The 40,589-nt window shown below is 68.3% G+C and carries 37 protein-coding genes and 10 pseudogenes; 18 read left to right on the top strand and 29 right to left on the bottom strand.

Going from position 1 to position 40,589, the window contains the following annotated elements:
- Positions 1 to 614 precede the first annotated feature (614 nt).
- A pseudogene (locus ACIBK0_RS47615) lies at positions 615 to 740 on the top strand (IS481 family transposase); the annotation flags it as partial.
- A 208-nt stretch (positions 741 to 948) separates the two neighbouring features.
- Here ACIBK0_RS47615 and ACIBK0_RS47610 read toward each other — a convergent pair.
- From ACIBK0_RS47610 to ACIBK0_RS47590, 5 genes are all read right to left on the bottom strand, one after another.
- Complete coding sequence (locus ACIBK0_RS47610) at positions 949 to 1,914, bottom strand: alpha/beta fold hydrolase (RefSeq protein ID WP_399095387.1); 966 nt, start codon at positions 1,912 to 1,914, stop codon at positions 949 to 951.
- A gap of 2 nt (positions 1,915 to 1,916) precedes the next feature.
- Entirely contained in the window at positions 1,917 to 2,864 is a 948-nt protein-coding gene (locus ACIBK0_RS47605) for a zinc-binding alcohol dehydrogenase family protein (protein WP_399095383.1), read from the bottom strand.
- A gap of 102 nt (positions 2,865 to 2,966) precedes the next feature.
- Entirely contained in the window at positions 2,967 to 4,355 is a 1,389-nt protein-coding gene (locus ACIBK0_RS47600; protein WP_399095379.1) for a Dyp-type peroxidase, read from the bottom strand.
- A gap of 81 nt (positions 4,356 to 4,436) precedes the next feature.
- Entirely contained in the window at positions 4,437 to 5,564 is a 1,128-nt protein-coding gene (locus ACIBK0_RS47595; RefSeq protein ID WP_399095376.1) for a catalase family protein, read from the bottom strand.
- A gap of 170 nt (positions 5,565 to 5,734) precedes the next feature.
- Complete coding sequence (locus ACIBK0_RS47590; RefSeq protein ID WP_399095373.1) at positions 5,735 to 6,238, bottom strand: hypothetical protein; 504 nt, start codon at positions 6,236 to 6,238, stop codon at positions 5,735 to 5,737.
- A 495-nt stretch (positions 6,239 to 6,733) separates the two neighbouring features.
- Here ACIBK0_RS47590 and ACIBK0_RS47585 point away from each other — a divergent pair, with 495 nt between their 5' ends.
- The 4 genes from ACIBK0_RS47585 to ACIBK0_RS47570 all read left to right on the top strand — a co-directional run bounded on the left by ACIBK0_RS47585 (position 6,734) and on the right by ACIBK0_RS47570 (position 9,486).
- On the top strand, positions 6,734 to 6,907 hold the full coding sequence (locus ACIBK0_RS47585) for a hypothetical protein (RefSeq protein WP_399095399.1): 174 nt from the start codon (positions 6,734 to 6,736) through the stop codon (positions 6,905 to 6,907).
- A gap of 61 nt (positions 6,908 to 6,968) precedes the next feature.
- Entirely contained in the window at positions 6,969 to 7,814 is an 846-nt protein-coding gene (locus tag ACIBK0_RS47580; protein WP_399095370.1) for an IS5 family transposase, read from the top strand.
- Between the two features lie 167 nt (positions 7,815 to 7,981).
- Positions 7,982 to 8,899, top strand: coding sequence for an amino acid permease (locus ACIBK0_RS47575; protein WP_399095396.1), 918 nt, complete (start codon positions 7,982 to 7,984; stop codon positions 8,897 to 8,899).
- Entirely contained in the window at positions 8,896 to 9,486 is a 591-nt protein-coding gene (locus ACIBK0_RS47570; protein WP_399095367.1) for a hypothetical protein, read from the top strand. The genes ACIBK0_RS47575 and ACIBK0_RS47570 overlap by 4 nt, the downstream gene beginning before the upstream one ends.
- A gap of 22 nt (positions 9,487 to 9,508) precedes the next feature.
- Here the strand turns inward: ACIBK0_RS47570 and ACIBK0_RS47565 are convergent.
- Positions 9,509 to 9,927, bottom strand: a pseudogene (locus tag ACIBK0_RS47565) (cytochrome P450); the annotation flags it as partial.
- A 306-nt stretch (positions 9,928 to 10,233) separates the two neighbouring features.
- Here ACIBK0_RS47565 and ACIBK0_RS47560 point away from each other — a divergent pair.
- The gene (locus tag ACIBK0_RS47560; RefSeq protein WP_399095393.1) at positions 10,234 to 11,475 is read left to right on the top strand and encodes a PP2C family protein-serine/threonine phosphatase; all 1,242 of its coding nucleotides are present in this window, start codon (positions 10,234 to 10,236) and stop codon (positions 11,473 to 11,475) included.
- A gap of 60 nt (positions 11,476 to 11,535) precedes the next feature.
- Here ACIBK0_RS47560 and ACIBK0_RS47555 read toward each other — a convergent pair whose 3' ends face one another.
- Positions 11,536 to 12,261: a PAS domain-containing protein gene (locus ACIBK0_RS47555; protein ID WP_399095364.1), complete on the bottom strand. Its 726-nt coding sequence runs from the start codon at positions 12,259 to 12,261 to the stop codon at positions 11,536 to 11,538.
- A 182-nt stretch (positions 12,262 to 12,443) separates the two neighbouring features.
- On the opposite strand from ACIBK0_RS47555, the pseudogene ACIBK0_RS47550 reads away from it, so the two are divergent.
- Positions 12,444 to 12,857: pseudogene (locus ACIBK0_RS47550) on the top strand (cytochrome P450); the annotation flags it as partial.
- Here the strand turns inward: ACIBK0_RS47550 and ACIBK0_RS47545 are convergent.
- A pseudogene (locus ACIBK0_RS47545) lies at positions 12,826 to 13,266 on the bottom strand (transposase); the annotation flags it as partial. The pseudogenes ACIBK0_RS47550 and ACIBK0_RS47545 overlap by 32 nt on opposite strands.
- Before the next feature lie 224 nt (positions 13,267 to 13,490).
- Here ACIBK0_RS47545 and ACIBK0_RS47540 point away from each other — a divergent pair.
- Entirely contained in the window at positions 13,491 to 14,720 is a 1,230-nt protein-coding gene (locus ACIBK0_RS47540) for an IS701 family transposase (protein WP_373558883.1), read from the top strand.
- A gap of 331 nt (positions 14,721 to 15,051) precedes the next feature.
- A pseudogene (locus ACIBK0_RS47535) lies at positions 15,052 to 16,291 on the top strand (IS701 family transposase).
- A gap of 173 nt (positions 16,292 to 16,464) precedes the next feature.
- Here ACIBK0_RS47535 and ACIBK0_RS47530 read toward each other — a convergent pair.
- The 6 genes from ACIBK0_RS47530 to ACIBK0_RS47505 form a co-directional block, all read right to left on the bottom strand.
- Positions 16,465 to 17,358 (bottom strand): alpha/beta hydrolase, encoded by an 894-nt coding sequence (locus ACIBK0_RS47530; protein ID WP_095849761.1) that lies wholly within the window; start codon positions 17,356 to 17,358, stop codon positions 16,465 to 16,467.
- Positions 17,359 to 17,387: 29 nt separating this feature from the next.
- Entirely contained in the window at positions 17,388 to 18,596 is a 1,209-nt protein-coding gene (locus ACIBK0_RS47525; protein ID WP_399095359.1) for an alpha/beta fold hydrolase, read from the bottom strand.
- Positions 18,597 to 18,764: 168 nt separating this feature from the next.
- The gene (locus ACIBK0_RS47520) at positions 18,765 to 19,964 is read right to left on the bottom strand and encodes an NADP-dependent malic enzyme (RefSeq protein WP_257016047.1); all 1,200 of its coding nucleotides are present in this window, start codon (positions 19,962 to 19,964) and stop codon (positions 18,765 to 18,767) included.
- A 204-nt stretch (positions 19,965 to 20,168) separates the two neighbouring features.
- The gene (locus ACIBK0_RS47515; RefSeq protein WP_399095356.1) at positions 20,169 to 20,570 is read right to left on the bottom strand and encodes a tautomerase family protein; all 402 of its coding nucleotides are present in this window, start codon (positions 20,568 to 20,570) and stop codon (positions 20,169 to 20,171) included.
- A gap of 145 nt (positions 20,571 to 20,715) precedes the next feature.
- Positions 20,716 to 21,426, bottom strand: a complete 711-nt coding sequence (locus tag ACIBK0_RS47510) for a flavin reductase family protein (RefSeq protein WP_095857377.1) — start codon at positions 21,424 to 21,426, stop codon at positions 20,716 to 20,718.
- A 249-nt stretch (positions 21,427 to 21,675) separates the two neighbouring features.
- Complete coding sequence (locus ACIBK0_RS47505; RefSeq protein ID WP_095849764.1) at positions 21,676 to 22,101, bottom strand: nuclear transport factor 2 family protein; 426 nt, start codon at positions 22,099 to 22,101, stop codon at positions 21,676 to 21,678.
- A gap of 295 nt (positions 22,102 to 22,396) precedes the next feature.
- Between ACIBK0_RS47505 and ACIBK0_RS47500 the strand changes: the two genes are divergently transcribed.
- From ACIBK0_RS47500 to ACIBK0_RS47490, 3 genes and pseudogenes are all read left to right on the top strand, one after another.
- Positions 22,397 to 22,864: a helix-turn-helix domain-containing protein gene (locus ACIBK0_RS47500; protein ID WP_095849765.1), complete on the top strand. Its 468-nt coding sequence runs from the start codon at positions 22,397 to 22,399 to the stop codon at positions 22,862 to 22,864.
- Between the two features lie 449 nt (positions 22,865 to 23,313).
- A complete protein-coding gene (locus tag ACIBK0_RS47495; RefSeq protein ID WP_399095350.1) occupies positions 23,314 to 24,171 on the top strand; it encodes an MBL fold metallo-hydrolase in 858 nt (285 codons plus the stop codon).
- A 158-nt stretch (positions 24,172 to 24,329) separates the two neighbouring features.
- A pseudogene (locus ACIBK0_RS47490) lies at positions 24,330 to 25,486 on the top strand (IS701 family transposase).
- Between the two features lie 297 nt (positions 25,487 to 25,783).
- On the opposite strand, the gene ACIBK0_RS47485 reads toward ACIBK0_RS47490, so the two are convergent.
- The 5 genes from ACIBK0_RS47485 to ACIBK0_RS47465 all read right to left on the bottom strand — a co-directional run bounded on the left by ACIBK0_RS47485 (position 25,784) and on the right by ACIBK0_RS47465 (position 30,609).
- Positions 25,784 to 26,452 carry an NADPH-dependent F420 reductase gene (locus tag ACIBK0_RS47485; protein WP_399095347.1) on the bottom strand — a complete coding sequence of 223 codons (669 nt, stop codon included), beginning with the start codon at positions 26,450 to 26,452 and terminating at the stop codon, positions 25,784 to 25,786.
- 172 nt (positions 26,453 to 26,624) lie between these two features.
- A complete protein-coding gene (locus ACIBK0_RS47480; RefSeq protein WP_399095344.1) occupies positions 26,625 to 27,242 on the bottom strand; it encodes an NADPH-dependent F420 reductase in 618 nt (205 codons plus the stop codon).
- Between the two features lie 99 nt (positions 27,243 to 27,341).
- Positions 27,342 to 28,196, bottom strand: a complete 855-nt coding sequence (locus ACIBK0_RS47475) for an LLM class flavin-dependent oxidoreductase (RefSeq protein WP_399095341.1) — start codon at positions 28,194 to 28,196, stop codon at positions 27,342 to 27,344.
- A gap of 29 nt (positions 28,197 to 28,225) precedes the next feature.
- Complete coding sequence (locus ACIBK0_RS47470; RefSeq protein WP_399095338.1) at positions 28,226 to 29,806, bottom strand: MFS transporter; 1,581 nt, start codon at positions 29,804 to 29,806, stop codon at positions 28,226 to 28,228.
- Between the two features lie 68 nt (positions 29,807 to 29,874).
- Positions 29,875 to 30,609: an SDR family NAD(P)-dependent oxidoreductase gene (locus ACIBK0_RS47465; RefSeq protein ID WP_399095335.1), complete on the bottom strand. Its 735-nt coding sequence runs from the start codon at positions 30,607 to 30,609 to the stop codon at positions 29,875 to 29,877.
- 204 nt (positions 30,610 to 30,813) lie between these two features.
- Between ACIBK0_RS47465 and ACIBK0_RS47460 the strand changes: the two genes are divergently transcribed.
- Complete coding sequence (locus ACIBK0_RS47460) at positions 30,814 to 31,281, top strand: MarR family winged helix-turn-helix transcriptional regulator (RefSeq protein WP_256258230.1); 468 nt, start codon at positions 30,814 to 30,816, stop codon at positions 31,279 to 31,281.
- Between the two features lie 105 nt (positions 31,282 to 31,386).
- On the opposite strand, the pseudogene ACIBK0_RS47455 reads toward ACIBK0_RS47460, so the two are convergent.
- Positions 31,387 to 31,587, bottom strand: a pseudogene (locus tag ACIBK0_RS47455) (ISL3 family transposase); the annotation flags it as partial.
- Between the two features lie 29 nt (positions 31,588 to 31,616).
- Between ACIBK0_RS47455 and ACIBK0_RS47450 the strand changes: the two are divergent.
- Positions 31,617 to 32,213, top strand: coding sequence for a TIGR03943 family putative permease subunit (locus ACIBK0_RS47450; protein ID WP_399095331.1), 597 nt, complete (start codon positions 31,617 to 31,619; stop codon positions 32,211 to 32,213).
- A gap of 75 nt (positions 32,214 to 32,288) precedes the next feature.
- Here ACIBK0_RS47450 and rpsR read toward each other — a convergent pair whose 3' ends face one another.
- The 4 genes from rpsR to rpmG all read right to left on the bottom strand — a co-directional run bounded on the left by rpsR (position 32,289) and on the right by rpmG (position 34,253).
- Entirely contained in the window at positions 32,289 to 32,531 is a 243-nt protein-coding gene (rpsR, locus tag ACIBK0_RS47445; protein ID WP_399095328.1) for a 30S ribosomal protein S18, read from the bottom strand.
- A 122-nt stretch (positions 32,532 to 32,653) separates the two neighbouring features.
- Complete coding sequence (locus ACIBK0_RS47440) at positions 32,654 to 33,829, bottom strand: CobW family GTP-binding protein (RefSeq protein ID WP_399095324.1); 1,176 nt, start codon at positions 33,827 to 33,829, stop codon at positions 32,654 to 32,656.
- Positions 33,826 to 34,083, bottom strand: a complete 258-nt coding sequence (locus ACIBK0_RS47435) for a type B 50S ribosomal protein L31 (protein ID WP_399095321.1) — start codon at positions 34,081 to 34,083, stop codon at positions 33,826 to 33,828. The genes ACIBK0_RS47440 and ACIBK0_RS47435 overlap by 4 nt, the downstream gene beginning before the upstream one ends.
- 5 nt (positions 34,084 to 34,088) lie before the next feature.
- Positions 34,089 to 34,253, bottom strand: coding sequence for a 50S ribosomal protein L33 (gene rpmG / locus ACIBK0_RS47430; protein WP_016645560.1), 165 nt, complete (start codon positions 34,251 to 34,253; stop codon positions 34,089 to 34,091).
- 75 nt (positions 34,254 to 34,328) lie between these two features.
- Between rpmG and rpmB the strand changes: the two genes are divergently transcribed.
- The 3 genes and pseudogenes from rpmB to ACIBK0_RS47415 form a co-directional block, all read left to right on the top strand.
- Positions 34,329 to 34,565, top strand: coding sequence for a 50S ribosomal protein L28 (gene rpmB, locus ACIBK0_RS47425; RefSeq protein WP_399095316.1), 237 nt, complete (start codon positions 34,329 to 34,331; stop codon positions 34,563 to 34,565).
- Entirely contained in the window at positions 34,565 to 34,870 is a 306-nt protein-coding gene (gene rpsN, locus ACIBK0_RS47420; RefSeq protein ID WP_399095313.1) for a 30S ribosomal protein S14, read from the top strand. Before rpmB ends, rpsN begins: the two co-directional genes overlap by 1 nt.
- 521 nt (positions 34,871 to 35,391) lie before the next feature.
- Positions 35,392 to 35,892 (top strand): annotated as a pseudogene (locus ACIBK0_RS47415) (YibE/F family protein); the annotation flags it as partial.
- 232 nt (positions 35,893 to 36,124) lie between these two features.
- Here the strand turns inward: ACIBK0_RS47415 and ACIBK0_RS47410 are convergent.
- Complete coding sequence (locus ACIBK0_RS47410; protein ID WP_399095310.1) at positions 36,125 to 36,427, bottom strand: hypothetical protein; 303 nt, start codon at positions 36,425 to 36,427, stop codon at positions 36,125 to 36,127.
- 220 nt (positions 36,428 to 36,647) lie between these two features.
- Between ACIBK0_RS47410 and ACIBK0_RS47405 the strand changes: the two genes are divergently transcribed.
- Positions 36,648 to 37,868 (top strand): peptidase S8, encoded by a 1,221-nt coding sequence (locus ACIBK0_RS47405; protein WP_399095307.1) that lies wholly within the window; start codon positions 36,648 to 36,650, stop codon positions 37,866 to 37,868.
- 6 nt (positions 37,869 to 37,874) lie between these two features.
- Here the strand turns inward: ACIBK0_RS47405 and ACIBK0_RS47400 are convergent.
- From ACIBK0_RS47400 to ACIBK0_RS47385, 4 genes and pseudogenes are all read right to left on the bottom strand, one after another.
- Positions 37,875 to 38,177: pseudogene (locus ACIBK0_RS47400) on the bottom strand (chorismate-binding protein); the annotation flags it as partial.
- A gap of 43 nt (positions 38,178 to 38,220) precedes the next feature.
- Positions 38,221 to 38,709, bottom strand: coding sequence for a GNAT family N-acetyltransferase (locus ACIBK0_RS47395; protein ID WP_399095390.1), 489 nt, complete (start codon positions 38,707 to 38,709; stop codon positions 38,221 to 38,223).
- Between the two features lie 464 nt (positions 38,710 to 39,173).
- Positions 39,174 to 39,272 (bottom strand): annotated as a pseudogene (locus tag ACIBK0_RS47390) (3-oxoadipate enol-lactone hydrolase); the annotation flags it as partial.
- A 32-nt stretch (positions 39,273 to 39,304) separates the two neighbouring features.
- Entirely contained in the window at positions 39,305 to 40,402 is a 1,098-nt protein-coding gene (locus ACIBK0_RS47385; protein ID WP_399095304.1) for a transposase, read from the bottom strand.
- Positions 40,403 to 40,589: the final 187 nt, after the last annotated feature.

Genomic DNA, 40,589 nt, shown 5'->3' with positions numbered 1-40,589 from the left:
CCTCAAACGCCGCCTGTCCAACGTGGTCTACCGGATCATGAAACGCGACCAACGAGACCTGCTCGCTCAGGCCGCTTGACACACAGAGGCGCTATGGGGACACGCCCTGTGGCTCGGTGACAGCAGGCACCACCCGCAACGGCAGTCGACACGCCCGTGACAAGACACTTTGGTCAAAGATGTCATGAGTCAGACCCCGCCCCGAACGGCGCTACGCAATCGTCCCACTGCCCCCGGCACAACCCCATGACCCGACCGCTCCCGGGAGACTTCGTCCGAACCGGCACTGAACCTGCTCTGGACGGGATAACGATGAGTTGACTCCGCGTCCACCCGTGACCGGCATTGACGGACAGCCGAGCGGCCCGGCGCACAGGCTGCTCTTCCTCGACCACCACACTGACGGCCTCGAACCCTCATCTTGGTAAACGGCCGACTCCAAGTCCTATAACTGCTGGGCGAGGTCCTCGCCGGCTTCCCCCAGCTCCTCCACGAGGTGGGTGCTCTACGCGGTCCTGGCCGCTGACGTGCGAGCACCGGCGGTTCGCCCCTACTCGATGTGCGGCGGGATCGCGCCGAGGGATCCTGCCCCCCAGCGGCTGCGGCCCTAAACCAGCAACGCCGAACGCACCGCCGCCCTGGCAGACTTCCTCCACACCTACAACCACCATCGCTGCCACACCGCACTCGGCGGCCACCCACCCATCAGCCGCGTGAACAACGCTGCGGGTCAATACACCGCTTACGTCTTGAACCACCCGGCGATCGGCCACGCGTACGCCGCCGATTCTTCGCGTCACAGCGACGTCGAGAATCCACAGAGTGGAGGTGGCATCGCACGTACCTCGAAACTCAGGGACCGTAGATGTCGGTGACGGCGCCCGCACCACTGTGGGCGCCCGCCGCTGCCGAAAAGACGTGCCGACTTCGACCGCAGCCGACTGATCGTCACCTGTGCAGGGTGCCGAGGAATTCCAGGAGCGCCGCATTCACCTCGTCGGGTCGCTCCTCAGCGATCCAGTGGCCGCAGCCGGGCAGGATGTGCGCCGGTCCGATGGTCGGGTGGAGTGTGGGTAGGGCGGGGATGAGTTGGTCCATCCCCGGGAACCCGTAGACCAGGTCTCGATCGCCGGTGAGGTAGCAGCCGGGCACGCGGTACTGTGCGCCGTCCCATGGGGCAGTCAGCTGCCAGTTCCGGTCGAAATTGCGGTACCAGTTGAGAGCGCTGGTGAACCCGGCTTCGGCGAACTCCGTCGCGAGTGTGTCGATATCGACTTCGGTGAGCCAGGCGGGCAGTTCCTCAGGGTCTTCGAAGAGGTCCAGGAATCCCCGTCCCGGTGGGACAAGCGGCTCGACCGGCGGGTCGCTGTGCGGGGTGTCGCCGGAGAGCCCGTACATCACGCGGCGGAAGGTGGTGCGCGGGTCCTTCGCGAGTTCGGCGTCCGCGACGCCGGGGGCCTGGAAGTAGTTCCAGTAGAACCGGCCTTCGAAGCGCTCGCGCATCGCTTGCAGCGGAGGGACAGGACCGCGTCGCGGCGGCGGGACACTGAGGCCGACGACCCCCCGGGCCACGTCAGGCCGCATCAGCGCGGTGGACCAGGCCACCCGGCTGCCCAGGTCGTGGCCGATGACCACGGCCTGCTGTACTCCGAGTGCGTGGATCAGGCCGATGATGTCGCCGACGAGGTGCAGGATGGTGTATTCCTCAACCGCGGGAGGCCGGTCGCTGCGACCGTAACCGCGCTGGTCAGGTGCAACAACATGGTATCCGGCCTCGGCCAGGGGCGTGAACTGGTGGCGCCAGTTGTACCAGCATTCGGGAAAGCCGTGGAGCAGGAGGACCAGAGGCCCTTCGCCCTCCTCCGCGATGTGCAGCCGAACTTCTCCGACGGTGACGCTGCGGTGCTCGACCATGGTCACCCCTCCCGCAGGTCGAGGGCGATCTTGCCGCGAACGGCGCGTTCCGCGATCAACTCGAGCGCTTTGTTGACGGCGCTCAGCGGCAGCGTCCGGCCGACGACCACGCTGAGACGATGCTCCGCAAGCGCCCGCAACGCCTCCAGCAGCCCGGCACGGTGCACGTTGTCCGGATCCCTGAGGCCCCCGTAGCCCAGGATCCGCAACGCGGAGCGGTAGATGGTCTGGAGGGGCACCGTGCCCGTTGGACCGGCTGAGGTCCCGAAGATCACCAGGCGGCCACGCGGGGCCAGCGCCTCGATCGCAGCACCGGTGAAGCCGCCACCGAGTGGGTCGAACACCACGCTCGGCTGCAATTCGTTCACCCGCTCGACAAGATCGTGGACATCACCCACCACTACCCGGTCCGCACCCTGGGCTCGGAGCCATTCGACGTTGCCGGGGTCACCGCTCTGACCCCAGACCGTTGCTCCGAGCCGGTGGACCAGCGAAACGATGGTCGAGCCCACGCCACCGCTCGCACCGAGGACGAGGACCCGGTCGTCGGGCGTCACTCGGCCCAGCTCGGTTACCGTCCGCCAGGCGGTCACCCCCGCGACGCCCATGACGGCAGCGTGCCGCAGCTCGACGCCGTCGGGCACCTCGATCAGCGCGGAACGTGGGACCACGGCGCGGGTCGCCCAGATACCGTCCCGTGTGGCTCCCACCCCGTGGCCGAAGACCACGAAGGGTTTGCCATCCACCAATCCCGCGCCCTCGGCTCCGAGAGTGCGCGGAACCGGTGATCCGGCGTCCACCTTGCCCAGGGCCCGGTAACGGTCGACCGGGTTCACCCCGCCGTACGCCATCTCCATCTCGACCTCGTCGGCGCTCGGCGCGGGCAGGTCGACCTCCGTGACCTCGAGGGGGCGGCCGTGCTCCACCAGTCGCGCTGCCGTTGTTTTCATTCGCCACTCCCTAGTCGAGTCCCGGCAGGCGCTTGACGGCCTCGCGCTTTCTGACCGCGCTGCCGTTTTCCGGCGTACGCGGTGACTACCGCCCCCTGACGCTCAGGAACCGGACTCGGCGAGCCAGTTCAGGGCCCGGATGCCAGGCACGAACAAGTACTCTCCGCCCGTGGTGACCACGAAGCGGGGCAGCTGCTGCAGCCGTCGGCGGATGGGGCGCTTGGGGATGGTGAACACCCCGGTGCCGTCGTTGGCTCCCACCAGCGGGTCCTTTTCGTCGTCGAGTCCGGTGAAGTTGCCGTCGTTGATCCACTGGGACTTGATGAACTCGAACTGCCGTGCGAGGTCGGTGCCCATGAAGATGAACACGATGCCGCGGTCTTCGCCGTCGTCCTCCAACTGTCCTTCGGGGAGTGGGGGGCCGTAGGTGGCGGCTCGGCGCAGGGCGCGGTGGATGGTCGGGTCGACGAGCCCTTCCACCAGGGAGTCGCGCGGGTAGGCGCGCCGGATGTGAGAGCCGAGGGGGCAGCGCAGGCCGCGCGGGTCCTCCTCGTGGTAGGAGAAGTCGTTGACGCGCTGCGGGTCGGAGGCGAGGGCGGGGTCGTCGTGCTCGGGGGCGAGCATGAGGGGCGCCCCGCTGCGCCAGCGGCCGACCATCTTCGCCGCGAGCAGCTCTTCCTCTTCGGGTGAGTCGGCGTTGGCGTTCAGGTACTGGCGGAAGGCCGAGACCCGGGTGTGCAGTTTACGGAAGGCCAGGTAGGTGCCGTTGCAGCCCAGGACCTCCGGCTGCGGCATGGGTGCGGGCTCGCCCAGCTGATTGACGTAACCCATCAGGAACTCGCCGGCCTTGATGGCGTCGCCGAAGCCGGGCAGGTAGCCGTAGTGGTCGGGGCTCGTCTGGAAGATGTCGGCTACGCCGCTGCCCTCGATGTCGGGTTCGCCGATACCGTCGACGAACCCAAGATGAGTACGCCCGGTGGGCAGTTGCGGCGTGTCGATCCGGTAGATCACCGAAACGCCCGGCAGATCGTGGTGAGCCTGGTGGGCGATGTCCAGCACGGACTGCAGCGTGGCGTCATCCGGGGCGAACAGGGCCAGCGCCACGTGCACGTCCGTGCTGCCCAGAGGAGGATCCCAGTGCTCGGGGCTGCTCTCACCGACATCACCGAGGGTCTCGGCACGGGCGGCCATCCCCTCGCGGAACTCCGCCGGAAAGCTGTCCAATGACTCCTGGGGGACGCCCAGGACACGCAGTCCGGAATAGCTCAGAGCCACGTTCAGCCAGGCCCGCTCCGGCGGATTCCACCAGTCGACCGCCGTGGCCACATCGGGTGCCAGACGCCGCAGCATCCGGCGGCCGTCCGCGGGATCGTCGACGCGGAGCAGGAAGTAGGCGCCGGTGTAGGGCGAGGGCCGTTGCCGCAGCACCGTGCCCTGGATGTCCGCCAGCTCGAGTACCTGTTCCTGGTGCGTCGTCCCCGTCGTTGCCACGTCGCTCCTTCTCGCTCTTGCCGTGCCGCGTCGGCCCACTGCGGAAACAGGGGCGCCGTTCACGTCCTGGCAGTCAGGTCCCTACTGCAACGGAAGCACGTCGTCGGCGCTGCGGGGTTCTTTGCGCTCCTGGTCGTTCAGCTTGTGTCGAAGGATGGAGGAATTCCGGTACACCTCTTTGCGGACCCGCATGATGTTGCCGAGGGGCCGGTGTTCCGCCGTCACCCGCCACGGATTCAAGGACAGAGCGTCCAGTTTCCTGAGGTTGTCCTCGCCGGAGATGTCCTGCTGCGGAATCCGGAGCTTTGCCACCGTGACGGACGGGGACAGTTCCTCGGACCATTCGACGGTGACGTCTTCCACCGGCATCTGCTCCAGGTCGGCACAGAGCTGGACCTGGATATCGAACTCGTAGGGACGCTCACGCAGTTCTGCCACCAGAGCCGGCCGGAAGACCTCCGGTGCCGATGCCGGATCGACACTTCGCTGCACCACCTTGTCGGCGAAGCCGCCAGCGGGCGCCATGCGTACCTTGGCGATGTAGTCGCCATGCCGGACCGAGCCCATCGTCCAGTAGGTCGACAGCAGCAGGTTCACCAGCGGCCGCTGCGAGACGGAAAGGAACGCCCGGAGCTCCTCCCAGGCCCACTCCTCCGGAGGCAGGGATCCCTTCCCCGTGACGAAGTCGTGGAGAAACAGGTGGAAGCCGGGCTTGCCCTTGGCCAGATAGGTCGGCGCGTCAGCGACCAGCTCCTGGATGAACGCGTAGTGCTCCGCGGTGTTACAGAAGAAGATCGGCGCGTTGATGTTGGCGTAGTCGAAGGTGCGCGTGTCGGGCTCGTCCTCCAGCAGGGTCGGACCGTCGATGTCGAAGAGCTTCAGCGCCAGTCCGGCCACGCCGCCGAGCCGTGCATCGGTCCCGAGATGGCCGGAGCCGTTGGAGAAGCGGATGAGTGCGTCGTGGCGTCCCGGCGTGGCATAGATGCCCTGCGCGTACTCGGCCGGGAGCTCCTCGAGGATCTCCACCTCAGCCCTGACCAGGGCGTAGCCCTTGGCATGCGCGGAGCGGACAGCCTGCCCGGTACCTTCGGCTGTCACCGAGTCGGCGACGAACCGCCCCGAATCCCGCATCGCGATCTGCAGATTCTTGTCGAACTGCGGGTCATCGGCTTCGACGTCCGGTGTGTACTTCACGAATTCTGTGGCCATGACTCGACCGATCCTTGGTCGCTCGGCGCATCCCCGGGCAGATGCCGTGGTGTCGGACCATCTCTCGAACGGGCTCACTCCCGGCGGGTTCGCCCGCAGACTGTCCCAGTGCCCAGGGCCTCAGGCGTCACGACGAACAGAGCCAGGTGGATGCCGGGGGCGGTGGCCTTTCAGCCCTGGGCCGCGTCGAGAAGCTTGTCGAAGGCTTTGGTGATCCGCTGACCGCGGCGCACGTCCTTCACGGTGGCGTCCGGATTGGCGCAGTACCAGCCGTCGGCCGTCACCTGGTGCTCGGCGATGAAATCTGCTGTTCGCTTCGGGTTGTCGCGAAGGCCCGGCCACCCCTCGACTTCCTCGAAGACAAAGTCCAGCATCTCGGGAACCAACGTGGCGAAGTCATTGATGTAGGGGTCCCAGTCACCGTCGTAGGCAGTGCAGAACAGCAGCTTGGTGTCGTCGTCGAAGATCACGTAGCGCATGTCGTGCACGGTGCCGACGCGCTCCGCGGCTCCGTAGGCCCGCGGGTCGGCGAGCTTGGCGCGCAGTCGATCTGCGCCGCCCGGCTTGAGCGGCAAGATGGTGGTCAGCTCACTGACCTTGCCTTGGCGCCTGCCCACACGACCCGCGCTCTCCACGGGGGGAAGGTCGGTAGCGGGCATTTGGGTGTCAGACATGATGGCCGTACCCCTTCACTCGTCCGAGGAATGGTCGCGGACCAATTCCTCTTACCCCTACCGACGCTACGCCCCTGCGTAGACGCCATGCCACCGCACAACACACCAGGAACAAGGACCCATCTGCCTGAATGGTTAACCACCTGGCGTTTACTCAGTCAGGTCGGTTCAACGACTGCCCGGACGGGATATTTTCCTTTAGTTGCCCAAAGGGACGACGCCAATACCTACCGGGCAGTGACAGACGGCTGTGTGGCACCCGTCCAGCGCGGTGAGCGTGCAGGTCCCCGCAGGCTCTCCGAAGCTGGAATGCAGTGGTCACCTCTCGACCGAAGCGGAGACGTCATGAGCGTTGCCGTTCCTCCCGACCGGCGCCGGGAAGCGCAGTGTGCCTGCCTCGCCCGATCCGTCCGCCACGCACGGTGATGCGGCGCTGATGAACGGCCCGCAGCCCGGTGCCGGCGATACACCCGCCGAAGGATCGGTGAGCTTGCCATGACACTGGGGCCGGCACCCAGGAAACCGCACCCCAAGGTCCCACGGCGGCACGGTGAAGGCGGAAAGTCCCACCTGACAGTGGTCCAAGGGCTGGCCGCACTGTCGCTGGACGCCCTCAGCTCGGTCGCGTACGGCCCGGAAGCCATCGTTGTCGTACTAGAGGGTGTCTGAAAAGCTGGTCAGCGGGCATGTGTGCTGGTAGCGGGGCGGTGGCGCACTCTCGGGGGCTGGGGTGGGCGGGCTGCGTACCCGTTACGCGACGGATCTGTCCGATCCGGAGTGGGAGATCCTTCGTCCGTTGGTGCCGGCGGTCAAGCCGGGCGGACGTCCTGCGAAGCACACACGGCGCGAAATCGTCGACGCGCTGGCGTACTGGCTGCGGGCCGGCTGCGCCTGGAGACTGCTGCCACACGACCTGCCGCCCTGGCAGACGGTCTATCACTACTGGCGACGGTGGCGGCAAGAGGGCGTGTGGGAGCGGATGTTGGCCGCGCTGCGCGAACGCGACCGGGTGCGGCTGGGTCGTGATCCCACGCCCAGCGCAGGCATCGTGGACAGCCAGAGTGTGCGGGCCAGTGAGCGCGGCGGCCTGCACGGCTACGACGGCGCCAAGAAAGTCAGCGGGATCAAGCGTCACCTGCTGGTCGACACCCTGGGCACCGTCCTTCTCGCCTGCGTCAGCCCAGCCAATGTCGGCGACCGGGACGGCGCCGTCGTCCTGTTCGCCCGGGCCGCCGACGCCTTCCCGCGTCTTTGCCATGTGTGGGCGGACCAGGGCTACCGCGGCGCCGACTTCCAGGCCTGGGCACGGGAGGCCACCGGCATCACCGTGGAGGTCGTGCAGCGCCGCGACGGCGGCTTCCGCTCCACCTGGGCTCGGACGGGAGCGCCATCTCGCGAGGTGCCCAACTTCGCCGTTGCCCCGCGCCGTTGGGTGGTAGAGCGGTCGTTTGCCTGGCTGGGGCGCTGCCGCCGTCTGTCGAAGGACTACGAGTACCTGCGCGTCAACTCGGAGAACGCCATCTACCTCACCATGGCCCTGATCCTCCTACGCCGCCTCGCAAGACCAGCCCGCTGACCAGCTTTTCAGACACCCTCTAGTGGCCGCCGGATCGGGCGCGCTCACGGCGATGCTGCCGATCACGCTGGTCATCGCCGGACTGCTGGCCGTCCTGGTCGTCTCCTACCGCCAGGTGATCGCCGTACACCCGGACGGCGGCGGATCCTACGCGGTGGCGAAGAAGTCTGGGCAGACCGGTCAGCCTGCTGGCAGCGGCCAGCCTCATCGTCGACTACGTCCTCACCGTCGCCGTCAGCCTCGCCGCCGGCGCCGCGAGCCTCGCATCGGCGTTCCCCGTCCTTTCCGACCACCTTCTGGCCGTGTGCCTGATTGCACTTGCCGTCATCACCGCCGTCAACCTGCGCGGCATCGCCGACAGCGCACGGGTGCTGCTGCTGCCCATGGCCCTGTTCGTCATCAGCGTGATCAGTGTCATCGTCGTGGGGCTGTTCCGGTCACAGCCTTCGGCAACAGTGGGAACACACGAGTCGTTCCCCGCTGTCGAGGCGCTGGGCGTCCTCCTGGTGCTCAAGGCGTTCTCCGCGGGATGTTCGGCGCTGACCGGAGTGGAGGCCATCGCCAACTCCGTTCCGATGTTCCGCCGGCCTCGCGTCAGACGGGCGCAACACACCGAGCTGTTGCTGGGGTTGCTGCTGGGCGCCATGCTCATCGGGCTGTCCTTGGCGATCCGCCGTCATCACGTCGTGCCGCGCGGTGGTGTGACGCTGCTGGCCCAGCTGACCGCCGGTGCCTTCGGGACGGGATGGGTCTACTACGCCATCACCCTCGTGATCACCCTTGTGCTGGGCATCGCCGCGAACACCAGCTTCGGCGGTCTACCCGTCCTGATGAGTCTCCTTGCCAAGGACGACCGTCTCCCGCATATGTTCGCCCTGCGCTCGGAGCGGCCCGTCCACCGCTGGGGCGTCGCCGCTCTGGCGGTGCTGGCCGCTGTGTTGCTGATCATCGTCAGCGCCGACACCCAGCGGCTGATCCCGCTGTACGCCATCGGTGTCTTCGTCGGCTTCACCATCAGCCAGACCGGTCTCGTCCGGCACTGGATCTCGCAGCGCCCCGGCGTGTGGTGCCCCGGACACTGGTGAACGGCATCGGGGCCGTGCTGACCGCCGTCGCCGGTATCGTCCTGCTCACCACCAAGTTCCTGGCCGGCGCCTGGATCGTGGTCATCCTCGTGCCGCTGCTGATGCTGCTGTTCTCCCGGATCGAGCGCTACTACACGCTCGTCGGGGAAAAGCTCAGCTTGGACGGCACCCCACCGCAGCCCACACGAACCCGCAGTCTGGTCGTCGTTCCCCTGGGCGGGGTCGACGCGGTCGCCGTCTCCGCCGTCAACGCCGCGTACACGCTGGGCGACGAGGTCGTTGTGGTCGCCGTCTTCGACGACCAGGCGAAGGCGGACGCCATGCGCGCCGGCTGGGCCCAGTGGAACCCTGGTGCGCGGCTGGACATCATCGACAGCCCGGAGCACTCCCTGGTGCGTCCCGTCGTCCACTACGTCGAGCGGATCTCCCGCGACGACCGGCAGGTCACCGTCCTCATCCCGCAGCTGGAACCCATGCACGACCGCTACCGGATCCTCCACAACCAGCGCGGCCTTCTCATGGCCGGCCTGCTGAGTTCCCGCACCGACGTGATCGTCTGCCTGCTCAAACTCCGACTGGACCTTTGACCCGGCCCTCACGTGAGGGCACTCATCCGGTGAGGCCCCCGATGGCCACGGGGAGGTGGCGGGGGCCGCGCAGCACCGCGTTGGCGCGGTACGGCGGAGGGTCCTGCCGCAGTTGGAGGTCCTCGACCCGCGGAACAGCTCGGGAAGGGCGAGCTGCGCCTCCATCCGGGCGAGCGGGGCGCCGAAGCAGTAGTGGATGCCGGTGTAGAAGCCGAGGTGCTCGTTGTCCGTGCGGTCGGGATCGAACCGGTCGGGGTTCTCGAAGCGCTTGGGATCGCGGTTGGCCGCGGCCGGCATGAGCCAGACCGGCGCGCCCTTGGGGATGGTGGTGCCGGCGATGTCGATGTCGTCCAGGGCCGTCGTCCACGGGATGAACCGGACCGGGGGCTCGTACCGCAGCACTTCCTCGATGAGGGGGACGGTCAGGTTCGGTTGGCGCCGGTTGAGATCGACGACAAGCCTCATCTCACGATTGGATCGGCATGCCTCTCCCCCAGAATCACCCCTGCCGAAGCCGCTCGCAAAGCGGGAGCGGACCGCGGAGCCGCGCACTCGGCGCCGCCGCCATGGCGGGCGGTCGAGCGGTCGCGGCCGGTGGGTTAGGGCAGGACAGGAGGACAGCCGTGCCGGGCCCGCCCTGGCCAGGGACCTGGCCTGGTTTGCACCGACGACGGATGTTGTGCCCGGTGAGCGAGACCCGTACGGCCCTCATACAGTGAAGAGGTGGGCAGTTCGGCGGCTGGAACAGTGCGAGCGGCCACAGCGGAGGTCGACTACGCTGCGCTTTTCGCTGCCACCCCCAGCCCGTGCCTGGTGCTCCTTCCGAATTTGATGATCACCGCCGTGAACAGGGCGTACTGCCAGGTAACGGGGCGCGCCTGCGAGGATCTGATCGGGAAGCCCTTCTTCGACGCCCTCTTGGTGAACCCCGCGGACCCCGATGCGGATCACGTGCGCGCCCTGGTGGCGGCCTCGCTGGAGCGGGCGCTCTCCACCCGGGAGCCGGACACGACGGCGCTGCTGAGGTACGACATCCCTGTCGCGAGCCGACCTGGCGAGTTCGAGGAGCGATGGTGGTCCCTGATCAACACGCCGGTATTGGGACCAGAGGGGCAGGTGAGCTGGATTCTCCTCCATGTGGAAGACGTAACCGCCTTCGCCCGCGAAGGGCGCCTCCCCGACAAGCCCGGGGCCAGGCAGCGGACGGAGGCCGAACTGTACGAGCGCGCCCGGAAAGTGCAGCGTCTCAACGAAGATCTGCGCCGGGCCAACACCCGCGAGCGGCGGGTCGCCATCACCTTGCAGGAGGCGATGCTCCAGTCGCCCGACCTGGCCCGGCACCAGGATGTCGCGGTGCGATACCTGCCCGCGGTCGGCTCTTTGAATGTGTGCGGCGACTGGTACGACGCTGTCGATCTGCCGGACGGCCGGTTCTGGGTGGCCGTCGGGGACGTGGTAGGTCATGGGCTGGAGGCCGCGACCGTCATGGGCAGGCTGCGCAGCGCACTGTCCGCCGCCAGCCGGGCCGCGGCCGGGCCCGCCCAGGCTCTGGAGCTCCTGGGCGTGTATGCGCGCTCGATCGAAGGGGCCATGGCAACCACGGTCGTCACCGCGCTGATCGACCCGCGCTCCCGACTGGTCATGTACAGCAGCGCCGGCCATCCCCCTCCGGTCCTACTGCACCCTGACGGGCGCTGCACACTGCTGGACCGGGCCACAGACCCACCGCTGGGAGCCCGCCCGGAGCATGTCCCCCGCCCTCAGATCGGTATCGAGTACGGCCGCGGCTCGACCCTTGTGCTCTACACCGACGGCCTGATCGAGCGCCGTGACGAGGACATCGACACCGGCATTCACCGACTGACCGACGCCCTCGTGGAAAGGTGTGTCGGGCTCGCACCGGAGGACATCGCCGACACTCTCCTGACCCACCTCGGCGTCAGCAAGGGAGCCAGTGACGACATTGCCCTGGTCGTCGTCCGTCTCTGAGAAGCGAGTCCGAACATCACTTCGCTGCTCGTAACCCGTCGGCCCTCATCGGCGAACGGGTCACCGTGGCGGTTCCTCCCGTTCCCGGGCGGGTTCGACTTCGGCGGGCGCGGGTGGCCAGGCATGCGGTGAGAGCACCCCGTTCACGTAGGCGCGTGCCACCAGAGCCGTTCTGTTCATGACTCCCCAACGCCGGGACAGGCGCGCCAGGTGATAGTTGACACCGTCTGCGGTCAGGCCGACCTCGGTGGCGATGCGGGTGCTCGTGAAGCCGCTGGCCGCCAGGGCGAGGATGCGTGCTTCGATGTCACTGGCCTGTCCGGATGCCTTCGTCTGCGAGACCGGCAGGTCGGCCGGTTCCTCGGAGACGCGCAGGACGAGAAGCAGGTTGAGCGGACCGTCGGGCGCGGTGCCGATCACGTCGATGGTCAGCTCGCCGCGTCGTTCCGCGCCGACCGCCGGGCACCAGGTCACCTCGACCGGATACCGCGCCCTGCGGCGCAGCCGTAGCGCTTCCGAGAGGGGATCGAGCCGGCGCTGCGCCGTGGGGTGGAAGAGGTCCAGGGCGCGGCGTCCGACGAGGCGGCCGGCGAGCGTGCCCCACTCCGAGGCCATGGCGTGGTTGGCCGAGATGACGGTGCCCTCCGCGTCGCAGAAGGCGACGGGGAGCGGAATTCGGTCGAACAACGCGATGGCCTGGTTGCGCCAGTAGACCGCCTGGTCGCTGTCCCGCTGCGGCGCGCGCGGGCTCGACTCGCCGCCCGCCCGATGCTCTGGAGTGTCCATTCGCTGCTCCCGCCGGACGTACATGTGGTGTGGAGGGATGGCAATCCCACGCGCACCGATACCTCTACAAGAATTAGTAGCAGTGGCGCGATCCAGGGCATTCCGGCGGAGTGACGGTGGAGGAGTGCCGCCCACCTAGGGCGACAGTCCCTGAACGATCCACCGCAGAGGGGTGCATCTCCATGACCGACACCCAGTCCTTGCCACAGGCGGCGAGCGAAGACGTTCCGGACGGCGTTCCCGTGATCGACATCTCCGCCACCGGGCCCGGCGAGACGCCTGTCCTCCAGCTGATGGAGCTGGCCCGGGGGCACGGCCCGGTCTTCGTCCAGCGCCTGCACGGCCACGACACGCTCTTCGTCAGTGGACTGGACCTGGTCACGGAGCTCGCTGACGAACAGCGCTTCTCCAAGGCCCTGAGCCAGGGGCTCGTGAACGTGAGGGAGTTCGCCGGCGACGGCCTGTTCACCGCCTTCAACGACGAGCCGAACTGGGCCAAGGCGCACGACATCCTCATGCCCGCCTTCGCCCTGGGGTCGATACGCGCCTACCACCCGGTGATAGGTCGATCAAGGCGCGACCCTTGGCCGAGGAGTAGGCCAAAAACGTCCCGATCTGGGCAGTTCTCGGTTCTGCCCGCGGTGCCGCTGTACTGGCGCTGGACGCCGGCGGACTTGGTGCCCTTCTTCAGGAAGCCGGTGTCGTCGCCGATCAGCACCCCGTCTTTCGTGCCGATCGTCTCCACCACGCGTAGGCGCGCACGTCGTCGCGAACCGCGTCTTCATCCCACTCGGAGTGGTTCAGCGGACGCTGCACCGAGTCCGGCCGCAACTGTCCGACCTGCTCGGACAGCGTCCACCCGTTCTTCTTCTCCAGCGGCGCGATCAAACCGCCGAGGTAGTCCAGCGCCCGCTCGCGAGGCTCCGACCTGCCGAAACGATGGACAAACCGTGCATGGAGACCGGCTATCCCCTCAGACCACGACTCAACCTGCTCAACCGTCAGCTCTTCAGCACACAGTCATACCAACGCACCACGAACATGATCGTCACGCAGATGCGGTTGCAGTACTAGTACTCCAGCCGCACTTCTGTATTTCTCCTGGTCAACGGCCTGGCGGTGGGGAGTGTAGCGAGGGTTTGGCATGGGTGGGACGGTCTTGGGCCGACCGTCCCACCAACGAGTGCCCGGGCCGCATGTAATGACAGTGCGACGAGCAGTCCGTTGTCGTGATCCACGATGTACCGACGAACACCTGGGACCTGGAACTCGAAGAACTCTTCCTGCAGACCGGAGCCCGCTTTTGCCGTGTAGAAGCCCGGCGGCGGATGCGGGACTACGTCCGCGGACTGCTCGGCCCGGTAGGCCGAAAGAACAGCTGGCAGCTCGCCGAATACGCCGGCCACACCACCCCGCACGGCCTGCAGCACCTGCTCTCCCACAGCCGCTGGGACGCCGACGGCCTGCGCGACGACCTGCAGGCCTACGTGGCCGAACAACTCGGCTGTGCAGACGGCGTGTTGATCCTCGACGACACCGGCTTCGTGAAGAAGGGCACCACCTCCGCAGGGGTGCAACGCCAATACTCCGGCACGGCCGGGCGGACAGAAAATTGCCAGATCGGTGTCTTCGCCGCCTACGCCACCACCCGCGGCCATGCCCTGATCGATCGCGAGCTCTACCTGCCCAAGTCCTGGACAGGCGACCGGGAACGCTGCCGAGCGGCCCGCATCCCCGACGAGCGCACCTTCGCCACCAAGGGCGAGCTGGCCCGCGACATGATCTTGCGCGCCCTGGCCTCCCCGCTCCCCGTCGCCTGGGTCACTGCGGATTCCGCCTACGGACAGGACTCGTGCTTCCGGCGCTTCCTGGAAGACACCAAGCTCTCCTACGTCGTTGCCGTCCCCAAGTCGCAGCAGGTGAACGGCCCGCGCATCGACCATCTCATCACCCAGGCCCCGCCCGAGGCATGGCAGCGTCTGTCGGCGGGGCCAGGAGCCAAGGGCGAACGGTTCTACGACTGGGCCGCCGCCCGTCTGCCCGCCGTGGCCGAGTCCGACGGCGGCGAGCCGACCCGGCAGCGGTGGATACTGGCCCGCCGCAGCATCAGCAAGCCCGACGAGATCGCCTACTACCTCGCCTGCGCTCCACTGGACGCCACCGTCGCCGACCTGGCCCGAGTCGCAGGATGCCGATGGAAGATCGAGGAGTGCTTCCAGAGCGCGAAGAATGAGTGCGGCCTGGACCAGTACGAGGTCCGCCGCTACGTGGGCTGGTACCGGCACATCACGCTTGCCATGCTCGCCCACGCGTTCCTCGCGGTGATGGCCGTGCAGGAGCGCGAAAAAGGGGTGTCGAGGCCGACACACCCGACCTCGTGGACCTCACACCAGCCGAAATCCGTCGTCTGCTGGCAGCTCAACCCGGCCGCCATCCTGCACGCCGCGACCACGCGGTGAACTGGTCCCGATGGCGGCGTCGCCACCAGGCACGTGCCCGACGCTGTCATTACATGCGGCGCGGGCACTCGTTGGTGGGACGGTCGGCCCAAGACCGTCCCACCCATGCCAAACCCTCGCTACACTCCCCACCGCCAGGCCGTTGACCAGGAGAAATACAGAAGTGCGGCTGGAGTACTAGTACTCCAGCAGCGTTTCGCTATCTGGCCTGGTCAGAGGCGTCGTCCGGAGTGTAGTTGGCTGATGATGCGTCAGGGGCGGTCTTGCCGGACCGCCCCTCCAACGAGTGGATCGAGCACTGGCCGGGCTGCGTTCCGGGCAGCCTCCCAGCGTGATCGACGACCTTGCGGACGTGACCTGGGACCGTGAACTCGACGACCTCTTCCTCCGCATCGGCCACCACTTCGGCCGCGCCGACCTGCGACGCCGGATGCGGGACTACATCCGCGCCCTGCTCGGCCCGGTCGGCCGCAAGAACGGCTGGCAGCTGGCCGAATACGCCGGGCATCGCACCCCCGACGGCCTCCAGCGACTGCTGAACGGGGCAACTTGGAACGCCGACGACATCCGCGACGACCTGCAGACATACGTCGCAGAGAAACTCGGCGAGGACGGCGGGGTGCTCATCCTCGACGACACCGGCTTCGTCAAGAAGGGCACCACCTCCGCGGGCGTCCAGCGCCAGTACTCCGGCACCGCCGGCCGCACCGAAAACTGTCAGATCGGCGTCTTCGCCGCCTACTCCACCACCCACGGCCGGGCCCTGGTGGACCGCGAGCTGTATCTGCCCAAGTCCTGGACGGACGACCAACAGCGTTGCCACGCCGCGAAGATCCCCGATGAGCGGACCTTCGCCACCAAAGGGGAACTGGCCACGGTGATGGTGCTGCGCGCACTCGCCTCGCCGCTGCCCATCGCCTGGGTGACAGCCGATTCCGCCTACGGCCAGGAATCACGCTTCCGCCGCCTGCTCGAAGAGACCGCCATCGGCTACGTCCTGGCCGTCCCGAAGTCCCAGCAAGTTGCCGCGCTTCGGCCGCATCGACCACCTGTTCACTCAGGCACCGGACGAGGCATGGGAGAAACGCTCGTGCGGCGACGGCGCCAAGGGCCCGCGCGTCTATCACTGGGCGGCCGTCCAGATCCCCGCGATCGAGGTCCCCGACGGCGGCAGACCAACACATCAACGCTGGGCGCTGGCCCGCCGCAGCATTAGCAGACCCGACGAGATCGCCTACTACCTCGCCTACGCGCCGCAGGGCACCGGCGTCGACCAGCTGGTGCGGGTCGCCGGGCAGCGGTGGGCGATCGAGGAATGTTTCCAGGCCGCGAAGAACGAATGCGGCTTGGACCAGTACGAAGTCCGCCGCTACGTCGGGTGGATGCGGCATGTCACCCTGGCGATGCTCGCCCATGCCTTTCTCGCGGCCACGGCGGCCCAGGCAGCCGCAAAGGGGGATGCAGAAACGGTTTTGGCACCCTGGTTCCGCTCACCGTGGCAGAAGTCCGCCGGCTCTTGGCAACTTGCCCCGCACCCCGGCCCCGCCGGCCGCTTCGCATCCACGCGGTGAGCTGGTCGCAGTGGCGGCGCAGGCGCCAAGCCGTCGCCCGCCACTGCCACTACCGGCGACGAGTCCACTCGTTGGAGGGGCGGTCCGGCAAGACCGCCCCTGACGCATCATCAGCCAACTACACTCCGGACGACGCCTCTGACCAGGCCAGATAGCGAAACGCTGCTGGAGTACTAGGCGAGGTGCTCCCGGAACCATTCGACGGCGGCGCCGCTCGCCTTGTCGAACTGCGTGGTGTACGGGTCGAAGTGGCCGCCGGGGATGGTCCGCAGCCGCTTCGGCTCCAGCGCGCGCTCGTAGGCCGCGAGAGCGAGGTCGGTCACGGTGACGGTGTCGTTGAGCGCGACCACCATGAGCAGCGGTGTGGGCGAGACCCTGGTGACCCAGACTCCGGGCTCGTACATGCGCGCGGCACGGGTGGAACGGACGGTGACCTCGTTGTCCCACACACCGTCGGGCTTGGGCTGGAGGTAGAAGTCGATGGCCTCCTGGGTCCGGTAGGACGCGGGCACCGCCGGGTCGCTGCCGACGATGGCCTGGCTGCGGGGGGCCTCGCCGCGCAGCTGGGCGCGCTCGTCCTCGTCGAAGGCCGCCTCCAGACCGGCGACCGCCTCCGGTGCGATGCGGCGCAGGCCCTGCTCGAAGCCGCTGATGGTCGGCACCTGGGCGACCACGGCCCGCAGGCGGCGGTCGGTGGCACCGAGGACGATCGCGTGACCGCCGGCGTAGCTGGTGCCCCACAGGCCGATCCGGTCGGGGTCGACCTCGGGCCGGCTCTCCAGGTAGGAGATGGCGCGCCGCCAGTCGGCGATCTGCCGCCAGGGGTCGACGTCCTGGCGGGGAAGGCCGTCACTGGCCCCGAAGCCGCGGTGGTCGTGCAGCAGGACGGCGAAGCCGTTGTCCGCGAAGGTCTGTGCGAACGGCTCCAGGCCGTGTTCCTTCACCCCGGCGTAGCCGTGGGCCATGGTGACCGCCGGGTGCGGGCCTGGGCCGTCCGGCAGGAAGAGCCAACCGCGCAGGCGTATCCCGCCGTCGGCCTCGAACTCGACATCCTCGCGCTGGAACATGGAACAACCTCTCTGTGTGGGTGGGGACTTCAGCCCTGGTGGAAGTGGTCGGAGTCGATCTCGCCGGCCAGCCGGTCTCGCAGTTCGGCGGAGAAGCGCAGTGCGGCGCCGAGCGGACGGTGGTGGATGGCGGCCCGGAGGATCTGGTCGTCCGCATTCCTGGTCAGGAGGGTGACGCCCTCGATCGGCAGGCCGCCGAACGCGGTGGCCTCCCACTCCAGGTAGCTGCGCGGACCGTCGACGGCCTCGCGGGTGAAGCGGAGCGACTCGTAGATCGCGCTCGCCGCGCCCATCACCTTCTTCACCTGGTCGCGGCCTTCCACGGGGCGGAGCAGGACGCTCGCCTCCAGAACCACGTCCTCGGTGAACGCCTCGCCGAACGCCGTGGCGGACTTCTGCGCGAAGGCGTTCGTCCAGCCCCGCGGAGCCGTCGTGTCGGCGACGGGAGCGGCTTCGGAGCCGAGGACCCCGGCGAGGAGACGGTCGAGGTGGCCCGCGACCTCGGCCGCCTGCTCGATGTGGGCCCAGTGACCGGCCTCGGCCACCGACACCGCCGTCACGTCGGTGAAGCGGGGTGCGATCGCGTCGTGGACCATGCTCTCGGTGACGAACCCGTCGCCCTCGCCGCGGACGATGAGCACCGGGCCGGAGCAAGCGCTCGGATCCTCGCCCTGAGGGTGTCCGGTGTTCCAGCACTCGGCGAGGGCTCGGAGGACCTCCGGCCGCAGCCGCGTCCCGGTGGCGACCAGCCGGTCCAGTTCCGCCGGCGGGAACGCGGCGGACAGGTTCTCGCGAACGCCTCGCTGGCCGGGTTCGTTGCCGCCCAGCGAACGGAACTGCTCGATCATCTCGTCGGGCAGATGCACGCCCGCGAGCGGGACCGGGGTCACCAGCACGAGTCCGCGGGCGCGGTCGGGCCGCTGGACCGCGACCAGTTCGGCCACGGCGGCGCCCATGCTGTGGCCGACGATCACGAACGGCTTGCCGAGGGCGTCGACCGCCGCGCCCGCCTCGGCGGCGAACCGGTCGTAGTCGTAGGGCCCGTCCGCCGCGGCGCGGTCACCGCAGCCGGCCAGGTCGAGCGTGATGCACTCGATGCCGGGTGTGGCGAGCTGGGGGATCAGGCGGTCCCAGACGTACTGATCGTCGAGGAAACCGTGGACGAACACCACGGCCAGGTCCCCGTCGCCAGTGCGGCGGTAGCGTACGTCGGTGTCGGCGACGCGTTCCGTTTTCATGTGTGTGTTCTCACTGTCCCGCTGTGGACGTCGGCCCGGAAGGGGACCGGTCCTGGCTTTCGGTGGGCATGTCGGTGGGATGTGCGTCCGGGCGCGCATCCGGTCGAAGGCGAAGTCTCTGATGCGTGCGGTGCCTTCGGCGGCTTCGGTGTCTGCGTGCCCGGCCGTCTAGAGACGGGACACTCCGTCGCGCCGGGCGGCCTCGGCGACCGCTTCGGCGACCGCGGGGGCGACCCGCGGGTCGAAGGGGGACGGGATGATGTGGTCGGGGCGCAACTCGTCGGCGATCAGGCCGGCCAGGGCGTCCGCGGCGGCGATCTTCATGCCTGGCGTGATGCGCGAGGCGCGAACGCGGAGGGCTCCGGAGAAGATGCCGGGGAAGGCGAGGACGTTGTTGATCTGGTTCGGGTAGTCGCTGCGGCCGGTCGCCACGACGGACGCGTACTTGTGGGCGACTTCGGGGTGGATCTCGGGGGTGGGGTTGGCCATGGCGAACACGAAGGCGCCTTCGGCCATGGTGGCGACCGCGGTCTCGGGGACCGCGCCTCCGGAGACGCCGATGAAGACGTCGGCGCCTGCGAGGGCTTCCTCCAGCGTGCCAGTGTGTCCGGCCCGGTTGGTGTACGCGGCGATGTCCCGTTTGACGTCGGTCAGGTCGGTGCGGCCGAGGTGCAGTACGCCGGTCCGGTCGGTGACCACGACGTCGCCGATGCCGGCCTCCACCAGGATCTTGGCGATCGCGACGCCCGCCGCTCCCGCGCCCGAGATGACCGCGCGCAGCCCGTCGAGGGTCCGCCCGGTGAGGCGGGCGGCGTTGCGCAGGGCCGCCAGGGTGACCACAGCCGTGCCGTGCTGGTCGTCGTGGAAGACCGGGATGTCGAGTCGGTCCTGGAGCCTGCGCTCGATCTCGAAGCACCGGGGTGCGGAGATGTCCTCGAGGTTGATGCCGCCGAAGGACGGCGCGAGTCGGGCGACGGTGTCGACGATCTCGTCCACGTCCTTGGTGGCGAGCGCGATGGGCACCGCATCCACGTCACCGAACTGCTTGAACAGGACCGCCTTGCCCTCCATGACCGGCAGCGACGCCTGCGGTCCGATGTCGCCCAGGCCGAGCACCGCGGTGCCGTCCGTCACCACGGCGACGGTGTGCGAGACCCAGGTGTAGTCGTGGACGAGACCGGGCTGTTCGGCGATGGCGGTGCACACCTCGGCGACGCCCGGCGTGTAGGCGAGTGAGAGGTCCTCGCGGTCGCGCAGCGGCACCGTCGGGGTGATCGCCATCTTTCCCCCGTGGTGGAGCGCGAAGACCGGCTCCTCGGCTCGGCCGGGCGCGGGGGTCCGCGTCGACGCGGCGGTTTCTGTTTCCACGACTGATTCCTTTGCTGATTCGTTCTGCTGGTCCCGTCGCCGATCCCTTGTTCGGCTTGCCGTACCCGTTCGCCCGGCGGGATGCTCAGGCACTCCGGTGTGGCCGTGTGCCCCGATGCCGTGCCCGGCGGGTGCCGCTGGGCCTCGGCCCGCCCCGGTACGCGGGCAGGCTCCGGGCCTGGTCGGCGGGCGGGAACGCGGGGTTCACCAGCGAGGAGCCCCTTCGGCCAGCTGCAGTTCACCCCTTCCGAACGAGAAGCTCTCGTTCGGGACCGGGATCAGGGCGATGAATATGTCGTCGGGAGAGACATCGAGCGCCTCGACGACCAGCCTGTTGATGGCGGCGGACGCCGCCCGCTTGTCCTCCAGGGGCCGGTGGGCGCCGAAGAGAACCGTGATGATCATGGCGTCGGCGCTGCGGTGCATGCCCATGAAGGTCGGGTCGAGGAAGAGTTCGTCCTCGCCGTGCTCGCTGATCATGATGAAGCGGTCGCCCTCGGGGATGCCGAGGCCCTGCACCAGCGACTGGTTGAGGGCGTCGGCGAGGGCGCGCTTCTGCTGCGAGGTGAAGCGGTTGGCGGGGATGTGGGCGTTGAAGACCGGCATGGGGGGCTCCTTCGGGGAGTGCGGTGTCGGGTGTCGGACCGTTCGGGGGGCCTGATCAGGGCCCGGTGTACGACGCGGCCGCTCCGGACGTCCATACCGCGCGGGAGTGCGCGGCTGGTATGCGGCCGGCCCGGCGGCGACGCCGTCATGCCTTCGTGGCTCCGGAGGCGGACCAGTCGGCGCTGTCCACCTGCGACCATCCGTCCGGGCGTCCGTCGAGACGGTGGCTGCGCCGGCCCAGTCGCGCGCTCAGTACGTCGTCCGGCAGGGGCGGGACGAACGCGTTGTCGGCGAGGGTGTACTCGGCGGCGAGGCGGCCGACCGCGGGAATCGCGCCGGTGTCGATGCGTCCGTTCCGGACGTAGACGTCGTCCCGGACGTGGAAGCGCACGACCTTGCCCCAGACGACGTGGTCGTTGATGTCGCCGACCTGGATGATCCGGTCGACGACGCATTCCATCGCGATCGGTGAGTCCTTCACCCGCGGCACCTTGACGACCTCGCAGTCCGCCTTCTCGAGGCCGACCTCGTCGAACTCGTCCTGGGAGCTGTCGAATTCGATGGCGCTGCGGTGCATCTCGTGGGCCAGCGGAAGCGTGACCAGGTTGGTGACGAACTCGCCTCTGTCCCGGATGTTGATGAACGTGTCCTTCAGGGTCCCGTCCGACCGCGGCTGAAGGGTCAGGGACACGATCGGGGGCACCCGGCTCACTACGGTGAAGAACGAGATCGGCGCCAGGTTGGCGACGCCGGATTCCGACTGGGTGCTCACCCAGCCGATCGCCCGTGGCGTGACCGCCCCGATGAGCAGTTTGTACGCGGAGGTCGCGTCCAGTTCGTCGCTGTTGATGATCACGTTCATGTCCTCTCTGACATGCACGGCGGCATACCGCCGGTGAAGGTGTGGCCGGGGCGGGCTGGGGGCGGGTCATCGGGGCCGCTGCCGGCCCCGGCGCGCGGCACCGGTGCACCGGTGGAGCGAGGTGGGACGACCGTGTCCTCGGGGCCCGGCCGGTACGTCGTCGTTCTGGCTCCGGGTCGGGTCCGGGGCCGGGCCGCGAACGGGCCGGCGCTCCATGCCGGTTCCCGGTTCCGGTCGGACGGATCAGCCGGCCGCGGAGGGGAAGAACTCAAGGCCCTCGATCACGTCACGGCCCTTGGCGGTGTCGGCGTACAGCCGCGCCTCGGTGATCAGTCCGTCGGTGACGGCGAACAGGAGGAGGTGCTCGTTCTCCATGGTGCGGCCGTTCTTCGCCTTCGCCCGGGCCCGGACGGGGACCACCACGTGCGACCCGGCGTCGAGCACGGTGTGCAGGTCGTAGTTGAAGTACTCGTAGTAGTGGTCGAAGAGGTCCTTGTAGAAGGCCGCAAAGCCGTCCCGGCCGTGGAACGTCCCGCCGTAGGGCAGCGAGGTGGGGAAGTGGAAGACCACGTCCGGCGACATCAGGGCCACCAGGTCGGATGAGTCGTTCTTCTCGAACCCGGTGTATGCGCGGTGGCAGGCGTCGACGATCGCCTGGTTGCTCGACATGCTTCCTCCATGCTCATGGCTGGGTGCGGTGCTGGGGTGAACGCTTGCCCACTCGCCCCGGCTGTCCGTCCAGTGGTGCGCGCAGGGACCGGGGATCAAGGGGACAGGCCGATCGGCTCGTGAGGCGTGCGGCGTCCGGGAGCCTGACCGTGCTCGGGCGGTCATCGGTCGGGCTTCGCGGGCCCGGGGGCGCGGCGGTGTCTCTCGGCGGCCCCGTTGCAGCTAAGTTTCCATCTGGAACCCAGGAAGTCAAGGGCTGGGTTCCAAATGGCAACCCTGGAGCTATCCTGGCCGTATGGAATGGCGTGAACTCGATCTGGGCAACTGCAGCGTCGCCGCGACCCTGGGGCTGATCGGCGAGCGGTGGACCCTTCTCATCCTGCGTGAGGTCTTCGCCGGACTGCATCGCTTCGACGAGATCGCGGAGCACCTCGGGGTCTCCCGCCGCGTCCTGGCCGAACGCCTCGGCCAGCTCGTCGCGGCGGGGCTACTGGAGCGCCGCAGCTACCAGGAGGCCGGACGGCGCGCGCGCCAGGAGTACCACCTGACGCCGTCCGCGCACGACATCCACTGGGTTCTGGCCGCTCTCCTGCAGTACGGAGACACGCATCTCGGCGGCCCCGAGGGCCCGCCGGCCCTGCTGAACCACGCCGGCTGCGGCGGCCGGGTGCACCTCGAACTGCACTGCTCCTGCGGGCACGAGGTCACCACCTCTGAGGTGGAGCCCATCACCGGCCCCGGCGCCCACAGCACATCCGTCTGACGGCGGCCCGCCCTCCCCGGCACCCCTTCCCCGCCCAGACCGGACGGCTGGCGGCCTCGGCGCCCCCGCCCCCATCCAGACCCGGTCGCCCGCAGCGGGGGCGCACGGCGACCACGACCGGAGCGCCGCCGGGCAATGCGCTCGCCGGAGGCGGCGAGGACGGTTCGGCATCCGTAGCCGAAATAGGCGAACGTGCTACGGTTACTTCTCAAGGGTCATCCGAAGACGGCCTGCCGCCCACCGCTCGGGCGAGCACGACCGGGATCGACGGGACTGCCTTCGACGGGCCCGCAACGCCGCTCCCCACCGTGCCTGGACCACGGCACCCACCGGAGCGGATCCTCACAGCTGCCCGCCCTGACATGTGCCCGGCTCGCCGCCGTCCGGCCACGAGCAGACGGCTGCGCGAGCCAAGTTCCGCCGATTCGCCCTCTGAAGGAGGCACCATCATGACCGCATCCGCACCCACTCCCCTGGCCTACGAAGTTCTCGTCCAGGAGGGCACTCCCCGAGCCGGTGGCGAGCGGCTGCCCAATGGTGAAGGGCTCGTCTCCTCGCCCCTGACGTCGACGCTGATCTTCGGCGAGGAGGACGCCGTGCTGGTCGACCCGCCTCTCACCATCGAGCAGACCCAGCGGGTGGGCGACTGGATCGAGCGCTCCGGCAAGCGCCTGGCCTACATCTACGCCACCCACGGGCACGGCGACCACTGGTTCGGCACCGCCGACCTCGTGAAGCGGTTCCCCGGCGTCACCGTCTACGCGACCCCCGGCACCATCGAGGTCATGCACAAGCAGGCCACCGAGGGCCGCGAGGAACTGTGGGACAAACGCTTCCCCGGCCTGATCCCCGACACCCCGGTCCTGGCCGAGCCCGTCCCCGCCGAGGGCTTCTTGCTGGAGGGCAACCTCATCGAGGCCGTCGAGGTCGGTCACACCGACACCGACAAGACCACGGTCCTGCACGTGCCGTCGATCGGCCTCGTGGTGGCTGGCGACGTCGTCTACAACGGCGTGCACCAGTACATCCTCGAAGGTGGCGACGGCGGCCTGGAGGAATGGCTGGGGGCCCTCGACCGCGTGGCCGCGCTCCAGCCGCGCGCCGTCGTGGCCGGTCACAAGAACAAGGACCTGCCCGACGACCCGGCCACCATCGAGGAAACCCGCCAGTACCTGGTCGACGCCATCCGGCTGCTCGGCCAGAACCCCACCGCCCGCGAGTACTTCGACCAGATGACTGCCCTCTACCCGGACCGCCTCAACCCGGGCCCGGTCTGGTACGGAGCGGTCGGCCTGCTGGGAGCCTGACACCCCAGGGACAACGGGCCCGGCCAGGACCGCTGAAGCGGTTCGCCGGGCGCCACGCGGCCGGGGGCTTGGATGGCCAGCCCTTGTGGTTAGTACTGCAACCGCATCTGCGTGACGATCATGTTCGTGGTGCGTTGGTATGACTGTGTGCTGAAGAGCTGACGGTTGAGCAGGTTGAGTCGTGGTCTGAGGGGATAGCCGGTCTCCATGCACGGTTTGCCCATCGTTTCGGCAGGTCGGAGCCTCGCGAGCGGGCGCTGGACTACCTCGGCGGTTTGATCGCGCCGCTGGAGAAGAAGAACGGGTGGACGCTGTCCGAGCAGGTCGGACAGTTGCGGCCGGACTCGGTGCAGCGTCTGCTGAACCACTCCGAGTGGGATGAAGACGCGGTTCGCGACGACGTGCGCGCCTACGCGTGGTGGAGACGATCGGCACGAAAGACGGGGTGCTGATCGGCGACGACACCGGCTTCCTGAAGAAGGGCACCAAGTCCGCCGGCGTCCAGCGCCAGTACAGCGGCACCGCGGGCAGAACCGAGAACTGCCAGATCGGGACGTTTTTGGCCTACTCCTCGGCCAAGGGTCGCGCCTTGATCGACCGCGAGCTGTACCTGCCCAAGTCCTGGACCGAGGATCGGGAACGCTGCCGCGCGGCCGGGATCGACGACGATGTCCCCTTCGCAACCAAGAACGAGCACTTCAAGCAGATGCTCCAGCGTGCGATCGAGGCCGGTGTCCCGTTTGCGTGGGTCACCGCGGACGAGGCGTACGGCCAGGTCAAGCACCTGCGGGCCTGGCTGGAAGAGCAGGGCGTCGCCCACGTGCTGGCCACCAAGGTCAACGACACGGTGATCACCTCTGCCGGGGCCAGCGCCCGCGTGGACCAGTTGATCGCCGCGCTGCCTCGGCAGGCGTGGAAGCGCCTGTCCGGCGGCCAGGGCGCACACGGCGAACGGATCTACGACTGGGCCCGGGTCGCGATCCGCCCAGTCTGGGAGAACGGCTTCGGCCACTGGGTCCTGGCCCGACGTAGTGTCGGCGACCCTACCGAGATCGCCTACTACGTCTGCTACGGCCCGGTCGCTACCCGGCTGAAAGACCTGGTCAAGGTTGCTGCGGCGAGGTGGGCGGTGGAGGAGTCGTTCCAGGTCGCCAAGGGTGAGTGCGGTCTGGACCACTACCAGGTCCGGCTCTACAGGGCCTGGTACCGGCACATCACCTTGGCCATGGCGGCGTTGACCTACCTGACCGCCATCCGTGCCGCAGAAGCCGCAAAAGGGGCGCCTCTGATGACGAACACGACCTCATACCCGTGAGTGTCCCGGAGATCCGCCGACTGATCGGCCACGTCGTCGTCACGCCCCGCCACAGAAGCAACGATCACCATCTGCACTGGTCACGATTCCGACGACGCAGCCAAGCCCGCGCACGCCGCTCCCACTACAAACGACGAGGCCACAACCCCCAGATGCGGTTGCAGTATTAAGTCGAGCGCGTCTAGTCGACGGCCCGCTTCCTCAGGCCCTATATGGGACCATCTTGTGCACCTGCTGCACGCGTTCATGGGCCTTGCGGGAGCAGCGAGAAGTGCTGCGGCGCGCGCCGACTTGCGGTTACCGCGTGGCCCTGGCCAGGGCGGCGCGGATCGCATTCGCGCCGACCGGCCGGCCTTCCTCTTCCGAGTACGGTCCATATGGCGTCCCCCACACCGGCGTGCTCGTCTCCTGCCGCCAGCTGTCGGCCAGCGGTCCTGTGTCAACCACGCTGTAGCCGATCGAGTCGATGAACTCGGCCACCGTCGCCTTGGCCTCAGTGGAGTCGCCGGCGATCGGCAGGTAGGAGCGGTCGGCCGCTCCTACCGGGCGGCCGAGTGACAGCAGGTGCTTGAAGAAGATGTTGTTGAACGCTTTCACCAGCACGGCGTCCGGGAGATAGCGCAGCAGTAGTGCGCTCGAGGTCAGCGACTTGTCGTCGAGTTCGGGGATGGGCCCATCCCGCTCGGGGCCGTAGTTGCAAGTATCGATGACTGTTTTCCCGATTAGTGGCGCGGCGGGCAGCCTAGGAAAGGCCCTGACTGGCACCGCTACCACGATGATGTCGCCGGCCGCCGCGGCATCCGTGCTCGACGCGGCCGACGCCTGCGGCCCCAGTTCCGTAATCAAGTCCGCGAGCGTTTCGGGACCGCGCGAGTTGCTCAGCACCACCCGGTGCCCAGCTTCGATGGCGAGCCGCGCGACCGCGCTTCCGATCTGCCCACTTCCGATGAATCCAACCGTTGTCATAGTTCTGCTTCCCTTCTCGAAAATACTTACTTGTCGTTGCTACTGCTCGATGTCGGCCTAGGAACGACGTCCTTGAACACCGGTCGCCCTCGAATCACAGAGGCCGTACCAGTCACACATCCGCCCATCTACCTCACCCGATCAGCACGGGGCAGCCGAGACAGCCATGTGTTCAGTTGACTTCTGCGCCGAGGGCGATGTCGAAGCCGGCGCCGTGGCGGGCCAGCCCCATTAGCAGGAGGCCGGTCCATTCGAGGACCGACGCCATCTGGAGCCCTCCGGCGTCGAGAGGCCGCAAGCCGATGCTCTTCAGAAACGCCGCGACTTGGGCCTTCGCCTCGGCGTCGTCGCCGGCAAGAAACGCGTCCAGGGGCTTGTCGTGAGCGAGGACGTGGCCGAATATCGAGTTCAGCGCCTTCACGACCGGTGTGCCCTCGGGGGCGGCAGCGGCGATCTCCTGGGCCGCCGAGCGGCCTGAGTTAGTCGCGAGCCCGTCGGCGTCGGTGTTGAAGGGATTGGAGATGTCGACGAGGATCTTGCCGGCCAACGCGCCGTCGTAGCGAATGACCGCGTCGACTGCGCCGGTGTACGGGACGGCCACGATGACGATGTCACCTGCCGGCGTTGCACCGAACACGCCGACGGTGGCTCCATTGCCGATCTGGTCGGCTAGCGCCTGAGCTTTGACGGTGTTGCGGCTCATGAGCTCGATGGTGTGGCCGTGCTTCGCCGCCCGGGTGCCGATGGCGGTGGCCATGTTGCCCGAGCCGATGATGCTGATGGTGGTCATGACGTTTTCCTTTGCTGTCTATCGATCAACTGCTGGGTAATAGGGGTCTTGCCGGTGTGGTGGGCTGCGTCGAGAGCACTGGCCGCGCAGGGCGGAGTGCTAAGAGCGTTCGCGGGCGACGTGTTCGCGTACGGCGGGGATGGTTTCCGCGGCGAAGCGTTCGAGTACGTCCGGGTCGTCGCTGGCCAGGATGAAGACGCTGACACCGTCCTCGACGGCCATCTGGGCCAGTGCCTCCGCGGTCTGCTGACTCGGGAAGATGTTCAGCAGCCGGGTGATCTCGCGGGGGTCGCGGTTAGCGGCCCGCGCGGCGTCGTCGATGATCGCGTTTCCCTTCTGGAGGCCGCCTGGCTCCATGACCGGCAGCGACGGCAACCAGCCATCGGCCTTACGTCCCACCAGGCCCTGCATCTTCGGCTTGTGGGCTCCGAGCCAGATCGGGATCTCGTGTGCGGGCGCGGGTCCGCGCTCGGCGCCGTGGACCGAATAGAACTCCCCGTCGACATCCAGTCGTCCGGGCCCGTCGGCGTCCCACACCCCGCGGATCACGTCGATCGCCTCGCTCAACGCCGCCACTGACTGCAACGGGGTCAATCGACGTCCGCCGATCGCCTGCACCGCATCCCAGTAGAAGCCGGCCCCGAGCCCGAGGCTGATCCGAGCACCGGAGAGCAGGTCGAGGCTGGCGGCCGCGCGGGCGAGCACGGCGGGGGGCTGACGCAGCGGCAAGTTGAGCACATTGCCAGACAGACCGATGCGCTCGGTCCGCGCGGCCACCCAGCTCAGCAGAGTCCAGGTATCGAGAAAGCTCGACTGGTAGGGATGATCCTGGAAGGTCACGAAGTCGAAACCGAGCCGCTCACTGAGCTGCGCCAACTCGACCGGACGGGTCGCCGGGGAGTTCGTGGGACCAATGAATGTTGCGAAACGCAGGGGATGACCATAGTCAGGCATCGACGTCTCCTTCAGTCGTTCGTGTGTGGTCAGCCGCGACGCGCGACGTCGTCGCCCACGGCGTGTTGCCAGATCAGGGCGCTGACGATTCCGTCGAGAGGCTCGGGCTGGCCGGCCTCGTGGTGAAGGCTGGTGCCGCCGCGGATCAGGGCGCCGCAGATGACAGCGGCGGCCCAGAAAAGGCCTGCGGCCCACCAGAATCCGATGGCGAACCCGTGCACGGTGGCACCGACGACGGCCGTGCTGCCATGGTCGGTCAGGTAGTGGTTGGTTGCGGTGGCGACGAAGGTGCTGATCACGGCGACGCCGAGCGCTGAGCCGAGCTGCTGTGAGACATTGTTGAGTGCCCCGGCGGTGCCGGCGTCGCGCGGTTCGACGCCCATCTGCCCGACCGCGACGGCCACGACGGCGGCCGAGCCGATACCCGTTCCGATCAGCACCAGCCCGGGCAGCACCCAGGCCGCGTACGGGCTGCCCGCATCGGCCTGGGTCAGCAAGGCGGCCCCAGCACCGGAGGCGATCAAGCCGGCGGCGACGATGAACCGCATGGTCAGGCGCTGCAGCAGCACGCCCTGGGTCAGCGTGGCTACCACGCCAATTGTCACCATCAGCGGCAGGAACGCGACGCCAGTCGTGATCGGCGAGTAGCGCAGCACGCCCTGGAAGTAGTACGTCAGGAACAGGAACACTGCGAATACCGCCGCGTTCGCCAGGAAGAGCGTCAGGTAGGCCGCACTGCGATTGCGGTCGGCGAGTACGCGCAGCGGGATGAGCGGGTGACGGTCGACCTTCTGGAGCACGACGAAGCCGACCAGCAGGAGACCACCGACGACGAGCGGGGTCAGCGTGACTGCTGAGCCCCAGCCGTCCGTCTGGGCCCTGGCCGAGCCGAAGACCAACCCGAAAATCGCCGCCGAGCCGACGACCGTGCTAGGCACGGAGAGTTTGGGCTTGTCGGGTTCGGTGGAGTTGTGCAGCAATGTAAGTCCGCCGATGAGTCCCACGACCGCGAGGACGATGTTCACGTACATGCACCAGCGCCAGCTCACGTAGTCGGCCAGCAAACCACCCAGCAGCAGGCCGATGGCGCCGGCGCTGCCCGACACCGCACCGAAGATCCCGAACGCCTTGTTCAGCTCCCTGAGGTCGGTGAAGATCACGGTGATCAGCGACAACGCCGCCGGCGCGAGAATCGCGGCGAACCCACCCTGGACGGCCCGGGCAGTGACCAACGTGCCGATGTTCGGGGCCGCGCCGCCGACGGCGGAGGCAATCGCGAACCCAAGCAGTCCCACGATGAACATGGCTTTGCGGCCGTACGCGTCGGCAAGCCGACCGCCCAGCGGTAGCAAACTGCCGAACGCCAGCACGTAAGCAGTGATGACCCACTGCCGGTTGGCGTCAGAGAAGCCCAGGTCGGCCTGCGCCGAAGGCAACGCCACGTTCACGACAGTTGCATCCAGCAGAATCATGATCTGGGCGGTGACGACGACGCCTAGAGCCATCCACCGTCGCTCGTGGTACGGATTGTGTGGAACCGTCGATTGCGCTGCGTCGGCTTTCGCGACGACTGAGACGCGGGGGGCCCTGGAGGGCTCGTTACCGCTCATCTTCTCTGCCCCTGGTGCGGTTAGGTCGGAGCGCCGACATGAGGCGCTTCTCTGGTCGTCGCTCGCTGTTAGATCTGGCTGAACCCGCCGTCGACGACTAGGTTTGCGCCGGTGATGAAGCTGGCGTCCGAGGAGGCCAGGAACAGCGCAGCAGCCCCGATTTCCTCGCTGCTTCCCAGCCGTCCCAGCGGGATGGCGGCGGTGATCTGCTCCCGAATCTCGGGGGATACGGTGCTGAAGAGCGCGGTGTCGATCGAACCGGGACTGACGACATTCACCCGGATGCCGCGGACCTTCAGCTCCGCGGCCCAGGTGCGGGCGAGTGAACGCACGGCGGCCTTGCTCGCCGAGTAGACCCCGGCACCGGGAATGCCCTTGGTCGCGCTGGTCGTGCCGTTCAGGATGATCGACGCACCGTCGCTCATCAGCGGCAGCAGGTACTGAACGGTGAACACAGTGCCGCGGAAGTTCACGCCCACCAGCGCATCGAACGTATCCGGGGTGATGCTTCCCAGCGGGTCCGAAATCGATCCGAGGCCGGCGCTCGCAAATAGGACGTCGACTCGTCCGTGACGCTCCCGCACGGTCTCGGCCAAGCGAGCCAGGTCGTCGAGATTTCCCGAGTCCGCCTGTACGCCCGTCACGTTGTGGCCGATGGAGGCGACCGCCTCATCCAGCCTGCGCCTGTCTCGTCCGGTGATGAACACGTCGGCGCCTTCGGCCACGAACAACTTGGCCGTCGCCAACCCCATCCCAGAGGTTGCTCCAGTGATCACGGCGACCTTGCCATCAAGCTTGGGCATGTTGACCTTCATCCTTCTGTCGGCCGAACGGCCGAACGGTGCGCGGACCCTGCGGGGCACGCGGGCCGACGAGTACGCGCCGGTTGTGCGAAGCGCTCCGCAAACGGGACTGTTCTCCCGTTCGTGACTACACGCTCACCGTACCAGATGCGTGCGCGCGCACCTAACTGGGAGGGCACTCAGTTTCCGGGTATGCTGCTGGGTGTGAAGGCACCCGTGTCGCAACCGCGAATCATTTCCCCGGACCAAGTCAAGGGCTGGTTTGCGCTGCTGCTCACCCACTCCACAGTTACCGGGCGGATCGACGCCGCGCTGATGGACCAGCACAAGATCTCGTTCAGCACCGTCGAGATCCTGTGCTGGCTCCTGGAAACCGAGCCTCAGTCGGTTCGAGTTCTGTCTGGCGAACTTGTCAGCGTGAGCCCCACTCGAGCATCACGGTTGGTCCAGAATCTGATCGATGCCGGGCACCTCCAGCGTGGCGCCGACCAAGGCGACGGGCGGGTGTCGCTCATCAGCTTCACCAAAAGCGGACGGCACTTCGCCGAGTCGGTCAGACGAACTTTCGAGGATTCGGTCAAGAAATACTTTGTCGATCCCCTCGACGACGATGACATTGCTGCCATCACCCGGATTTGGGCCAAGCTCGAAAACGCAGAAGGTCCTAGCTGAGGGAAATCCGGATCGCTGTGATCGCCGTCCTCGTCCGGCGACACGAGACCGGTCAGCGACTGTCATCCGCTGTCGGGAGTCGAGCGACAGGGACCACGCGATGCAGCGGCGGATCGTGACCGCCAACGTCGTGGGCCGCCAGCCGAGGGGCTCGTGTGCGAGCCGCCTGGTCACCGTGTCACGCACGGTCCCCTCGCCACCGCAGCGGCGGCACCACTGGTCGGGTTCGAGGACCCGACAGGCGAGCACGGCCCGGTCGGGTGCGAGACGCTGGCCGGTCACCTCGAGTCCGAGCTCATCGAGACGGGCTGCGGCCTTATCTGATCGCGTCCGGAGTGCTGTTGGTGCTGCTGGGGTTGGCGGCGGGGGTGAGGGCCGGGCGGGAGGTGCCGGACCGGGTCGAGGATCCGCACGACCACGGGCACGATCACACCCACACGACCGGCCCGCGCTTCGCCTGGCTGCTCTCCCTCCCCGCCGCAGCCCTGCTGCTCTTCCCGCCGCCCGCGCTCGGCTCCTACAGCGCGGCCAGGGAGGAAGCGCAGCGGGCGGCGCAGGGCGTCGGCACGTTCCCGGCGCTGCCCGCCGGGAAGCCGGTCGACCTGAGCGTGGCTCAGTTCAGCTCCCGTGCGATCTACGACAGTGAGCGTTCGCTGAAGGGCCGCACGGTCCGGCTGACCGGCTTCGTCACCCACGGGGATGGCAGCACGTGGTACGTCACCCGGCTCCTGGTCTCCTGCTGCGCGGCCGACGCGACCACGAGCAAGGTGCAGATCCGTGGCGCGGACGCCCCTGCCACGGACACCTGGGTGACGGTCACGGGCATCTGGCATCCCAAGGGCAAGCTGGGCTCGACGGCGGCCTGGCCCTTGCTGGACGCGAAGACGGTCACAAAGGTCGAGGAGCCGTCGGACCCGTACGAAAAGCGTTGAGTCGATCGGCGCAGCCTGGTCGCAGCCGGACGACCCGCGGTGGAGACGCCGCGGCTGTCCGTACGGCTGTCTCGGCTATCGCGAGTTGTAGGGGAGGAGTGCCATCTCGCGTGCGTTCTTGATGGCCTGCGCTATCTGCCGCTGCTGCTGACGCGTCACGTGGGTCACCCGACGGCTGCGGATCTTTCCGCGGTCGGAGATGAACTTCCGCAGCAGGTCGGTGTCCTTGTAGTCGACGTAGGTGATGCCGGCGGCGACCAGCGGGTTGACGCGCTGACGCTTGGCGGTCTGCCGCCCGGTGGTGGTGCGTCGGGACATGGTGAGGTCGGTCCTCTCTTTCAACGGGGTGCGGTGGAATGCGCGGGCGTTACGGCGGAGCGCCGGGCGGAACGAGTGAGTCCCGTCCCTTCCAGGCACCTCGCCGCCGGACAAACCGCGGTTCAGTTCACGGGGTCGAGCAAGTCATCGAAGGCGTGGGGAAGTTGTTTCCAGCGGTCCCTGCCCGCCGCGTACTCGTCATCGGTGAGCAGGCACGAGTCGAGCAGGGCCCGCAGACCGTCGCGGTCCAGGCTGGGCGAGGTAAAGGTGAGGTACTGGCAGCGGTCACCGTGTTCGGGGTGCCAGTCCACGGAAGCGGCTAGGCGGCGTTCCGCGGGCACCATCTCCCAGGCGGCATCGGGCAGGCCGGCCAGCCAGGGTCCGGCCGACTCCACGCACAGCGCGCCACCCGCAGCGTCCCACGACAGCAGTGTGTCGGGACGGTCCGCCAGCCAGAACCGCCCACGGCTGCGGGCGGCGGCGCAGGTCAGGTCCTCCAACGCCGCGTAGAGGCGCTGCGGGTGGAAAGGCCGTTCGCGCCGCCAGACGAAAGTGCTCACGCCGTGCACGTCGCACTCCTGCGGCAGCAGCGCGCACGCAGGATGCACACGGGCGGCGGCCGCTGCCACGTCGAAGCCCGCCAGCAGAGCGGCCCCCAGGACGCCACTGCCCACGCGTACCTTTCGGGCGCCCGGCGTGAGCTGGGCGAGCAACGCGTGGTCGGACTCGTCGGCGGTCTCACCACCCTCCCCGAACGAACTGTCCTCAACGAGGGCGATCGCCGTCGGGTATTCCAACTGCCGGGCGAAGGTGTCGGCGACCGTGCGCTGGTCGGTCGGGGCGGCGGCGAGACCCACGTCGACAAGGTCGTCGCCGTTGGACAGGTACGGCAGGACGAGTGCCGGCTCGACCACGGTGGCGACCCCGGTCAGCGCCAGCGGTGCACCCGCGGCGGCAATGACCGCGGCCATGGCCTGCGGTTCGACGGAGTCCCACAGTTCCACGACGGCCAACCGGTAGCTGCCCTCTCCTGCGAGCCGCAGGAGTTCGGGGACGAGGTCCTCGCGCAACGCGCAGCACGCACAGTCGTTCACCAGGGGTGCGTCGCCGCAGCCCAGCAGACCGACGGCGTCGCGTACCGTCCGGTGCACCGCGCTGTCGACCGCGGACGTCAGGTCGTGGTGCAGCGCGACCGAGCCGGGGACCGTACGCAGGATCTCCTCCACGGCGGCCCGGCGGGCATCGGCGTGCAACCCGGCGACGACCGCGACCGGCAGCCGCGCCTCGTCCCCGCTCACTGCTTGCTCCCTCCGCGTCCGTATCGCCGCTCGAAGCGCTCGACCCGCCCCGCGGTGTCCAGGACCCGCTGGGTGCCGGTGTAGAAGGGGTGGCTGGCCGAGGAGATCTCGACGTCGATGACCGGGTAGGTGTTGCCGTCCTCCCACTCGACGGTCTTGTCGCTCGTGGCCGTGGACCTGGTGAGGAAGGCGTAGTCGGCGGCCCGGTCGCGGAAGACGACCGGGCGGTAGGCGGGGTGGATTCCGGGCTTCACGGCTCTCAGCGCTCCTCACGGAAGTCGACGTGGCGGCCGGCGACGGGGTCGTACTTGCGCAGCGTCAGCCGGTCGGGGTTGTTACGGCGGTTCTTGCGGGTCACGTAGGTGTAGCCGGTGCCGGCGGTGGACCTCAGCTTGATGACCGGGCGGAGTTCGTTACGGGCCATGGACAGCAACATACATGAGATTGGTTTTCATTTTCACTCAGCTGCTACTGTGCTGCCATCACACGAGGAGGAACCATGTCCGCCCACTGCCAACTCACCGGCCGACAGCCCGGCTTCGGCCATCACATCTCCCATTCGCACCGGCGCAGCAAGCGCCGTTTCGACCCCAACATCCAGCGCAAGCGCTACTGGCTGCCGAGCGAAGGCCGCCATGTCCGGCTCACTCTCTCCACCAAGGGCGTCAAGACGGTCGACACGATCGGCATCGAGGCTGCGGTGGCCCGCATCCGCGCCCGGGGAGGGAAGGTCTGATGGCGAAGAAGAGCAAGATCGCGAAGAATGAACAGCGGCGCCTTATCGTGGCCCGCCATGCCGCACGCCGCGCCGAGCTGAAGGCGATCATCTCGGCGCCCGGAACCTCCGACGAGGAACGCGCCGCCGCCCAGGCGGAACTGCGCCGACAGCCCCGTGACGCCAGCGCCACCCGCTTCCGCAATCGCGACTCCGTGGACGGCCGCCCCCGCGGCCACCTGCGCACGTTCGGCCTGTCCCGCATCCGCGTACGGGAGATGGCCCATGCGGGCGAGCTGCCCGGCGTGACCAAGAGCAGTTGGTGACGCGCACCCGATCCGCTCACCCCTCAAGGCCGCACCACAGCCGCAGCCGCAGCGGCTCTTTCCCAGTTGCGAGCGCCCGGTCGGACGGCCGCCCTCCGTCATGCGCAGCGATTTCCGAGCCCGGTCCGTCTGGCCCGCCAGGCTGTGAAGACCCGTTCGGTGGACGCCGGTGGGAATGCGGCATTCCGCTCGCATCTTGCGCCGCCTGGACGTAGCTCTGCCACGCCCAGGAATCCTCGACCGAAAGTGGGGGCCTGGCCGCCAACGGAGCGGCACCGGCCCGGAGATTGGGCCGCGCCGGTGAAGATCGGCAGGCCCCCGCACGCCGCCTACCGGGAGAACGTAGCGGGAGTGGCCGCGTCGACGGACAACTCCCTTACCCCGGCCACCTTTGGTGGATGTTCGAGGAGCCACCGGCGCCCATGCCGTGCTGCCCGCGTGCGCCCCCATCGCGCCCGCCTGTCGCCCCGTGGCCTCCAGCACCCCGGAGGTACACGAAGGCCGGGACTGTATTGGGACCGGGACTGATCCACGGCCTGTATCCGTCGATCGACATGAGCGGACTGCTGCTCGCCGGCGTCATCATCGGCTCCCTCGGCGTGCTCGACGACGTCACGGTCACGCAGACGTCAGCCGTCTGGGAGCTGCACGAGGCCAACCCGACGATGGGTTGGCGCGGGCTGTACCGCGCCGGCATCCGCATCGGCCGCGACCACATCGCCTCCGTCGTCAACACCCTCGTCCTCGCCTACGCGGGCGCCGCGCTGCCGCTGCTGCTGCTCTTCTCCATCGCCCAGAGCGGGGTCGGCACGGTGGCCAACAGCGAGCTGGTCGCCGAGGAGATCGTGCGCACGCTGGTCGGATCGATCGGCCTGGTCGCCTCGGTGCCGGTCACCACGGCCCTTGCGGCTCTGGTGGTCTCGGCGGACCGGCCCGGTCCGCAGACCGAATCAGCGACTCCGGCCGCGGTGGCGGCCGGCGGAGCGGTTGCGGGCCGGGGCGGACGTCGGCGGAAGCGTTGAGAGCGATCTCTTCAAGCTGCGCCCGGGCCGCTTAATCCATCGCCTGGTCCGCCGCGGCATGGAAAAGCGGCACTCGTTCTGGAGACGGACAACCCGGACAGCGTCCTCCCCTGGTCATCAGCCACGCGCACCCGGACCACTGGCCGGTCAGCTGCTGCCTTCGGGGCCGAGGCGGCGGTAGCGGCGCCCGGATGGCCATAGCGGGTCCCAGTACTGGGCCGGTTGTCGATCGTCACGGGGCCGCGGGCTCCTCGGTACCGGTCAGGGATATGGAGGCGGCGGTGTCGAGGCCCCGGAAGGGTGAGTTCCGCAGCACGAGGAACGGGATGTCCAGGGCCGCGGAGATGAGCGTGAGGGTGGGGCGCGAGCAGCCCGCGAGGAGAACGAGCGCGCCGCCCGCCGCGGCGGCGTAGTGCCAGGCGGTGTGGCTGAGAGCGCTCGCAATGGCGGCGGTGTCGCCGGGGGCGGCCGCGGCCATCTCGTCGAGGGCGGAGCTGTCGCTCGAGCGCCGCGAAATCCGCTTCACCCGGGGCATGTCAACCCATGATCGCGCCACCGTTCCGTCATGGACATCTCAGGAACAGCACATGAGTTGACCGGGAACGGCAAAGGGCAGTCACAGTTTCAACGATCTTCTTGTTGGCATGTTCCAGCCACTCATAGGTTCTGCGCCGGTCGGGACGCGCATCACGCGTCCCGGCCGTCCAGCGCACCCGCATGTCTCCCTGGTTCACCCACCTCTCGGAGGAAGTACGTTGCGCAGAACCATTTCTCTCACCGCCGTGGCCTCCTTGGCCACGGCTGCTCTGGCCCTGGCCGCCCCGGCCGGCCAGGCGGCGCCCTCGGCCTCACCGTCGCCGAACGGCGTCACCGTCGCCCACTCCTGTGCGACCCCGACGCAGAAGAACGTGATGGCGTGCAAGGCGCTGCACGTCACCGCGGGCACCCCCAAGTCCGCGCACGCCGAGAGCGACCTGACGGCGGCCGCCGCCCCGTCGGGCTACGGCCCCACCTCACTGCAGGCCGCGTACAACCTGCCTTCCTCCAGCGGCGGTTCGGGCCAGACCGTGGCCATCGTCGACGCCTACGACGACCCGAACGCCGAGGCCGACCTGGCCGTCTACCGCTCGCAGTACGGCCTGCCCGCCTGCACCACCGCCAACGGCTGCTTCAAGAAGGTCAACCAGACCGGCGGCACCAGTTATCCGCGCGGTGACTCCGGCTGGGCCGAGGAGATATCCCTCGACCTCGACATGGTCAGCGCGGCCTGCCCGAACTGCAAGATTCTTCTGGTGGAGGCCAGCTCGGCGACCATGACGAACCTCGGCACGGCCGTGAACACCGCCGTCAGCCTGGGCGCCAAGTACGTCTCCAACAGCTACGGCGGCAGCGAGTCCTCCAGCGACTCCACCTACGACTCGTCGTACTTCAACCACCCCGGCGTCGCCATCACCGTCAGCTCCGGCGACAACGGCTACGGCACCGAGTACCCGGCAGCGTCCAAGTACGTGACGGCCGTGGGCGGTACGTCCCTGAAGACCTCGTCCACCTCGCGCGGCTGGACCGACACGGTGTGGAGCGGGGCGGGCTCCGGCTGTTCCTCGTACGACGCCAAGCCCACCTGGCAGACCGACAGCGGCTGCGCCAAGCGGACCGTCGCGGACGTCTCCGCGGTCGCCGACCCGAACACCGGCGTCGCGGTCTACGACAGCTACCGGCAGGCCACCGGCTGGATGGTCTTCGGCGGCACCAGCGCCTCGGCCCCGCTGATCGCGGCGACCTACGCGCTGGCGGGCGCCCCGTCCTCCGGCTCGTACCCGGCGTCGTTCCCCTACGCCCACACCTCGGCGCTGTACGACGTGACCAGCGGTACGAACGGCAGCTGCTCCGGCTCGTACCTGTGCACCGGCACCACCGGGTACGACGGCCCGACCGGACTCGGCGTCCCGAACGGCACGGCGGCCTTCACCGGCTGAACAGCACTATGAAGTAAGCCTGTTGGCCGTATGCACCGCGCGCAGGACCGCGGCCGCCTTGTTGCGGCACCCGTTGTCCTCCGCGACCGGGCCGGAGTCGGCGACAATGCCGGCTTCGGCCTGGACGTACGCCGTGCCGCCCCGCAACAGCGCCATACGGATGGCGATGGCGGTGTCGGAGTCGCCGGCGAAGTCGAGACAGCCGACGCAGCCGCCGTACAACCTCCGCCTGGACGCCTCGAGTTCGTCGATGATCTGCATCGCGCGCGGCTTGGGGACGCCGGAGAAGGTGCCGGCCGGGCCCGCTGCCCCTTGCAGGCGAAGCCGGTGCCCCGCGAACCGGCACACCGCGTCATTCCGAAGGAATGCGAAACTCGAATTCGGGACGGTCCCACGGCACGGCGGGAGGGTTCGCAAACGCGGTCCCGGTCCGCACCGCACCAACGCGGTGATAGAAGTCCTCGGCGGGAAGATGCGACACGACCTTGAGACGGTCGAGCCCGGCGGCACGGGCCTCGGACTGCATGTGCGCGACGAGCAGCCGTCCAATACCCCGTCTTTGCGCTTCGTCGGCGACGAACAGCAGGTCGAGCTCCGGTGGAGCGAGGACGAGCGAGTAGAACCCGAGGACCCGGCCTCCGTGCTCGTCGGCGCCGACGGCCACAAAGGCGCGGTGGGCCTCGATGTAATCAGGACCGACTCGGTAGCCCGCGACTGCGGCTGCGTACTTACCCTCGTAGGCGCCTGAGCCACGCACGAGCCGCGTGAGCCGTTTGGCATCCCGCGCGACGGCCCTCCGTATTTTGATCGGCTGGCTGATCGGGGAAGTGCGTGAACTCATCGGGAGAGTATTTCGCACCGGGGAGTACCCTCGGGCGGCGGGTCGGCTGCTCGGGCAGGCGTTCCTGCACCGCTCCAGGGAACCGCTCGCCCAGGCCCCGATCGGCCACGTCACTGCCGCCGAATCGGCCGCCCGCCAGCAGCACGGACCCGAACCGCTGCGGAGAAGCCGGAGGAACGGCTGCTGCTCGCCACGGGCTGCTGCGCCCGACCGACGTCGAGCAGATGCGCTTCCGGCCGCGGAGGCCAGGTGACCGGCGGCCGCGTAGGCCGACAGGTCACCGGCGGCCGCGACAAACTCCGCAAAAGCCCCGCCGGGATGGTTCCCGACGGGGCTCCGCCGTATCACCCGCTATCACGCAGCGGTCACCAACTGGGCGGACCCTCCCGGACGTGAAGGCCATGACCTGCGATTTCGTGCCCGAGATGGAAGGACTGGACGCCGATGGACGGCCGTTACGACCTGTGCCATGTGGTACCCAGTGAGGGACCGAGGATCAGGACAGGAGCGTCTTCTGGCCCGTCAAAGCGGTATTGCAGGGTGTTCATCGGTGTCTCACTCACCCGCCTGAGCCTCTCATCTGTCACGACAGCCCCTATGAGCGGGGTCCTGGCTGTAGCCATCTGACCAGGTGGAAGACCTCTCGGGCCGCGTAGCGTTTGAGGCAACGGACGATTTCGCGTCGGGTCTTGCCCTCCTTGATGCGGCGCTCGTAGTAGTCCTGGGTGCGCGGGTCGACCCGCAGGCGGGTGAACACGATGCGATGCAGCGCAGCATTGGCCTGCCGGTCGCCGCCGCGGTTGAGGCGACGGTACTGCCGGCGTCCCGAGGAACGCTCGACGGGACTGACCCCGCACAGCGCGGCGAAGGACGCCTCACTGTCCAACCGTTCCGGGTTGTCCCCCACCGTGATCAGCAAAGCGACGGCCGTGTCCGGACCGATCCCCACCACCTCGAGCAGCTGCGGGGCATGACAATCCACGAGCTGGGCCAGACGTGCGTCCACATCCCGAATCTGCTCGGAGAGCTGGCCGATCCGGTGAGCCAGCAGACCCAGCGTGATCCGAGTGGCCTGCAGCACCGGCTCCTCGCCGACCTCCTCGAGACTGCTCACGTCGGTGAACCGCGCAAACCGGATGGACCGGGCCGATCGCCGTCGGCGCGGCAAATCAGATCCGCTCGATGCCCAGAACGCGGCGCGAGCCGTATTGAGCGGGCGAGCCCACGCCCGGGCCAAATCGGGCGACGGACCGGTGCAGATCGCGAGAATGTATAAACTCACGAAGGCGTCGGCCGTCAAAGCCCGCACGCAGGCCATCAACCAGCTCAAAGCCGTCCTCATCACTGCCGACCCCGCCTTGCGGGAAGAACTGGCCGGACTGGGTAATGCCGAACTAAACACGTCTATGTCCTGGGTCAGCAGATAGCGCGACAGGGACGCCCCGTAGGAGCCGGTCCCCTCCACTCCGGCCCGCCTCACGGCTCCCGACTTCCTGGCCCACTTGAGCAGATCTCGGTATCCCGCCGCGGTGGCCGGGAACTCGTCGGTGGCGAGGACTGTCCCCATCACGGAGAGCACCGCAGCCACATGCGCATCCCGGTGCGTGTCCACTCCCAAAACCACCTCCCCCGCGGAGCGGCGACGGCGGGTCTTTGGAGCAGGCGACGTACCGGACATGGTCGAACTGGACATGTCCATTCCCCTTCCGGTCCGCTGACGTGTCGCGTTGCCGGTACCGGGCCGCGTCGGGCGGTCAGAATCGTGAGGACGCCACAACGATCGGCAGGCCCCTGACTTGTTCAATCGAGCCCAGACGCACGGTCTGCAGCCGTAGCGTCCAGGGTGCCGGTCGGCACGGGCCCGTAGGCTCCTTGCCGCC

The sequence above is a fragment of the Streptomyces sp. NPDC050564 genome, assembly GCF_044457265.1.
GTDB lineage: Bacteria > Actinomycetota > Actinomycetes > Streptomycetales > Streptomycetaceae > Streptomyces.
Note: the sequence above shows the minus strand (reverse complement) of the source record. Positions and strands in the feature narration are given on the sequence as shown.

What these genes read in the sequence shown, in the direction of transcription:
- ACIBK0_RS47610 (WP_399095387.1), bottom strand. Translation starts at nt 1,914, where the DNA reads ATGGTCGAGCACCGCAGCGTCACCGTCGGAGAAGTTCGGCTGCACATC.
- ACIBK0_RS47605 (WP_399095383.1), bottom strand. Translation starts at nt 2,864, where the DNA reads ATGAAAACAACGGCAGCGCGACTGGTGGAGCACGGCCGCCCCCTCGAG.
- ACIBK0_RS47595 (WP_399095376.1), bottom strand. Translation starts at nt 5,564, where the DNA reads ATGGCCACAGAATTCGTGAAGTACACACCGGACGTCGAAGCCGATGAC.
- ACIBK0_RS47590 (WP_399095373.1), bottom strand. Translation starts at nt 6,238, where the DNA reads ATGTCTGACACCCAAATGCCCGCTACCGACCTTCCCCCCGTGGAGAGC.
- ACIBK0_RS47585 (WP_399095399.1), top strand. Translation starts at nt 6,734, where the DNA reads ATGACACTGGGGCCGGCACCCAGGAAACCGCACCCCAAGGTCCCACGG.
- ACIBK0_RS47555 (WP_399095364.1), bottom strand. Translation starts at nt 12,261, where the DNA reads ATGGACACTCCAGAGCATCGGGCGGGCGGCGAGTCGAGCCCGCGCGCG.
- ACIBK0_RS47530 (WP_095849761.1), bottom strand. Translation starts at nt 17,358, where the DNA reads ATGTTCCAGCGCGAGGATGTCGAGTTCGAGGCCGACGGCGGGATACGC.
- ACIBK0_RS47525 (WP_399095359.1), bottom strand. Translation starts at nt 18,596, where the DNA reads ATGAAAACGGAACGCGTCGCCGACACCGACGTACGCTACCGCCGCACT.
- ACIBK0_RS47515 (WP_399095356.1), bottom strand. Translation starts at nt 20,570, where the DNA reads ATGCCGGTCTTCAACGCCCACATCCCCGCCAACCGCTTCACCTCGCAG.
- ACIBK0_RS47505 (WP_095849764.1), bottom strand. Translation starts at nt 22,101, where the DNA reads ATGTCGAGCAACCAGGCGATCGTCGACGCCTGCCACCGCGCATACACC.
- ACIBK0_RS47500 (WP_095849765.1), top strand. Translation starts at nt 22,397, where the DNA reads ATGGAATGGCGTGAACTCGATCTGGGCAACTGCAGCGTCGCCGCGACC.
- ACIBK0_RS47495 (WP_399095350.1), top strand. Translation starts at nt 23,314, where the DNA reads ATGACCGCATCCGCACCCACTCCCCTGGCCTACGAAGTTCTCGTCCAG.
- ACIBK0_RS47485 (WP_399095347.1), bottom strand. Translation starts at nt 26,452, where the DNA reads ATGACAACGGTTGGATTCATCGGAAGTGGGCAGATCGGAAGCGCGGTC.
- ACIBK0_RS47480 (WP_399095344.1), bottom strand. Translation starts at nt 27,242, where the DNA reads ATGACCACCATCAGCATCATCGGCTCGGGCAACATGGCCACCGCCATC.
- ACIBK0_RS47475 (WP_399095341.1), bottom strand. Translation starts at nt 28,196, where the DNA reads ATGCCTGACTATGGTCATCCCCTGCGTTTCGCAACATTCATTGGTCCC.
- ACIBK0_RS47470 (WP_399095338.1), bottom strand. Translation starts at nt 29,806, where the DNA reads ATGAGCGGTAACGAGCCCTCCAGGGCCCCCCGCGTCTCAGTCGTCGCG.
- ACIBK0_RS47465 (WP_399095335.1), bottom strand. Translation starts at nt 30,609, where the DNA reads ATGCCCAAGCTTGATGGCAAGGTCGCCGTGATCACTGGAGCAACCTCT.
- rpsR (WP_399095328.1), bottom strand. Translation starts at nt 32,531, where the DNA reads ATGTCCCGACGCACCACCACCGGGCGGCAGACCGCCAAGCGTCAGCGC.
- rpmG (WP_016645560.1), bottom strand. Translation starts at nt 34,253, where the DNA reads ATGGCCCGTAACGAACTCCGCCCGGTCATCAAGCTGAGGTCCACCGCC.
- rpmB (WP_399095316.1), top strand. Translation starts at nt 34,329, where the DNA reads ATGTCCGCCCACTGCCAACTCACCGGCCGACAGCCCGGCTTCGGCCAT.
- rpsN (WP_399095313.1), top strand. Translation starts at nt 34,565, where the DNA reads ATGGCGAAGAAGAGCAAGATCGCGAAGAATGAACAGCGGCGCCTTATC.
- ACIBK0_RS47410 (WP_399095310.1), bottom strand. Translation starts at nt 36,427, where the DNA reads ATGCCCCGGGTGAAGCGGATTTCGCGGCGCTCGAGCGACAGCTCCGCC.
- ACIBK0_RS47395 (WP_399095390.1), bottom strand. Translation starts at nt 38,709, where the DNA reads ATGAGTTCACGCACTTCCCCGATCAGCCAGCCGATCAAAATACGGAGG.
- ACIBK0_RS47385 (WP_399095304.1), bottom strand. Translation starts at nt 40,402, where the DNA reads ATGTCCAGTTCGACCATGTCCGGTACGTCGCCTGCTCCAAAGACCCGC.